This window comes from Fundidesulfovibrio soli, assembly GCF_022808695.1.
GTDB classification, from domain to species: domain Bacteria; phylum Desulfobacterota; class Desulfovibrionia; order Desulfovibrionales; family Desulfovibrionaceae; genus Fundidesulfovibrio; species Fundidesulfovibrio soli.
Map to the genome: position 1 here is coordinate 62,903 of NZ_JAKZKW010000012.1, position 46,080 is coordinate 108,982.

32 protein-coding genes, 2 tRNA genes and 2 pseudogenes are annotated in these 46,080 nt (G+C 62.6%); 11 read left to right on the forward strand and 25 right to left on the reverse strand.

The genetic code is table 11. The features are described from left to right. Window positions 1-161: 161 nt before the first annotated feature. The 13 genes from MLE18_RS11560 to MLE18_RS11620 all read right to left on the reverse strand — a co-directional run bounded on the left by MLE18_RS11560 (window position 162) and on the right by MLE18_RS11620 (window position 18,410). Window positions 162-908: an ATP-binding cassette domain-containing protein gene (locus tag MLE18_RS11560; RefSeq protein WP_243438955.1), complete on the reverse strand. Its 747-nt coding sequence runs from the start codon at window positions 906-908 to the stop codon at window positions 162-164. After that, window positions 905-1,573: a molybdate ABC transporter permease subunit gene (gene modB, locus MLE18_RS11565; protein ID WP_243438956.1), complete on the reverse strand. Its 669-nt coding sequence runs from the start codon at window positions 1,571-1,573 to the stop codon at window positions 905-907. Before modB ends, MLE18_RS11560 begins: the two co-directional genes overlap by 4 nt. After that, window positions 1,570-1,725, reverse strand: coding sequence for a hypothetical protein (locus tag MLE18_RS11570; RefSeq protein WP_243438957.1), 156 nt, complete (start codon window positions 1,723-1,725; stop codon window positions 1,570-1,572). The genes modB and MLE18_RS11570 overlap by 4 nt, the downstream gene beginning before the upstream one ends. Window positions 1,726-1,911: 186 nt before the next feature. After that, complete coding sequence (locus MLE18_RS11575) at window positions 1,912-3,219, reverse strand: PP2C family protein-serine/threonine phosphatase (RefSeq protein WP_243438958.1); 1,308 nt, start codon at window positions 3,217-3,219, stop codon at window positions 1,912-1,914. A gap of 86 nt (window positions 3,220-3,305) precedes the next feature. Continuing rightward, window positions 3,306-4,520, reverse strand: coding sequence for an RCC1 domain-containing protein (locus MLE18_RS11580; RefSeq protein WP_243438959.1), 1,215 nt, complete (start codon window positions 4,518-4,520; stop codon window positions 3,306-3,308). Window positions 4,521-4,737: 217 nt separating this feature from the next. Beyond that, window positions 4,738-7,035, reverse strand: coding sequence for an ATP-binding protein (locus MLE18_RS11585; RefSeq protein WP_243438960.1), 2,298 nt, complete (start codon window positions 7,033-7,035; stop codon window positions 4,738-4,740). Between the two features lie 244 nt (window positions 7,036-7,279). Then, window positions 7,280-7,564 carry a hypothetical protein gene (locus tag MLE18_RS11590; RefSeq protein ID WP_243438961.1) on the reverse strand — a complete coding sequence of 95 codons (285 nt, stop codon included), beginning with the start codon at window positions 7,562-7,564 and terminating at the stop codon, window positions 7,280-7,282. Continuing rightward, window positions 7,561-9,630: a portal protein gene (locus MLE18_RS11595; protein ID WP_243438962.1), complete on the reverse strand. Its 2,070-nt coding sequence runs from the start codon at window positions 9,628-9,630 to the stop codon at window positions 7,561-7,563. The genes MLE18_RS11590 and MLE18_RS11595 overlap by 4 nt, the downstream gene beginning before the upstream one ends. Before the next feature lie 9 nt (window positions 9,631-9,639). Then, window positions 9,640-10,950 carry a terminase large subunit domain-containing protein gene (locus MLE18_RS11600; RefSeq protein WP_243438963.1) on the reverse strand — a complete coding sequence of 437 codons (1,311 nt, stop codon included), beginning with the start codon at window positions 10,948-10,950 and terminating at the stop codon, window positions 9,640-9,642. 661 nt (window positions 10,951-11,611) lie between these two features. After that, window positions 11,612-12,394 carry a hypothetical protein gene (locus MLE18_RS11605; protein ID WP_243438964.1) on the reverse strand — a complete coding sequence of 261 codons (783 nt, stop codon included), beginning with the start codon at window positions 12,392-12,394 and terminating at the stop codon, window positions 11,612-11,614. Between the two features lie 1,561 nt (window positions 12,395-13,955). Continuing rightward, entirely contained in the window at window positions 13,956-14,714 is a 759-nt protein-coding gene (locus MLE18_RS11610; protein ID WP_243438965.1) for a hypothetical protein, read from the reverse strand. Between the two features lie 328 nt (window positions 14,715-15,042). After that, window positions 15,043-15,498: a hypothetical protein gene (locus tag MLE18_RS11615; protein ID WP_243438966.1), complete on the reverse strand. Its 456-nt coding sequence runs from the start codon at window positions 15,496-15,498 to the stop codon at window positions 15,043-15,045. Between the two features lie 464 nt (window positions 15,499-15,962). After that, window positions 15,963-18,410: a lactate permease LctP family transporter gene (locus MLE18_RS11620; RefSeq protein WP_243438967.1), complete on the reverse strand. Its 2,448-nt coding sequence runs from the start codon at window positions 18,408-18,410 to the stop codon at window positions 15,963-15,965. Window positions 18,411-19,024: 614 nt separating this feature from the next. Here MLE18_RS11620 and MLE18_RS11625 point away from each other — a divergent pair. Continuing rightward, complete coding sequence (locus MLE18_RS11625; protein ID WP_243438968.1) at window positions 19,025-19,372, forward strand: hypothetical protein; 348 nt, start codon at window positions 19,025-19,027, stop codon at window positions 19,370-19,372. 91 nt (window positions 19,373-19,463) lie between these two features. Here MLE18_RS11625 and MLE18_RS11630 read toward each other — a convergent pair whose 3' ends face one another. Then, complete coding sequence (locus MLE18_RS11630) at window positions 19,464-20,075, reverse strand: phage adaptor protein (protein ID WP_243438969.1); 612 nt, start codon at window positions 20,073-20,075, stop codon at window positions 19,464-19,466. A 174-nt stretch (window positions 20,076-20,249) separates the two neighbouring features. Between MLE18_RS11630 and MLE18_RS11635 the strand changes: the two genes are divergently transcribed. The 7 genes from MLE18_RS11635 (at window position 20,250) to MLE18_RS11665 (ending at window position 26,547) form a co-directional block, all read left to right on the forward strand. Beyond that, a complete protein-coding gene (locus MLE18_RS11635; protein WP_243438970.1) occupies window positions 20,250-21,035 on the forward strand; it encodes an NYN domain-containing protein in 786 nt (261 codons plus the stop codon). A 104-nt stretch (window positions 21,036-21,139) separates the two neighbouring features. Then, window positions 21,140-22,258: a radical SAM protein gene (locus MLE18_RS11640; RefSeq protein WP_243438971.1), complete on the forward strand. Its 1,119-nt coding sequence runs from the start codon at window positions 21,140-21,142 to the stop codon at window positions 22,256-22,258. Beyond that, a complete protein-coding gene (locus MLE18_RS11645) occupies window positions 22,255-23,658 on the forward strand; it encodes a GNAT family N-acetyltransferase (protein ID WP_243438972.1) in 1,404 nt (467 codons plus the stop codon). Before MLE18_RS11640 ends, MLE18_RS11645 begins: the two co-directional genes overlap by 4 nt. Next, window positions 23,655-25,238, forward strand: a complete 1,584-nt coding sequence (locus tag MLE18_RS11650; protein ID WP_243438973.1) for an SIS domain-containing protein — start codon at window positions 23,655-23,657, stop codon at window positions 25,236-25,238. The genes MLE18_RS11645 and MLE18_RS11650 overlap by 4 nt, the downstream gene beginning before the upstream one ends. Window positions 25,239-25,310: 72 nt before the next feature. Next, window positions 25,311-26,321: an Lcl C-terminal domain-containing protein gene (locus tag MLE18_RS11655; protein WP_243438974.1), complete on the forward strand. Its 1,011-nt coding sequence runs from the start codon at window positions 25,311-25,313 to the stop codon at window positions 26,319-26,321. A 68-nt stretch (window positions 26,322-26,389) separates the two neighbouring features. Continuing rightward, window positions 26,390-26,465 (forward strand) — tRNA-Lys (locus MLE18_RS11660). Window positions 26,466-26,471: 6 nt separating this feature from the next. Continuing rightward, window positions 26,472-26,547 (forward strand) — tRNA-Glu (locus MLE18_RS11665). A 158-nt stretch (window positions 26,548-26,705) separates the two neighbouring features. Here MLE18_RS11665 and MLE18_RS11670 read toward each other — a convergent pair. From MLE18_RS11670 to MLE18_RS11720, 10 genes and pseudogenes are all read right to left on the reverse strand, one after another. Further along, window positions 26,706-27,077 (reverse strand): annotated as a pseudogene (locus tag MLE18_RS11670) (transposase); the annotation flags it as partial. 34 nt (window positions 27,078-27,111) lie between these two features. Beyond that, window positions 27,112-28,352: pseudogene (locus MLE18_RS18250) on the reverse strand (ISL3 family transposase). Window positions 28,353-28,529: 177 nt separating this feature from the next. Beyond that, window positions 28,530-29,939: an efflux transporter outer membrane subunit gene (locus tag MLE18_RS11685; RefSeq protein ID WP_243438978.1), complete on the reverse strand. Its 1,410-nt coding sequence runs from the start codon at window positions 29,937-29,939 to the stop codon at window positions 28,530-28,532. A gap of 106 nt (window positions 29,940-30,045) precedes the next feature. After that, complete coding sequence (locus MLE18_RS11690; protein WP_243438979.1) at window positions 30,046-33,231, reverse strand: efflux RND transporter permease subunit; 3,186 nt, start codon at window positions 33,229-33,231, stop codon at window positions 30,046-30,048. 74 nt (window positions 33,232-33,305) lie between these two features. Beyond that, window positions 33,306-34,424, reverse strand: a complete 1,119-nt coding sequence (locus MLE18_RS11695; protein WP_243438980.1) for an efflux RND transporter periplasmic adaptor subunit — start codon at window positions 34,422-34,424, stop codon at window positions 33,306-33,308. Between the two features lie 101 nt (window positions 34,425-34,525). Further along, window positions 34,526-35,359, reverse strand: coding sequence for an enoyl-CoA hydratase/isomerase family protein (locus tag MLE18_RS11700; RefSeq protein ID WP_243438981.1), 834 nt, complete (start codon window positions 35,357-35,359; stop codon window positions 34,526-34,528). Window positions 35,360-36,547: 1,188 nt separating this feature from the next. Continuing rightward, window positions 36,548-39,304, reverse strand: coding sequence for a hypothetical protein (locus tag MLE18_RS11705; RefSeq protein ID WP_243438982.1), 2,757 nt, complete (start codon window positions 39,302-39,304; stop codon window positions 36,548-36,550). A gap of 126 nt (window positions 39,305-39,430) precedes the next feature. Continuing rightward, the gene (locus MLE18_RS11710) at window positions 39,431-39,619 is read right to left on the reverse strand and encodes a helix-turn-helix transcriptional regulator (protein ID WP_243438983.1); all 189 of its coding nucleotides are present in this window, start codon (window positions 39,617-39,619) and stop codon (window positions 39,431-39,433) included. 91 nt (window positions 39,620-39,710) lie between these two features. After that, on the reverse strand, window positions 39,711-40,190 hold the full coding sequence (locus MLE18_RS11715; RefSeq protein ID WP_243438984.1) for a hypothetical protein: 480 nt from the start codon (window positions 40,188-40,190) through the stop codon (window positions 39,711-39,713). A 33-nt stretch (window positions 40,191-40,223) separates the two neighbouring features. After that, window positions 40,224-41,378 carry a tyrosine-type recombinase/integrase gene (locus MLE18_RS11720; protein WP_243438985.1) on the reverse strand — a complete coding sequence of 385 codons (1,155 nt, stop codon included), beginning with the start codon at window positions 41,376-41,378 and terminating at the stop codon, window positions 40,224-40,226. A gap of 584 nt (window positions 41,379-41,962) precedes the next feature. Here MLE18_RS11720 and MLE18_RS11725 point away from each other — a divergent pair. Genes MLE18_RS11725 through MLE18_RS11735 form a run of 3 tightly spaced genes read left to right on the forward strand, consistent with a single transcriptional unit; the run spans window position 41,963 to window position 45,451 of the window. After that, window positions 41,963-43,447, forward strand: coding sequence for a hypothetical protein (locus MLE18_RS11725; protein WP_243438986.1), 1,485 nt, complete (start codon window positions 41,963-41,965; stop codon window positions 43,445-43,447). Window positions 43,448-43,456: 9 nt separating this feature from the next. Beyond that, window positions 43,457-45,067 carry a hypothetical protein gene (locus MLE18_RS11730; RefSeq protein ID WP_243438987.1) on the forward strand — a complete coding sequence of 537 codons (1,611 nt, stop codon included), beginning with the start codon at window positions 43,457-43,459 and terminating at the stop codon, window positions 45,065-45,067. A 60-nt stretch (window positions 45,068-45,127) separates the two neighbouring features. Continuing rightward, window positions 45,128-45,451: a hypothetical protein gene (locus MLE18_RS11735; RefSeq protein WP_243438988.1), complete on the forward strand. Its 324-nt coding sequence runs from the start codon at window positions 45,128-45,130 to the stop codon at window positions 45,449-45,451. A gap of 40 nt (window positions 45,452-45,491) precedes the next feature. Here the strand turns inward: MLE18_RS11735 and MLE18_RS11740 are convergent, their stop codons facing one another. Beyond that, window positions 45,492-45,899, reverse strand: coding sequence for a tyrosine-type recombinase/integrase (locus MLE18_RS11740; protein ID WP_243438989.1), 408 nt, complete (start codon window positions 45,897-45,899; stop codon window positions 45,492-45,494). Window positions 45,900-46,080 lie beyond the last annotated feature (181 nt).

The window sequence follows — 46,080 nt, forward strand, 5'->3', positions numbered from 1 at the left end:
GGGGGGGCCCCGCGGGCCCCCCCCCCCCCCCCCCCGCCGGAGGCATCTTCAAACCCGGCAGGCGCAGGAGGAGAAGAAGCCTCCGGCGGCCAAAGGGAGTTCCTCCCTTTGGAATCCCTTCCCGCTTCGCGTTGGTCGTGAGGGTCTGTGGGGGGGCGAGGCTAGCCGGCGTCCCGGGCTTCCAGCAGGGCGATGACCTCGGGCAGGCGGCGCTTGCGCTCCTCCTCGTCGCCAAGCTCCAACTGCTCCACCACCTGCCCCTGGTGGTAGACCACCAGCGTCTTGGCGAAGGCGGCCACGTCGTCGGGGTCGTGGGTGATGAGCAGAGCCGGGATGCCGAAGCGCTCCAGCGTGTCCGCCAGCTCGCGGCGCATGCGAACGCGCAGCAGCGGGTCCAGGGCGGAGAAGGGTTCGTCCAGCAGCAGGGCCTGGGGCCTGGCCATCATGGCTCTGGCCAGTGCGGCGCGCTGGCGCTGCCCGCCGGAGAGCCGGACGGGGCGTTCGTCCGCCAGGTGGCCGATGCCGAAGTTCTCCAGCATGTCGCGCACGCCCTGCCTGCTGGCGGCGTCCAGCCTGCCGGGCCAGCCGGGGTTCAGGGCGAAGCCCACGTTCTCGGCCACGGTCATGTGCGGGAAGAGGGCGTAATCCTGAAAGAGGTAGCCCAGGCCGCGCTCGCGGGGGGCGAGGTCCACCCCGGCGCGGCTGTCGAAGAGCGTGCGCCCGCCAAGCTGGATGCGCCCGCCGGTGGGGCGCATCAACCCGGCGATGGCCTGCAGGGTGAGCGTCTTGCCCGAGCCGGAAGGGCCGAAGAGCACCACGGCGTTGGCCTCCGACTCGAAACAGGCCCGCAGGTGGAAGCTGCGGCCCTTGGCCCGCACCACGGCCTCCATGTCCACGCGGACGTTCATCGGGCGGGCCTGAGCAGCATTCCCGAAAACATGAGGATGGAGAGGCTGGCAGCCGAGACCACGCCCACCAGGATGGCGGCCTGCTCGTCGCGTCCGGCCATCACGGCGTCGTACACGGCCAGGGAGAGGGTCTGCGTCTTGCCGGGGATGTTGCCCGCGATCATGAGGGTGGCCCCGAACTCGCCCATGGCGCGGGCGAAGGCCAGCATGGCCCCGGCCAGGATGCCCCGCCAGGCCAGAGGCAGCACCACGCGCCCGAACAGAGAGAGCCGCGTGGCTCCCAGCGTGCGCGCGGCGTTGACCAGGTTGGGGTCCACGGAGTCGAAGGCGGCCCGGGCCGTGGTGAACACCAGGGGGAAGGCCACCACGCAGGAGGCCACCACCGCGCCCTGCCAGGTGAACAGTAGGGTGACGCCGAACACGTCGATGAGCAGCCTGCCCAGAATCCCCTGCCTGCCGAAGAGCACCAGCATGTAATAGCCCAGCACCGTGGGCGGCAGCACCATGGGCAGGGTGGCCAGGGCGTCGGCCAGGGGCCGGGCCGGGAAGCGCTCGCGCCCCACCAGGTAGGCCGCAGGCACCCCCAGCGCGAGGGCCCCCAAGGTGGCCAGCACGGCCACCTTGAGGGTCAGAAGGAGGGGAGTGAACACAAGGCTTGCGGTCATCTGTGGCGGGTTCGTCCGGGCCTGTGCGCGTGGACCGGGTCGAGTGAGAGTTCGGAGCACCACATGGAATGATGCTTGCCGGGGAGAAGTTCGAACAGCCAATGCAGGGCCACTGCGGCCGTGAGGGTTCCGATGAGAAGCCAGTCGATCATGGCGCGTACCTCCTTGTGGAGATGTGGACCGTTGCCGGTCTCGCGGGGAAGGTAGCAACCGTCGTGCCAGTCGGTCCTTGGTCGTAACATGGCGGAAATGTTGGACTGCAAAGTGGAGGGGTGTGTCATGGGGCTTACAAAAATGTACGGAATGGCGGCGTTGCGACAATTGTGTAGGGTCAAGTTTCAGCCCAGGGCCTTGAGCACCACCAATGTCATATCGTCGTTGGGGGGCCGCTTGCCCCTGAATTCGGCCACCGAGGCCAGCACGGCGTCCAGGATGGCGCGCGCGCCAAGGCTCCCGCTTTGGGCCACGGTCTGACGCAGCCTCTCCTTGCCGTACATCTCGTCTTTTTCGCTGCGGCACTCCCAGATGCCGTCTGTGGCCAGCACCAGCACCTCCCCGGGGGCCATGCCGGCGCGGGAGGCCGCCTCGTAGCGCCAGCCCGGGGCCACGCCCAGGGGCACGCCCCGGGCGTTCAGCTCCTCGAAGCTCTGGTCCGCCGGATTGTAGAGCAGGGCCGGGTCGTGCCCGGCCTTGGCGTAGCTGAGCGCTCCGCCCACCTCCGCCCCGGCGGGCTCCACGGCCAGCCAGAACAGGGTCATGAAGCGGCCGGAGTCGCCCGTGTCGCGGCAGAGCAGGTCGTTGACGTCAGCCAGCATGGCCGCCAGGCCGCCTGCTCTGCGTTCGGCACGGCCCTTGATGAAGGCCCGGGCGCTGGCCATGAGCAGGGCCGCGCCGATGCCGTGGCCCGTCACGTCGCCCACGGCCAGGGAGAAGCCCTTGGACCCCGGGTCGGGGTGGGGCAGGTAGTCGTAGTAGTCGCCGCCGGTGGAGTCGCAGGAGATGGACGCCCCGGCCAGGTCGAAGCCCGGGGTGGGCGGTGGCTCGTGGGGCATGAGGTCGTTGTGGACGCTGGCCGCGATGGCCATGTCGAACTCCAGGCGCTGCTTCTCCAGCAGGTGGCGGTGCAGCCGGGCGTTTTCGATGGCGATGGCGGCCTGTGCCGCGATGAGCTGGAAGACCTCCTGGTCGTCCGTGTCGAAGGGCTGGCCGTCGATCCTGTTGATGAGCGCGGCCACGCCGATGACGCGCTCCTTCACCGCCAGGGGCACGGCCAGGATGGAGCGGGTGTGGTAGCCTGTGCGGCGGTCCACCTCGGGGTTGAAGCGCGCGTCGGCGTAGGCGTCGGGCACCAGGGCGGGCACGCCGTTCACCTGCACCCACCCGGCCACGCCCTGGCCGCGCTTGAGCACGTGCCCCCGGGGCAGCTTGTCCGCCACGGGGCCCTGGGCCACGGTGAAAACCAGGTCGCCTGTGTCGGCGTCGGTGAGCAGCAGGCTGCAGGTCTCGGCGTGCAAGGCCTGGCGCGAGGTGGTCATGATGCGCTCCAGCACCTCGTCCACGTCCAGGGAGGAGGTGATGAGCGCGCAGAGCTCGAAGCAACGCTTCAGGTTGTCCGCGTGGCAAGCTGGCGTATCCGGTGGGGCCATGCTGGTTACATGCCCGCAAAGCCGCAGGGTGTCCAGAATGCGGCGAAAGGATCACGCATCATGACTGGGTGCGTGACGCACGCGCCTCAGTTGCCCAGGAGCAGCAGCGCCGCAGCCGTGGAACCGGGCGCGGGCAGACGCAGCGTCGGCAGGCTGCGCACGGGCGACGGGCTCGACGTGCTGGTGCCGTCGCCGAAGCAGCCGTGGCTGTTCGTGCCCCAGGCCCATACGCCTCCCTTTTCGTCCACGGCCAGTGAGTGGCCCACGCCGGCCGTCAGGGTGACAAATCCGGATTTGCCCGGGGGCGACTGCACCGGCTCCAGCCGAGTGCTGGAGTCCCCCGTGCCCAGCTGGCCGCCGCTGTTGCCGCCCCAGGCCCAGGGCACGCCCCCGGCCGTCAGGGCCATGGAATGGTAGTAGCCCGTGGCCACGGCCTGGACCGTTGGCAAGCCGTTCACCCTGATGGGCGAATACCGTGGCGAGGTGTCGCCGGTGCCAAGTTGCCCGTTGTCGTTCAGACCCCATGCCCACACCGCGCCCTGATTGTCCAGGGCCAGGCAGTGCGAGCCGGTGGTGCTGATGGCCACGATGCCCGACAGGCTGGGAATCTGGATCGGGGACCAGCGGTCGTCCGTGTCACCCAGGCCCAGCACTCCCGACCAGCCGTTGCCCCAGGCCCAGACCGTGCCGTCGCTCTTGAGCGCCAGGGAGAAGCCTATCCCGGCCTCGACGGCCTGCACGCCCGTGAAATCCGGAATCTGGGCGGGGGTGCTGCGGCTCTCCGTGGTGCTGAGGCCCAGCTGTCCGTTGCCGTTGGCCCCGCTGACCCAGACCGTGCCATTTTTGGCCAGGGCCAAGGTGTGCGTGTACATGGAAACAGCCTTGATGCCGGAGAACCCGGTGAGCACGGGCGAGAAATGGCTGCCGGTCTCGCCGGTGCCGAGCTGTCCGCTGCCGTTGAGGCCCCAGCCCAGGACCGAGCCGCTGGAGGTCACGGCCATGGAGGCGCTGTAACCGGCCGCGACGGCGACGACGCCGGAAACGCCCGTGAGTTTGTACGGGACGAGCTGATCCGGGTTTACGCCTCTGCCGATCTGCCCGAAGTTGTTCCAACCCCAGGTCCAGGCGGCGCCGGTGGCGTCGCAGGCCAGGGTAAAAGCGTTCTCCGCTGCGATGAAACGTTTGAAGGCCGAAGCTGGGGGAGCGCTGAACGCATTGGAAGAGCTGCAGAGCCAGAACAGTAGGCCGAGAATTGCGGAAAAGTGGATTGTAAGGCCAGGAGTGATGCCGGTGGGTTGCATGAGTCCCTCCAGACAAGCCGATGCAATGAGCGGATCCTGCCTGAAGAGGCACTCCTGACCAACACCGTGGTCCTCTTTGTGCATATCGTGATGGTCAAGTCAACAGTGCCCCCGTCCAGCCCCATTCTGCCCGGCGCTGCACTGCGAAGACATGCTGAGCCGGAACGTTCACGAAGCATGGGGAGAGGGCTGGGCGGAGTGGACCGGCCCGGGCCGTTCAGCGCCGCCGGATCCAGCCCGTGGCCCTGTGCAGCGCGCCTAGCAGTTCTTCGGTGGTGAACGGTTTGGAAATGTAGTCGTTCATGCCCGCGGCCAGAAAGCGCTCCCGGTCGCCCTGGAGCGCATAGGCGGTGACGGCGACGATGTAGACGTCCCGGTCGCCCGCGTGGCCGGAGCGGATGAGCCGCGTGGCCTGTTCCCCGTCCAGTTCGGGCATGAGCGCGTCCATGAGCACGAGGTCGAAGCTCGCCTCCCGCAGGGCTTCGATGGCTTGTTGCCCGTTCTCCACGGCCACGACCTCATGGCCCCAGAGCTGCAGGGTCTTCTTCGCGTAGAGGCGGCTTATGGGGTCGTCCTCGGCCAGGAGCAGCCTCAGGCCGGGCTTGGGAACCCGGGCCTGCGCAGGCTCGGGGCCCCCTGCGGCCGCGGCGTCCTCGATCCTGTCCAGCTCGACCAGGAAGGAGAACGCGCTGCCCTTGCCCAGCTCGCTCTCGACCCATATGGCGCCGCCCATCATCTCCACGAGGCCCTTGGAGATGGCCAGCCCGAGCCCGGTGCCCCCGTATTTGACGTGACCCGGGGAGGCGGCCTGCTCGAAATTTTCGAAGATGGAGCAGAGGCAGTCCCGCGGGATGCCGATCCCGTCGTCCCGGACGGTGAACAGCAGGCCGGACTTGTGCGGGTTCCTGGTCGTGCCGGGGCCGACGGTAACGGCCACGCGGCCGCGCTCGGTGAACTTCACGGCGTTGCCCGCCACGTTGGTCAGGATCTGCCGGAGCCGCCCGCTGTCACCCAGTTGCCGATCAGGCACGGCGGGATCGACGGCGTACGTGAACTCCAACCCTTTTCCCCGCGCTGCGATTTCCAGGGGCTTGAGCGTGAAGGCGATCAGTTCGCGCAGGCTGAAAGGACGGCACTCGAGGATGAGCTTCCCGGCCTCGATCCTCGAAATGTCGAGGATGTCATTGATGATTTCCAGCAGGGACCGGCCCGAACGCTGCACCAGGTTCAGGTACTCCCGCACGTCATCGGACAGGTCCTGTTTCAGGGCCAGTTGGGTCATGCCGAGAATGCCGTTCATGGGCGTGCGTATCTCGTGGCTCATGTTGGCCAGGAAGGCGCTCTTGGCCCGGTTGGCGGCGTTGGCGGCCTCCAGGGCGGCCCTGATTTCCCGCGTCTGTTCCTGGACCCGCTGCTCCAGGGTCTCGTTCAATCGCTTCAGCTCCTCCTCGGCAACTTTGCGCTTGGAGATGTCGTTGAAGAGCACGGCCACCTGCCCCCTTTGGGGGGAGAAGGCCGAAATCCTGAAGTGCTGGTCAAGCGGGGCGAAATAGGTCTCGAAGTAGATGGGTTCCCCGGTTTCGGCCACCCGGGCGTAGATGTCGAGGTACGGAGGCTCCCCCGCGCCGTACAGTGTCGTGGCCGAAGCCCCCATTGCCTCCTCGCGGGTGATGCCGAGGATCTTCTCGTACTTGGGGTTGACGTCGATGATGGAGTAGTCGCAGGGGCGGCCTGAATCGTCGTACACTATCTCGTGCAGGCACAATCCTTCCTCCAGCGACTCGTACAGGGCACGCAGCTTGCGCTCGTTGTCCAGCAGGGCCAGTTCGGCGTTTCTCCGGGCGGCGCGGGCGCGCAGGGAGTCGATGCCGTAGGCCAGGGTGCCGGCCAGCTCCACCAGCAGGCCGAATTCGTCATGCTCGAAGGCGTCGGGCTCGTCCGAATACACGGTGAGCACGCCGAGCAGCCCGTCCTTGAGCAGCAGAGGCAGCGCGATGGAGGAGGCGTACCCGCGCCGGGCGGCCTCGGCCCTCCAGGGGAGAAGATTGGGGTCCTCCTGGATGTTCTGGCAGACCACCGGGGCGCCCGTGCGCGCGGCCGTGCCGGTGGGGCCCCGCCCGAACGCGTTGTCGCCCCAGGATATCCTGGCGTTCTCCAGGTAGCCGTCCTCGTAGCCGACCTGGGCGATGGGAACCACGCTTCGCCCTTGATCGTTGAGTGGCGCGCCGACCCAGGCCATCCTGTATCCCGCGGCCTCGACCATGAAGCGGCAGATATCGCGCAGCAGCAGTGTTTCGTCCGAGGCCTTGACGATCAGGCGGGAACAGGCGCTGTAGGCGCGGACGGCCCTGTTGGAACGCCGCAGGAGCGCATCGAGCCGGTCTCTCTCGGCGGCAAGGAGCCCGGCCGGATCAGGGCGGGCTGTCCCGGCGGGGCTCGTTTTAGGCGCTTCAAGCCCCTGGTCCGCTGCCTGGCGCGAGGTGCGGGGAGTGCGGCTGTCGTCCTGTTCGCTCATGCGGCCTCTTGTACGGGTTCTTCAAGGTGACCGGGTTGTCAAGGTACCGGGATGTATCTGGAACGACCCTAACTGGTTATTTTGTATTAGTCATCGGCGAATACAGGGCTTTGGGGCGCTGGATAAGGGCTGGTGCGGGGTTGTCCGGGCCGGCGCCCGACCGAATCGATCACTGCGAGGCCGGTACGAGGGGCGCAATGGCCGGGGCAGCCCCCGGCCATTGCCTGAACACACCGTGCCCGCCTTACAGCACCCTCCCTCGTTCCGCGTTCACGTCCGAGCCCAGCCGCTCCCGGGCCTGCTCCCCGGCGGCGGCCAGGCTGTGCAGCCCGGCCAGGAATTCCTCCAGCGCGGCCAGCCCGGCCTTGAGCCGGGTGAAACCCGGAGCGTCGCCGGGTTCCAGGGCCAGGATGGCCTCCCGCCGGGCTGCTAGCTGCGCTTCCAGCAGAGCGCGCACGGCGTCGCATTCCAGCAGGCGGGCCACCTCTTCGCCTTGCAGGGCCTGGCGTTCCAGTTCCTCCCGGTTCACTGCGGGCCTCCCTGGGGGCCGGGGATCATGCCGGGAGGCAGGGGAGCGCCGGGAGGCGTCAGGACGGGGCTGGAAAAGGAGCCGGGTCTTGGCCCGGGGCCGCCGCCGGGTATGGGGGCGGGCCTGGGCATGGGGTCGACTCCCGGGCCAGAAACGGGGCCGGGAACAGGACCGGCTCCGAGGTGTGCCCCGGGATCGCGGCCGCCCTTGCCCAAGGCCCTGGCCATGACCTGGTTGTCGCGCAGCAGGCCGTCCGCCCTGCGCTTGAGGCCCTCCACCTGGTCCATGGAGGCTTCGTCGCGCAGGTACTCCGACACGTCGATGTCCAGGTATTCGTATTTGGCCTTGATGGCCTTGATCAGCCCCTTGGCGTCGCACACGCCCAACTGCAGCCCGGCCTTGAGCATCATCTGCACCAGCTCGTCCATGAGCCGGGCGCTGTCCTGGCGCTCCTGCGGGCCCACGCCCACGTCGATGGCCACGGCGTACTCCCCGGCCAGGTCCCCGGGCTCGATGAACACGTCCGCGCCAACCACACGCCGGTCGTCCTCGGGCGGGTAGAGGCGGATCACGTCCAGCACGCGCGCCAGGATGCGCCGGAAGGCCCGTGCGATGCGCCTGGCGTAGAGCTTCTGGCGCTGCATCCCGGCGGTGAGGCGCAGCTGCATGCCCAGGGCGGTGTGGTTCAGGGAGTTGTTGTCCAGGCCCTGCATGTCCGCGCTGACGCCGGACTCCTTGGCCACCTCCCCCAAGGTGAGCTGGAAGGCGTCCAGGATGAACTTGTCCGTGGGCGAGGGGGCCAGCTCCTGCACGGTGCCCAGGGAGGGCACCAGGGAGACGTCGCCAGGCCCCATGCCGGAGAGGATCTTGCGGGCGCGCGCGTCCGTGGTCAGGAAGCCCCGGTAGGTGCTCATGGCGGCCTGGTCCTGGATGTTGCGCAGCAGGTTGGAGAGCACCCGCTGGCGGTGGTCCAGCACGGCGGCCACGGGGCGGCCCAGCAGCTTGTGCGGCTCCTTGTAGACGTAGCCCAGCTCGAAGGGCGGACCGCCGTAGGGGTTCTCCACGGGGCCGCGCAGGATCACGTCCTCGCAGACGGTGACGATGCAGGGCTTGAGCAGCCCGGTCTCGTCCACGGGCAGACGCAGGTAGCACTCCCAGACGAACACCTCGGGCGTTCCCGGGCGCGTCGGTCCGTCAGGGCCGCCCTGGGCCGCCACGCCGTCCGCCTCGTGCAGCGCGGCGTATTCCCCGGATGTCTCGGCCATGCCGCGGCGCTGGTCCGCCCTGGCGCGCAGGGCCTCGGCGCTGCCCTTGCGGTAGACCCCGGCCAGCTCCTGGCGGCGGATGGAGTCCAGGTCGCGCTTGACCACGTGGGCCACGAAGGGGTTCTTGGCCAGGTCGGCGTAGCCGGGCAGCATGTACAGCTCGCGCGGGGGCACCACCTCCAGGTGGAAGCCCTGGTAGAGGCTCTTGCGGCGCACGGCCTTGGCCCCGCGCAGCCCGGGCCGCTCCGCCCCGCTGGCCGGGTCGCGCAGGGTGACGGACTTGCCGCCCCGGATGTCCACGATGCTCGTGTCTTCGGCGGCCAGGGCTTCCAGCTCCTCCACGCCCATCTCGGGCAGCAGCTCGGTGGTCAGGTCGTAGTCGTCGCGCTGGGTGACCTTCATCACGCCGTAGTGGTTCACCAGGCAGTCGTGGATGAAGTCCTCGATGAGCTGCTCCCCTTCCAGGGGGCCGAAGAGCTTGTGGCGCACGTAGCGGCGCAGGCGGTCGGCCCGGTCGCGGGCCTGTTTGGCCTCCTCGGGGTTGTCGCCGCGCACCACGGGGTTGAAGGTGAAGAACTCGCCGGTGAACACGTCCACAAGGCCGGGCTTCATCCACTCCACCACCGAGAAGATGGTGGGATGCACGGTCTGGGACCAGCCAGGGCGCTCGTTGCCGTATGGTTCGGCGCGGTACCAGCGGTAGTGCTTCTCGCGCTCGGCCGAGAGCTCGGCCTGGTAGGCGCGGGCCGCGTCCATGTCGGGCTGGATCAGGGCCAGCAGGTCGTTGTCGGTCATGGGCATGGGGTCTCCTTAAAGAAAACGGGAAGGCTCAATGCCTTCCGCGTGGTTGCAGGTTTCCTCCGCCGCCTGGAACCGGTCGGCGTGGGCCATGGTCAGCACGAAGGCGTCGGCAAGGTTGGGGGAGGGCACGCCGCGTCGCTTGAGCTCGTCCTTGCCCTCCACCTTGATCCTGCCGCTGGGCAGGTAGGCGTAGCGCGGGGCCGAAAGCTCGGCGGCCAGCTTGTGGGCCAGGGGAACGGTGTCGTCGATGGCGGCCGTGCGGCTGGCGAAGAACTCGCGGGCCTTCCACCACAGCTCGTCGCGGCGGCGGTTGAAGCGCTCCGAGGAGGCCGCGGCCTCGGCCACGTTCACTGCCACGGCGGGCAGGCCCCAGCCGGAGAGGATGTGCGCCGCGCCCGCGCCCCAGCCCACGCTGTCCACGTAGAGGGCCTCGGGGCGCATCAGCTCGAAGCACTCGCGGGCGCGCCCGGCCACGGCCAGGGAGTCGTCCAGCCGGAACTCCTCCACATGCAGCACCTTGCCGCCCTGGCGCACCACGATGGCCGAGGGGTCGCCGCCGAGCGACAGGCCCACGTCCAGGCCCATGACCAGCCCGCTGTGCCGGTAGCCCACGTTGCGGCCCACGGCGTCCAGCACGCAGGCCAGGGGGATGAGGCAGTCCTCCCCGGTGACATCGAAGTCGCACTCGTACTCCTGGCGGAACTGGGCCTGGCTCATCTGCGAGCGGGCGGACTCCAACTCCTCGCCGGGGATCAGGCCCGTGGCGCTGGCCGGGAAGCGGGCCGCGTACCAGGCCGGGTCGCGCAGGGCGTTCTGGTAGAGCTGGTGGAAGTGGTTGTGGCCGCGCGGGGTGCCGATGAACACGGCGAAGCCGCGCCTGTCCGAGAGGGCGGGCCGGATGACCATGGAGTAGGCCTCGGGCCGGAAATCGGCGTATTCGTCCAGGACCGCGCCGTCGAGGTAGATGCCGCGCAGGCTGTCGGGCTGGTCCGCGCCGTAGAAGCTGATGCGCGCGCCGTTCTCGAAATCCACACAGAGGCCGGTCTCGTTGGCCTTGGCCCCGGGCACGGCCAGGGCGTAGCGTTTGAGGTAGTCCCAGGCCACGCGCTTGGCCTGCACCAGGGTGGGGGCCACATAGGCCAGGCGCTGGGCGGGCTGGCCGTCGCGATGCGCGGCGTCGATGAGCGCGTTGACGCAGAGCACGGTCTTGCCGAAGCGCCGGTGGCAAACCAGCACGGAGAAGCGCTTGAGCCCGGCGTGGATCTCGCGCTGGAAGCGGAGCGGCGCGTAGCCCGTGTGCACGGTGATGTCGGTTTCCATGAACCGGGCAGTGTACTCAGGAAAGCTCCGCCGTCACCCCACATAGGGCTATGTGGGGAGAAAGTTGAAAATTGTCGGAGGATGGGGAGCGGGGCGAGTGATGAGGGACGGCGCGAATTGACGCGTAGTCTTATATTTGCTAGCACGTTTGCATGGGTAAGAAATTCGAAGCCCTGCCGCTGGTTCTGAAAATCCTCGTGGATGTCGGTTCCATGCTCACGGGCGGCGTAGCGGCTACGGTTCTGTTTTATTGGCTGTTCTTCAAATGAAACGTCTGGGCAGGAAGTAGCGCGATGGAAAATGCATCACACCCTCATAATAAGGTTTTAAGGACTCTCTGGAGTTGGTTCGCATGGTTTCTTTTGATTTGGGCTTTTTGGGGGGTATCTTTACTTTCTCATCTTTCTAACTGTGTTTGCCGGGAGACATCATGGTTTTAAAGGTGGTGTATAGAAAGATTGCTTCATGGTTTTTGGGCGATTTTCTGGTAATTAATTGTGAGGCACAACCGTCGATTATAATGCGTTTTTTTAATAATGCATTTAAATCTTTTGTTTTGTTTTGCATCGTCTATTCCGGAGCTCTTTTCCGGTGTAATTGGTACTGCTATTGATTGTTCAATGTTCAAACAGGCGCGGCCGATTTCGACCGCGCCTGGGCATTACAGGTCTATGTGCGGCTGTAGGTTCTTGAGATTTGCCCCAAGTTTTGGGGTAAGATAACCGGCGAGGGCACCCGCAGCTGCAGCGAGACCCAGCCCACCCGTCCCGATAGCCGCGCCGAAGGGTACTAACGGCGTTAGGTAATCTTCGGCCTCGCGCAATCCGCGAATTTCAACAATGTCCTTTTTCTGCTCCCAGTAGTCGTGTATTGGCGGAGTGTGCTCCAGTTCAGGACCCGCATTGGGCGTATCCGGCGTATTGTGCCACTCCTCCCGCCTTCTCAAGTACTCCTGCCGGTCGTAGTCCCCGCCAGCCTGTTCGATCCGTTTGGCATCCAGCGCGGCTGCGGCGTCGGGGTGCAGTTGCATCTGGCCGCCAGGGATTTCGTCGTTTCGCAGAAACGTGTTGCCCCCGGCTTTGTAGTAGTTTTGGCCTGCGTGTGAGAACTCGTTCTGGCCCTCCAGACTGCTCAAGGCCTTATCGTACCTTTTGAAGGTCGGGTCGCCCGCGCGCTCACCCGTGGATTGCCTCAGGCTGCCAAGTGTCGCCCAGGATGGCGATCCGGGTTCCTCGGCCTGCTGCTCCATCTTCCTCAAATGCGCCACCGCGAGATCGCCATAGGTCAGGGTCTTCGGCATCCTGTCCAGGGCCTCCTCCATCGTCAAAGCCGGTTGCGGTTCGGGTTGAGCGGGCTGCTGCACCCCGCCCTGGTTCGAGGCGGGGGGCGGGTCCATCTGGAACGGGTTCACGTTGGGCTGGTAGTCGTTGATGTCGTCGATCATGCTGCGTCTCCTTGAGTGGTTGTTTCGCGCCTGGCCGACGTTACTGCCGGGCGCTCATGAACCGGGCAGTGTACTCAGGAAAGCGCCGCCGTCACCCCACATGGGGCTATGTGGGGAGAAAGTTGAAAATTGTCGGAGGATGGGGAGCGGGGCGAGTGATGAGGGACGGCGCGGATTGACGCGTAGTCTTATATTTGCTAGCACGTTTACATGGGTAAGAAATTCGAAGACCTGCCGCTGGTTCTGAAAATCCTCGTGGATGTCGGCTCCATACTGACGGGCACCGCGGCGGCGACGCTTCTGTTCTATTGGTTGTTCTTCAGGTAAGATTGCAAGGTGGGAGTACCCTAAGGATATCGAACCTCATCCGCATGACGAAGCGCTCAAACGGCTCTGGTCAATGTTTGCAGGTCTCATGATAGCCTGGGGCACGGCAGGCATCATTGTGGTGTCGTTATTGGGCTGGAGCTGCAAATGATGGGCCGTCTACGTCAGCGTGTTTGCAATGCGCGGAATATTATTGCACAACGGATAATTATTGATACGCATTTAGTGCGATTTGCAGAGTCGATCTGGAAGCGATATCTCATCAATTCAGCACTGTCATTTTTAGTTACGGTGTTTGCGCATTCATTCGTGATAATCACATGCAAGTATTTTTAAAATGCGGCGACAAGTTGGTCAGCTTGCCGCCGCGCTGTCGTGGTTAATTGTCCAAATAGTACAACCGGATCTGGCCGTCGGGAATTCAGGCGTATCGCCCGGATTGCTGCCTCCATGGAGGGCGAGTGCCGCGCACAATGAAATTCATTTCACATACATGATGATTGATGTCTAGCGGTTGCCGAACTAGGTTGCGGAAAAGGAGCAGCAGGCATGAAAAAGGTTCTGTTCGAGCTGAGCAAGGTGGTGCTGGGGCTGCTTTTGGCATGCCTCACGATAGTGATGTTCAAGCTTGTTTCGAGGATGTGACCATGGGGGACTATTTTACCTCGCGCCTGGCGACTGATGAAGGTGCGAAGGATTATGCCGACGGAGTGACAGCGGCTTGGTTCGGTTATGCCATGCTGTATTGCATATGGAGGTTGATATGAAGCTGAACGACTATTGGAAAGCAGTATTGTCACATTGCTGGACTTTTTTGCTTTTTTATTGTGGTGTCCACTGGTAGATTGTTACTGTATTGTGTTGAAAGGGGGAGCGGCTTGATCGCAGCGTCTGTCGCATTCGGTGCGGAAGTTGGTTGCCTTATATACTGTGCAGTTGATGTGTATGCGGCGGGATTCTGGCCAGCCTCACGATAGCGCTGTTCAAACATGTTTCGAGGATGAGACCATGTGGGACTATTTTGCGTTACGACTGGCGACAGATGCGAGTGCCAAAAGGTATTTCGCTTTTGTTATGGTGTATAATTTCATGTGGATCGGGCTGTATTGTGTGGCCATGTGGGCGTGTAAATGAAAGAATATTTTCGTGATGTGGTTTTGTTTGCGTGGCTCTACCTCACCCTGTACTGGGGTTTCCCGCTATAAACAAAGGGCGGCTTTCGCCGCCCTGTCTTTTAAGGGTAGTCGTGGGGTTCATTCTCGATGAACACGTGCGGCCCTTGCTGGGGTATAGGGTGGTGATAGCTCTCGTCGAGATACTTTCGAGTATTTTCGTAGCCATTTGCTCCACCCCAGAGAGCGCCTGCAACGGCTCCACCCAACGCGCCAATTTCACTTCCCGCAGGATGTACCTCAGCGCCTAGCCGTTGTCCCCCGGCCATCCAGCTAAGGGCCGTCGATGCCGCCCCCACGGGCAACCCTGCCACCCCCGCCACCACATCGGTTTCCCCCGGAGTCAGCTTCCGGGTCGGAAGCTGGTCTACGAAGTGATAGTACGTCCCGTCTTTCTCCTCCGATCTGATGATGTTGTACGGCTGTGAGGATTCGATGGGTTGCCCCTCGAATTGGATGGGCCGTCCGTAGGTTCCCTCACCAGTCCGGTAAGTTGGGAACGTTGGTTTCGGGAGGTAGTCGAAGGCGTTGTAGGATGGCTCGTCGCCCGTGTTCAAACCTCCGATGCCTTTGCCGCCGTCAAGCCCACCGCTTTCAGGCGAACCCTCAACTGATTGAGGATCGACTCTGGGCATGAATTTCTTGGCGAGGTCGATCCAGGTGATGGTCTTCGGCATCCTGTCCAGGGCCTCCTCCATCGTCAAAGCCGGTTGCGGTTCGGGTTGAGCGGGCTGCTGCACCCCGCCCTGGTTCGAGGCGGGGGGCGGGTCCATCTGGAACGTGTTCACGTTGGGCTGGTAGTCGTTGATGTCGTCGCTCATGCTGCGTCTCCTTGAGTGGTTGTTTCGCGCCTGGCCGACGCTGCTGCCGGGCGCTCATGAACCGGGCAGTTTACTCAGGAAAGCGCCGCCGTCACCCCACATAGGGCTATGTGGGGAGAAAGTTGAAAATTGTTCGGGGAAGGGGGAAGAGGCGGAGGCAGCCGCTCGCACCTTGGGACGCTGTATCGTCGGGTCTATGCTGATATTCAGGATGGGCGGCTTGGCGGAGGCCGGGTGGCCTCCGCCGTGAAACGCTCGCCCCGGAAGGGGCTGAAGGGGATATTCTATCGCCGGATCACCCGGCGGGGCCCGCTACGGGCGGGCAGGGCTAGCGCGGGAACTGGGCGCTGCACTCGTAGAGGTCGTTGTTGCAGTTGGCCACGCAGGCCGCCCGCTGGTACGGGTCCCGGATGGTGTTGCAGTAGTTGGCGCAGCGGTTCCACTGGGCGTTGCACTGCTGGCGGGCGCGCCTGGAGAAGGATTCGTAGCTCTCGCCGGGGTAGGGTGCGATGGCGCCGCCGAAATAGCGCTGGGTGCGCCAGTGCCACTGGTCGTCGTACCAGTGGCGGGCGGCGCGCTCACGCTCGCGTTCAAGCCTGCGCTCTTCCCGGCGCATCTCTTTCTCTTCGCGTCTGCGTTCCCGCTCGTACCTGTCCTGATCCTTGTAGTAATCCTTTCCGTTCCGGTAGTAATCATCGTCGCCATAGGCGCTTACGCTCACGGGCTGGGTCAGGAACGCCAACGCCAGCAGCGGGGCGAAAAGCAGCATGAGAAGAATTTTCATGAATCGTACTCCTGTGCGAATGCTTCGCCCATCCTTTCACACGGATGCAAGCGGAGGTCAACGCGGCGGGCCTGGTATCGGATGGCCTGGCATCCTTTGGAAGAGCGGCAGGGAAGGGCCGGGTTTATCGGCTGGGCTCCCGTATACCGCACCGTTTTGTCTGCCTGTGCGAGGGAGGATTGCCAGACTGAATATTCCGTCCAGACGCAGTTTTCAGGGATCCTGACTCGCTGCAGTCCTCCAAGGCATCGTCGGTAGCGCACTCACGAACGCGCCGCCGTCACCCCACAGCGGGCTCTGTGGGGAGAAAGTTGCCGATTTCTTCTGGACGGTTGGAGAGATGCGGGATGGGAGGAGAGAAAATCGGGGCCGCGTCCGGCAGGACGCGGCCCCAATGAGGGTTCAGGCTGGGAGCCCGCTCATTGAGCGGGGCCACTCAGCCAGCGATTGTCGTTTACAGGCTGCTAGCCCTTGAGGAACAGGCTGCCCAGGTAGACGAACACGCCCAGGAACGCCACGTACACCATGCAGTACTTGAGCGTCTGGTTCAGTATCCTGCCCTCCGAGCCCACCAGCCCGGTGGCGGCGGTGGCCACGGCGATGCTCTGGGGCGAGATCATCTTGCCGCCCGTGGCGCCCGCCGTGTTGGCGGCGGCCAGCCAGTAGGGGTCCACACCGGTCTTGGAGGCCACTTCCACCTGGAGCTTGCCGAAGAGCACGTTGGCCGAGGTGTCGCTGCCGGTAACGAAGGTGCCCAGCGCCCCGATCATGGGGGAGATGAACGCGAAATACGGTCCCGTCACCTTCACCAGCACCACCGCGATGGCCGAGATCATGCCGCTGTAGGCCATCACCTTGGACATGGACACGATGCACAGCACCGTGAAGGCCGACTTGGAGAGCTTCTTCACGGTCATGAAGAACACCGAGACGATCTCGCCCATCCTCGCACCCTGGATCAGCCCGGCGATCACCGTGGCGATGATGATCAGCGTGCCCGGGGTGGCGATCCACTTGAACACGAAGGGCGCCGCGCCCTTGCCCTGGTAGATGGTCACGGAGGTCTTGATGGAGGCCAGGGCCTTGTACACCGGCTCCACCACGGGGCTGCTGCCCACGATGAAGGCCAGCACCAGGATGTAGGGCAGCCAGGCCAGGAAGCCCTGCTTGAAGGTGATGGAGGGCCCGGCCTGTCCGTCGTGCTCCTCCTTGTAGAATTTCTTGGCGATGAAGATGGTGACGGCCATGCTGCATACGCTGCCCGCCAGGGCCGGGAGCTCCGCGCCCAGGAACCTGGCCGCGAGCAATTCGGGGATGGCGAAGGCCGCGCCCGAAGCCAGGGAGATGCCGACCACGCCCTTCAAGCCCTTGAGGCTCCGGGTGGTGAGCACCACCAGCAGCATGGGGATGACGATGATGAACAGGGTGAGCTGCAGGGCGATCTGGTAGCTCAGGATGTTCACGTCCAAGTTGGTGAGCTGGGCCAGGGTCAGCACCGGGATGCCGATGGCCCCAAAGGCGGTGGGCACGGTGTTGGCGGTCAGGCAGATGAGCGCCGCGAACAGGGGGTCGCAGCCCAGGGCCGCCAGGATGGAGGCCGGGATGGCCACCGCCGTGCCGTAGCCCGCCACGGCCTCCAGGAAGCCGCCGAAGCCCCAGGCCAGGATGAGCACCTGGATGCGGCGGTCCGTGGTGATGTTGGCCAGCATGGTCTTGATGGTGTCCATGCTCTTGGTGTGCAGGGCCATGTTGTAGGTGAAGATGGCCGCCACGATGACCAGCACGATGGGCCACAGGCCCAGCGCCGCGCCCTCCAGCGTGGCCGTGAGCGCCCAGAGCGCGGGCATGTTGAAGGCGGCCAGGGCCAGGGCCACGGTGATGCCCAGGGAGAGCAGGGTGGCCACGTGGGCGGGCATCTTGAGCACGCCGAGCGAAATCATCAGCCAGATGATGGGGATGATGGCCAGGCCGAACAGGCCGTACATCTTGGCGGCAGAGTGGCGGAACTCGCCGCAGCCGATCCAGAGGTCGTCATCGACCCGCACCACGTAGGAGGACTTCTCGTAGCCGTCCCACTTGTAGTCCACCCAGCCGCCGCCCTTGCTCACGGTGGCGATCATCTCCCTGATGAAGGGCTTGCCGTCGGGGTCCTTCATGTCCAGGAGTTCCTTGCCGACGAGCTCGTGGTGGGTGGCCAGGGACTTGTTCACCCCGTTGAAGTCGTAGGCGAAGATGTAGAGCCCGCGGTCCACGAAGGCGCCGTTGGGCTTGTTGAATTCGGCCAGGGCCTTCTCCTTGCCCACGGCCTTGATGTAGGCCAGGGCCTTCTCCACCAGGGTCACGGCTTCGTTTTTGTACTCGCCGCAGCCGATCCAGAGGGTGTCGTCGGCCTTGACCACGTAGGAGGTCTTCTCGTGGCCCTCCCAGATGTAGTCGTACCAGCCGCCGCCCTTGCGCACGAGGCCGATCATACCCTTGATGAACTCGCGGCCCTCGGCGTCCTTGGCGTCGATGAGGTTGGTGCCCACCAGGGCGGGGTTGGTGGCCAGGGCCTTGTTCACGCCGTAGAAGTCGTAGGCGAACACGTAGAGGCCGTCCTTCACGAACTCACCGTCGGGGCTGTTGAAGGCGGCCAGGGCCTTATCCCTGCCGTTGGCCTTGAGGTAGGCCAGGGCTTTGTCCACCAGGGCCACGCAGTTGCCGCCCTTGTCGGGCAGGGCGGAGGGGTCGCCGGGGGCAGGTTCGTCGGCGGCGATGGCTGGGGCGGCCAGGCCAAGGGAAACGGCCACGACCAGGGCGGCGGCCAGGGCGAACCAGGCGCGCGCGCCCGCAACGGGCCGGTGTTTGCGGATTGTGCGGGAAGGCTCCCTGCGGAGCGCGGAAAGGCCAAAGGCGAATGACTTCAAACTCACAACGTTTCCCTTCTCTAGTATGATTTATGCCGCATGCGCGGCCCCGCGCCCGTGGAAGACCCACGGAGAGCGCGGCGCGAGGCCGGGGCTGCGGCACGGTGACAAGGAAGTTCGTGCCTGTGTCAGGGCATGTCGGGGGAGGGACCAGAGGTTTTGGAGCCCGTGGGGCGCTCCCGGCATGTCGTCGCCGGCCGGCGGGCGCAGTCCGCGGGAGCGGACGGGCGCGACGCCTGGGCCGGTGGCCCGGCTGGATAGCAACCCATGTGCCAGCGAAGGCTTTTTCAGATATTATGCGTGATTTCGATGTGATGCGTGCTGATGTCAGGCGCGAGGGAGGGACGTCCGGGACGGCTGGTACGAAAAACAAGACGTATCGTATCCATGAGCGGAGGCTCACCTTCGCCGAAGTGCTCGATTTGGCAAAATTGTTATTGTGCTGCTCGGCTGGAACCGATGCGGTCCGATTATCTGGAAAACGGACGCAGGGGGGCGCTGGTGCCGGCCGCTCCTGCCGGAAGTGCTGCTTGGAAAGGGTGGCGATTCCCCCGTTTTTGGGTGGACACGGGTCGCCCGCTCACCGTATCAGGATGAAAATAGTAAGCCAGGAGAAGTAAATGGGCTCCAGTTTCCAAAAGGTTAAGGCGTTCGTGTTTCCCCTTGTGATGGCCGTGTCAGTTTGTTCGGCCTCGCTCGCGTTCGCGGGCGATTATTCCTTCAAGGTTCACAACCGCACCTCGGTCGCCATCAAGCAGGTGCTCGTGAAGGAGTCGGGGGGGAAGTGGGGGGCCTTCGACATCGGCTCCGGCATAGGGCCCGGCAAGAAGGCGACGCTCGTTTGGGCGGCGCACACCAACAGCCAGGACTGCGACCAGTGGATCAAGGTGGTGTACGCCGACGGTTCCGAGTCGCAATCGACGAAATTCGACTTCTGCGAGGACGACCTGGTCCTTGAGTTCGATTAAGCCGGCATCCGCCGCGGCCTAGCGGCTGAGGGCGGTCGCGCCCCGGCAACACGGCCGGCCCCGGACAGGCGTCCGGGGCCGGTTTTTCGTTCTACACCAGCCAGCCGCGCCGCTGCACGGTCACGGGCGAGATGGCGGAGTAGGTGTTCAGCAGGTTGTTCTCCAGGTCGGCCAGGAGCTGGGTGTCCGCGCCGATGTCCATCTCGTCGATGTTCTTCAGGCGCAGGGCCGCGTACTCGCTGACCAGGTCGTCGAGCTTGCCGCCGAAGGGCGTGGGGGAGTCCATGTCCAGGGTGGCGGTGTCGAAGAGCGGCCAGTAGATCAGCACCAGCGGGATCGAGCCCGTGGGCGCGCCGCCCACCAGGAGCGTCTCGCCCCGGATGAGCCAGGTGGAGCACTCGGCGGGCGTGCCCTGCTGCTGCCAGGAGTCGTCGCTCTGCTTGGTCAGGCGGGTGGCGGTGTCCTCGCGGTAGAGGCCGTAGTCGGCCATGAAGTCCGCCGGGAGGGGGTAGTCGTCGCGCCCGGGCTCCGTGGTGAAGCGGTACAGGCAGCGCCCCAGCTCGATGTCGTTGCGGTAGAGCACATGCGAGAGCCTGCGGTAGGCCTTGCCCACCACGCGCAGGAGCTGCGCGTCGCTCCAGCGGGTTTTGAGCTCGTCGCCCAGTTCAAGCCGTGTGTTGTCGATCAGGTCTGCGATGGTCATTGATTCTCCCTGCCAGGGAACCCCCACCATACCCGATTTCGTGATTCTCGCAGCCCACATGGGGCTATATGGGAAAAAAGTGAGCGTCAGGATGATTTTTCCTCCGTCCCCTTTGACGGGGGGCGGCTGAGGTACTAAACAGTAATTCCCAATACCTTTGATGGAGATTGACAAATGAACGTGGCGATACTCATCGATGGAAGCTTTTTCTGGATGAAGCATTTGGAGGCCCGCCTGGGCCAACCGCCCAGCGCGGAATCGGTCAAGATGGCTTGCGACCTCATCATGCAGGACAAAGAGTTCGAGTCGGACAGGTTTTTCAGGGCATACTACTATGATTCGCCGCCCTACGGCGGCAAGGCGGTGCACCCCATCTCCCAGAGGGAGATCGAGTTCAGCGCCACCGAACAGTATCGCATCAAGAACGACTACCTCGACCAGCTCTGGCGCATGCCGCGCATGGCCCTGCGCCTCGGCTCGCTCGCCATGCAGGGCTGGAAGCTCAACAAGAAGAACATGCGCGTGATCATGGAGTCCCTGAGCCACAACCGCCCGCTTCAGCCCCAGGACGTGTCCATCAACCTGGTGCAGAAGGAGGTGGACATGCTCATGGGCCTGGACATCGCCTGGATAGCGGCCAGCCGAATGGTGGAGAAGATCGTGCTGCTCACCGGCGACGCGGACATGATCCCGGCCATGAATTTCGCCCGCGAGCACGGCCTCTTGGTGTTCGTGGCCAAGTTCGGCTACTACCTCTCGGACAAGCTGCGCGACAACTCCGACGGCGTGGTGGAGTTCAACCTGCCCGCGCCGGAGCGGCCCTACGCCCCCAGCGCCAGGATCGTCTCCATGCCCGCTCCGGCGGCCCCCGAACAGCCCGCTCCCGTGGAGGGCGCCGAGGGCCTGGGCGAGGAGCTCACCGAGGACACGCCGGAGATGCCCGGCGACCCCATCTACTAGCAGGCCCGCACGGGCCGGGGAGCGCCGGGGACGCCGGGGCTCCCCGGTCTTGCCTTGAGGGGCAAAAGATGCTTCTATCCCCCTCCCGCCAGGAGGGATCTTCCATGCCGAGCCAATCCGCCATAGACAACAAGGCGTTAAACGACCTCGAACTCGCCCAGGAGCGCACGATACTGGCCTCCAAGCCGCAGCGCCTCGTCTTCGAGACCACCAACCGCTGCAACCTGCGCTGCGCCATGTGTGGCCAGTCCCACCGGGACTTCGTGGGCCGCGACCTGCAGCCCGAGGTCTTCGACAATACCGAGCCCTACTGGGACACCGTGCACGACGCCTCGCTGTTCGGCTGGGGCGAGCCCCTGATGAACAAGCACCTGGGCAGCTACTTCGACAAGCTGGCCCAGCGCGGGCCGGACATCTTCGTGCTCACCAACGCCATGCTCCTCAAGCAGGAGATGATCGACCGCTTCCTGGCGGGCGGCCTGGCCTACCTGAACTTCTCCGTGGACGGGGCCAAGGCCGCCACCTACAACCGCATCCGCCGCGGCGCGGACTTCGACACCGTCATCGCCAACATCGCCAAGGTGGTGGCCAGCAAGCGCAAGCTCGGCGTGAAGCACCCCTACCTGCGCATGGTCTTCGTGGGCATGCGCTCCAACGTGGAGGAGTTCCCCGATTTCGTCGATCTGGCCGCCAATCTGGGCATGGACGAGGCCAAGATGGTGCACATGATCGCCTACGGCCAGGAGATGGTCGACGAGATCCTCTTCGACCATAAGGAGCTCACCAACTCCGTGCTGGACGAGGCCGAGCGCCGCGCCAAGGCCCACGGCATCAAGCTGACCATCCCCGACCGCTTCGACCTCTCCGGCAAGCCCGTGCTGGAGACCATGGACTCCCTGCACAAGAAGTGCCCCCGCCCCTGGGAGGAGATCTTCGTGCAGTCCGACGGCAAGGTGCGGCTGTGCATGCTCTCCAAGGACATCATGGGCGACCTCAACACCGAATCAGTCGAGGACATCTGGAACAACGAGAAGTTCCAGCGGGTGCGGGCCACCATCAACACCCCCGACGCCATGTCCACCTGCGCCAAGTGCCCCCAGTACAAGGAGATGAACGTCAACGACCGCGCCGCGTTCATCCAGGTGGAGACCACCCTGCCCGGCACCCGGCCGCCCCAGCCCGACGCCGGCATGGCGGAGGGCCACCCGGAGATCCGGGCGTGAAGACCGCGGTCGTCCTGAGTGCGGGCCTGGGCACCAGGCTGCGGCCCCTGACCGACACCTGCCCCAAGCCCATGGTCCCGGTGGCGGGGGTGCCCCTGCTGGAGCGCACCGTGCGCCACCTGGCCGCCCACGGCTTCACGCGGGTCTGCGTGAACCTGCACCACCTCTCCCACGTGGTGCGCGAGGCCTTCGGCGACGGCGCGGCCCTGGGCGTGCAGATGGTCTACAGCGAAGAGCCCGAGCTGCTGGGCACCGCCGGTGCCTTGAACGCCTTCCGCGCCCACCTGCGCGACCCGTTCCTGGTCTGGTACGGGGACGTGCTCTCCGATTTCGACATCACCGCCATGAAGGCCTTCCACCAGCGCTCGCGCGGCATGGCCACCGTGGGCCTCTACCGGGTGGACAACCCCACCCAGTGCGGCCTTGTGGACATGGACGCCACCGGGCGCATCAGCCGCTTCGTGGAGAAGCCCCCCGTGGCCTTCACGGACCTGGCCAACGCCGGGGTGTACATCTGCGAGCCGGAAGTGCTGGGCTTCGTCCCCGCCTCCGGGTTCAGCGACTTCGGTCACGACGTGTTCCCGGCCATGCTTGCTGCCGGAGCGCCCCTGTACGGCTTCGCCATCGAGGCCCCGCTCATCGACATCGGCTCCCCCGAGAAGCTGGCCCGGGCCAACGCCCTGCTGGCCCACGCGCCCGACCCCGCGCCCGTCTGCCTGGCCCTGCAGGAGTTCGACAGCGAGGCCTTCCGGCAGGACTACTACCGTGTGGTCCGGCAGGACTATCCCGCCCTGGCCCGCCAGCTGGCCCGCCTGCGTGAAGGCGGGAAACCCTTCCTGGCCGACGCCAAGCTGCCCTCCTCCGACATCGAGGGCGCCAAGGCGCTCATGCGCCTCGGGTTCATCAAGGTCTGCGCGCAGGTGACCTTCTCGCGCGACCTGACCGGCGTGGCCGCCGTGGCCTCGGGCGAGCCCATGGGCGCTGCGGAGCTGCCCGACGACGAACTGGACGCCCACGCCGCCAACTTTCCTTTCAGCCGCTTCGGGCTGGACCCCCATGTCACCTTCGAGGAGCGCGTGCGCCATCAGCGCAAGTGGATCGCCAACACCATGCGCTCCGCCGAGGTGCTCAAATTCATGGAATCCGGCGGCTTCGTCAGCTTCCGCAGGCGCGGCGAGGCCGTGGCCATCGACCTGGTCTCAGTGCTGCCCAAGGCCAGGGGGCGCGGCTCCCTGCTGCTGGGCCGCCTGGCGGGCTGGGCAGCGGGTCAGGGCTTCAAGCGCATCGACGTGACCACCGAGGCCGAGAACCTGACCGCCTGCCTGTTCTACGAGAAGAACGGCTACCGCCTGGCCGGGGCCGCCACGGTTTTCCACATGCGAAGAGGTGTAGAAGAATGATCATCGCCAAGTCTCCGGTGCGCCTGAGCTTCGGAGGCGGTGGCACGGACCTGCCCGCCTATTACGAGGCCCACGGCGGGGCCGTGCTCTCCGTGACCATCGACAAGTATTTCTATTCCGTGCTGGAGGAGATCCCCGGCCCGGGCGTGGAGATTTCCTCCTCCGACTACCAGCTGCACCAGCGCATCGCCGACCTGGACAAGGCCAACCTCAAGGACGCCCTGCGCATCCCCAAGGCGGTGCTGCGCCACTTCGGTATCAAGGGCGGGGTGATGCTCTCGCTCAAGTCCGACATCCCGCCGGGCTCGGGCCTGGGCCTCTCGGGCGCGGTGGCCACCAGCCTGGTGCGCTGCGTGGGAGCCTACGCCGGGCAGGAGCTGGACAAGGCCAAGGTGGGCGAGCTGGCCACGCACATCGAGCTCACCGTGCTGGGCCGCCCCATCGGCATGCAGGACCAGTACGCCTCGGCCCACGGCGGCCTGAACTTCCTGACTTTCGACACCTCCGGCACCCGCGTGGAGCCCATCGAAGTCAGCCGCTCCCGCCAGCAGGAGCTGCGCCGCCACCTGATGCTCTTCCACACCGGCTCCTCGCGCGACTCGGCCCGCATCCTGGAGGGGCAGCGCCAGGCCACCCAGGAGCGCGACCAGTCCGTGCTGGAGGCCCTGCACCAGGTCAAGCGCACGGCCTACCGCATGCGCGAGATCCTGGAGGGCGGCGACATCCGCGAGATCGGCACGCTGCTGCACGAGTCCTGGCAGCACAAGAAGCGTTTCGCCAAGTCCGTCTCCAACCCGGACATCGACCTCTACTACGACACGGCCATGCGCAACGGGGCCCTGGGCGGCAAGATCACCGGCGCGGGCGGCGGCGGCTTCCTGCTGGTGTTCTGCGAGCCCGGGAACCAGCCCGCCGTCAGCGAGGAGTTGACCGCCCTTGGCCTGCAGGAGCTGGCCTTCGACTTCGAGTACGGCGGCTCCCAGATCACCCTGGACCAGGCCGGGCGCTTCAAGTCCACCATCACGCCGGAGGGCTACCTCCTGGGCATGCGCGCCGTGGTCAACCGGCTGGACAAGGCCCAGATCGGGCGCATGGCCGACACCCTGCACGCGGCCTACATGGCGGACAAGCAGATCTTCATCATGGGCAACGGCGGTTCGGCGGCCACGGCCTCGCACTTCTGCTCCGACCTGGCCAAGACCGTGGCCGTGAACGGGCGGCGCGGCTTCCGGGCCATCCCCCTCACGGACAACATCCCCCTGATGACGGCCTGGGGCAACGACGTGGGCTTCGAGGACATCTTCTCCGGCCAGCTGCGCAACCTGCTCAACGAGGGCGACGTTGTCATCGGCATCTCGGGCGGCGGCATGAGCCCCAACGTGATCAAGGCCATGGAGCTGGCCCGCGAGCGGGGCGCGCACACCATCGGCCTCACGGGCTTCTCGGGCGGCAAACTCAAGGACGTGGCCGAGGAGTGCTTCATCGTGCCCTCGGGCAACTACCAGTTCATCGAGGACGTGCACATGATGCTGGTGCACCTGCTCACCAGCCTGATCCGCGAACAGCTGGCCGAGGTCTAGGCCCGCGTGGACGGCCCGGGGGAAAGGCCATGAACCTTGCGCGAAGCCGCATGAATCCGGGGCGCTGAAGGCATGGCCGCCACGGCCGGCGAACCGCCCGTCTACCCCTGGTCCGGCCAGGAGGATTGCTTCGACTCCGCCGGAAGGGCGGTCCCATGCGCGGGCACGGGGCAGGACGGCGCGTTCAGGCCGGGCCGCCCCTGGCCCGCGCCGCGCTTCGAGAGCGTGGGGGGCTCCCTCGCCGCCCGGGATCATCTCGCCCAGAGCGAGATTGCCCAGAGCCAGACTGGGCTGGACAGGCTCGTGCTCGACCGGCTCACCGGGCTGACCTGGCCCCGCGACGCCTCGGCCGCGCCATGGCCCATGACCCTTGAGGAGGCCCGGGCCTGGGTCGCGGAGCGCAACGCGCAGTCCTGGCTGGGCCACGCCGACTGGCGGCTGCCCGCGCGGCGCGAGCTGCTGGCCCTGGTCAGCCTGGCCCACGCCCGCCCGGCCCTGCCGCGGGGGCATCCCTTCGTGAACATCTTCCAGCACTGGCATTGGACCTCCACCCCGGCAGCCAGCGCGCCGGGGCACTTCTGGCGCGTACACCTTGAGGGCGGGCGCATGTTCCCCGGTCCCGGGGATGCACGGCATATGGTCCTGCCCGTGCGAGGGATGAGCTGGCTCCCGCCCGAGACGCCGGGGCTGGCCGCGCTGGCGGGGCGCCCCTGGCCCGAGCCGCGCTTCGAGCAGGCGGAGGAGGGCGTTCTGGACCACCTGACCGGGTTGGCCTGGCTGGGCGCGGAGCAGCCGCAGAGAGGGGAAGCCACCTGGGCCGAGGCCCTGGAGTCCGCCGGAAACACCCCAGGCTGGCGGTTGCCCACGATCTGGGAGCTGGAGAGCCTTGTGGACGCCTCACGGGCCTGGCCCGCGCTCGCGCCGGGGCACCCGTTCGGCCAGGAGCTGGACGGCGTGTGGTCCTCCACCTCCAGTGGCTATGATCCGGCTTGGGCCTGGGTGCTCTACTTCGGCAAGGGCGCGGTGGGGGTGGGGCATAAACCCGGGCGACATTTCAAATTTTTGTTGACGAGAGAACGTTGAAGACGTAGAGGACTTTTCCTTGACAGCGCGAGGCCGTGCGGATAAACGGTGTCTCCGCTTGGGCGGACGGGCCGTTAACTCAGTCGGTAGAGTACCTGCCTTTTAAGCAGAGAGCCGCAGGTTCGAATCCTGCACGGCCCACCATATCGCGTCCCCATCGTCTAGTGGCCTAGGACGGCGGCCTCTCACGCCGCTAACAGGGGTTCAAATCCCCTTGGGGACGCCACGGAAAAACAGGGACTTACGGAAGAACAACCGTAAGTCCCTATTCTTTTACCCCACGCTATACCCCACAAGCCTGATCGAAATTGGCGGTAAACGCGGGTTGTGGATTAGCCCCCATTTAGACCGGACACCCTGTCCAACCTACCGGGACCACCTCAACTTGCCAATCCCAGACGATATCCGGACGCGGTTGTTGTACACGGCACGTCGGGCCTCATGATCGCCATGCCAGGAGTTCAGACCCTTGCGTTTGGGTTCGGCGATCCTGGCCCGCCACGGCCCTTCGTCCAGGTCTTTGAGGATTTCACGCGAGAAGTAGCCCTTGTCCGTGACCAAGTCCGCCGGGTCATCCGGGCACGGCGGCGCGGGAGTGACTCGGCCCAGGCTTTCCAGGGCTGATTCCAACGTCTTCGAGAGCGTCGAAGTGTCGCCGTTGTCCGCTTCGTGGACTTCGACCGCCACGACCGCTCCGGTGTCCAGGTCCACCGCATGCTCCGGTTTGTACGCTAGGTGCGTCCGACCATCCTTCATCAGGTCCTTCCGGGTTTCCTGTGGGTAGCCCCTGTCACGAGCTGACCGGGTAGAGGTCCAAACCGCCGCAGAAGAAGTAGATGGCGGTCTTGAAAGGATCCCGGTTCCTGTAGCCGCAGGCCTTGCGCTTGATTGATGGCCATGATCTTGCTGTTTAGCCCTTCAGCCACGCCGTTTGTGATCCGGTGGCGACAGAAGGTCAGAATGTTCTCCAGTTGTCTCTGGATTAGGCCGCCCACCTTTTGCATCGGGGCCAAGCCTGACTTGTTTACCCATGTCAGCCATCGTTTCACAAACCGCCTGGCCCAGCCGGTGCTCAGGTACTTCCAGACGTCATTCAGGCTTTCCTTCATGGCCCAGGCCTTGGCCACCTTGAGGTTCGCCGCTTTCAAGGCCTCAAGGGCTGGCCGGTGCTTGTCCGGCAGATTCGCCTTCCGGTAGAGCCAGAGGTATTTCGTGCCCTTGAGCCGGTGGTCATCCTGCCCCGTGAGTTCGCGGTGCTCCTGTTTGCGTACCCGATCCACCGCCTCACCCACGTGCTTTATGACGTGGAATCGGTCGTGGACGATCTTCCCAGCCGCACCCGGCACATGCTTGAGCGTGGCCTTGAAATAGGGCTCCCACATGTCCATGGCCACAGCCTTGATCCGCTCCAGCTGATCCTTGGTGAACTGAAGGTAGTATCCCTCAAGGCTCTCGGTTTTACGCTCGTCGGCCACATACTCCACACGTGCTGCCGATCAAATCGCAAACCACGGTCACGTAGTCGTGCCCCTTGCGGAATGCCTTCTCGTCAACGCCAAGATACCGCGAGGGGTTCGATTGTTTGCGTTCCCGGCCTCTGCGCACCGCCCTCTCCATGACGCCCCAGGCTTCGTCCCAGGTAATGCGCAGGATGCGCCGGGCTCCCGTGACGGTGGCGCACTCGGTCAACATGTCGATGACCAACCGTTCCATAAGCAAGGTGAAGCGGCCTTTGCTCTCAGCCCATGGCACTTTGACCTGCACCACGCCGTGCTCAGGGCAGTCCCCTCGCGGAATCCGTGCGCTCAGGAACGTCATGAACTGGCACGTGTCCAGATGACGCCATGTCCGAGGCTCGGCATGATCCCGGCAAGTCAGATCCCGTCCGCAAATCGGGCACGCCCACCGGACTCCAGGGCTGTGCTCAACTCGGATGTCCACCCGGCCTTCGACCGTGTCCAGTTCAACAGCCTTGACAAACCATGGCTCGGCCAAGCCGAGAATCCGCGAATACAGGTCCGTGCCCTTCATGGGTGCCCTCCGGGGAGCACCTTAGCCGGTCAGTTATCCACGGAAAAGCCTGAAGGAGCATACTTTCTGAAGGGTTAGATCTCCAAAGTACGCGAAGGCCATACACGGAACATCGTAATCTGGTGCGCACCCCGGCGACATGAATTCCACGGCGCGGATGCGCACCGGCGCAGCCCGTTACGGCAGCGGCACGATTCTTCCCGGCGGGTCGACCGGAGCCCGGGGAGATTCGGACTCCGCCACCGCCACCCATCCCCCGCCCAGCGACTTGAAGAGGTTGACCTGGGACCGGAAGATGTTCCCATCAACATTGGCGAGCGTGAGTTGGGCGTTGAACAGGCTTCTTTCGGCGTCCAACACCTCGATGTAGCTCGCATACCCTTCGTCGTAACGCATAAGGGAGAGTTTCGCGGCGTTCGCCAGGGCGTCCACCTGTTGCGCAAGGGCCACGCGTTGCTCCTGGGATTTGACGTGGTCCACCAGGGCGTCGTCCACATCGCGGAATGCGCCCTGCACGGTCTGGAAGTAGGCGTACATTGCCTGCTGCTGGACTGCCTCGCTGGCTTTCACGGTGCCCTTGATGCGGCCGAAATTGAGCAGGGGCATCGTGATCGAGCCTGCTAGCCGAGCGAACCCCGTGCCCGGGGTGAAGAGGTCACTCAGTTCGGGGCTTGTCGCGCCAAGCAATCCGGTGAGGGAGATCGTGGGGAAGTAGAGCGATTTCGCAACGCCGATCTGGGCGTTGGCCGCTATGAGCTTCTGCTCTGCAAGGCGGATGTCGGGGCGCCGTTCAAGAAGCTCCGACGGCAGCCCCTGCGGGATATCCGGATGGCGCAGGGCGTCGAGTCCGCGGTCCCGCAGTATCTTGCCGGGATTTCTGCCGATGAGGATGCTGAGGGCGTTTTCCGTCTGTGCGATCGCCTTTTCGATCTCAGGTATGCGCGCCAGGGTCTCGCGGTATTCCGCGTCGCTCTGGCTGACCACAACCTCGGACACGAACCCGTGTTTGAGGCGCAACCGGAAGATATCGAGGGACTTCTTACGGCTGGCCGCGGTTTTGTTGGCGATATCGAGTTGCTTGTCGAGGACGAGGATGTCCAGGTAAGTCCTGACCACGGACCCAACCAGGGTGAGGATCACGGCCCTGCGGGCCTCTTCGGTGCCCAGCAGTTCGGCCCTCGCGGCCTCGGCCTGCCGGCGTACGCGTCCCCAGAAGTCTATCTCCCAGCTTCCGTTCAGCACGGCCGTGTAACTGGTCGATGCCGTGGTCGCCCCCGGCAGCTGTGTCTTGGCCGGGGTGAATCCCCCGCTCGTGTTCGGGAAGAAGTCACCCCGGACGGTGACGTAGCGGCCCACGAATTCCTCGATCCTGGCGGATGCTATCAGCAGGTCCTTGTTTTCCCGCAGCGCAGTGCCGATCAGGTCTTCAAGAACGGGGTCGCCGAACTGCTTCCACCACGCGGTGTTCGCCACTTCGTCGTTGCCCTTGAGCTCGTATCGGAATTGATCTGGAGATGTGACGTGGGGGCGCTTGTAATCCGGGCCCACCGAACAGCCGGTCATGGTGATCAGCAGGAAGACCGCCATTGCGCACATGGACGCCAGGACACTGCTGGCGCTGTCCGGAGAACCCCCAGGGCGGAAACAACGGGCCCCTGTTTGCATGAAGCATGGACGCCCGCTGGGCAGAACACTAGGCATGTTTGTTCTCCTTGTCCTCATGCGTTGCGCCTGAAGCATCATCTGGAGGGACGTTCGCGGCATCGTGCTTGCCTTTGTGGCTCATCTTCTCCACGAGGTAGAAGGTGACCGGAATCAGGAAGATGGCGATCACGGTCGCGGCCAGCATGCCGCCGATCACGCCCGTGCCCATCACCTTGCGGGAGACGGCTCCCGACCCTGTGGCCAGGGCCAGCGGCACGCAGCCCAGGATGAAGGCAAAGCTGGTCATCAGGATCGGCCGGAGGCGCAGCTTGGCCCCCTCCAGTGCAGCCTCGACCAGCCCCTTGCCCTTTTCGTATTCGACCTTGGCGAACTCGACGATCAGGATCGCGTTCTTCGCCGCCAGCCCGATGAGCATGATCAGGCCGATCTCCGCGTAGATGTTGAACTCCAGTGATCGTACGAAGATGCCGGCAAAAGCGCCGAAGATGGCCACCGGCGTACCCAGCAGCACGCTGAAGGGCAGGCTCCAGCTCTCGTACTGCGCGGCCAGGATGAGAAAGACGAAGAGCAGCGACAGCGCGAAGACCACGCTCACCGGCACGCCCTCCTGGGCCTTCTTCTCTTGGTAGGACATGCCCATGTAGTCGTAGCCCATCTCGCGCGGCATGGTTTGCCGGAACACCTCCTCGAGCGCCTTCATGGCCTGTGTGGAACTGTATCCCGGCTTTGGCGTGGCGTTGATTTGGGCTGAGCGGTACAGGTTGTAGCGCATGGTGAACTCGGGGCCCATGCGGTTTTCAATGCGGGTCAGGGTCGAAAGCGGGACGGGTTGCCCGGCGGCGTTGCGGACGTAGAACTGCCCCAGCTGGTCCGCCTCTGTCCTGAACTCCCCCTCGGCCTGGAGGTAGACCTGCCACTGTCGGCCGAATCTGTTGAAGTAGTTGATGAAATAGCCGCCCATGAACGCCTGGAGCGTGGAGTAGACCTGGGCCAGGTCCACGCCTTGCTTCAGAACTTTGTCCCGGTCGACGTCGACGAAGACCTGGGGGACAGTGGGCAGGAATGTGGTCGATATGCGCCCGATTTCCGGCCGCTTTGCCGCTTCGGCGAGGAATTTCTGCACGTTTTCCCAGAGGAAGGGGATGTCCTTGCCGGCGCGGTCCTCCAGGATGAAGGTCACGCCGCCGGAGGTGCCGATGCCCGGTATCGCAGGGGGCGAAAAGGCGAAGGCCGTGCCCTGGGGCAGTTGGCGCAGCCGCTGGTTCAGGTTGGCCATGATGGCCGTGTACTGTTCCTCTGGTTTCTTGCGCTCGTGCCAGGGCTTGAGCGTGACGAAGAAGAAGCCACTGTATGTGTTGGTGATGCCGGAAAGCATGCTGTAGCCCGCGACCGTGGTGCAGAACTCCACGCCGGGGGAGGACATGATGATGCTCTCGATGTCCTTGCAGGCCAGGCTGGTGCGTTGCAGCGACGCCGCGTCAGGGAGTTGCACGCCCGCGTAGAAGTAACCCTGGTCCTCCTCTGGGAGGAAGCCGCCCGGAACGATCTTGGCGAGCATGCCCGTTCCGAGGGTCATGGCCACCAATAGGGCGATGCTGATGAGCGCCTTGCGGATGAACCAGCCGCACAGGTTGACGTACCCGTTGGTGGCTTTGCCGAAGAGGTTGTTGAACCCGCGGTAGAACGCGCCAAGGGGCCCGCGCGCCTCCTTCTTCTTCCGCAGGATCAGCACGGAGAGCGCGGGGCTCAGCGTGAGCGCGGTGAAGGCGGAGATCAGAACCGAAATGGCTATGGTGATGGCGAATTGCTGATAAAGGCGGCCCGTGATGCCCGGGATGAAGATCGTTGGGAGAAACACCGCCGAAAGAACCAGGGCGATGGCGACAACCGGGCCGGAGACTTCCTCCATGGCCTTCAGCGTCGCCTCCTTGGGGGACAGCCCGTGTTCGAGGTGGTGTTCGACGGCCTCGACGACAACGATGGCGTCGTCCACCACCAGGCCGATGGCTAGCACCAGGCCCATGAGCGCGATGGTGTTAATGGAAAAGCCGATGACCGGGAAAAAGGCGAACGTGCCGATCAGCGACACCGGCACGGCCAGAGCCGGAATGAGGGTCGCCCGCCAGCCCTGGAGGAATATGAACACGACGATGATCACCAGCACCAGGGCTTCGCCCAGGGTGTGCAGGATCTCCTTGATGCCTTCGCGCACGGACTGCGTCGTGTCGAGGGACACGACATAGTCCAGATCCTGGGGGAAGGACGTGCGTTTCACCTCTTCCATGAGTTTCTTCACACCGTCCACGGCCGCGATGGCGTTTGACCCCGGGAGTTGGTATAGGGCGAGGACCGCGGAGGGCTTGCCGTTCAGGCGGCCGGTCATTGAGTACGTCTGCGAGTCGAGCTCGATCCGGGCGACATCGCTCAGGCGGACAATAGAACCGTCGGGATTCGCCCGCACCACGATGTCCGCGAACTCATCCGGGGTCTCGAGCCGCCCCTGCGCGCGGATGGCGTAGGTGTATTCCTGCCCGGGCGGGGCCGGCTCGGCGCCGATCTGTCCGGCGGGGTTGACGGTGTTCTGCTTCTTCACCGCGTTCACGATTTCCGGGACCGTGATGCCCAGTTTGGCGAGGATGTCCGGCCGCACCCAGAGGCGCATGGCGTACTGGCCCGCCCCGAAGACGGTGACGCTGGCGATACCGGGCACACGTGTGAGCTGGTCGTTAAGGTTGATGTAGGCGTAGTTGGCCAGGAAGGTGGCGTCGTGGGTCTCGTTCGGTGAGACGAGGGACACCAGCATCAGCGGCGAGGAGGTGGATTTCTTCACGGTGACGCCGTAGTCCCGCACGTCCGATGGCAGTTTGGAATCGCTCTGGCTCTTGCGCATTTGCGCCAGGACCTGGTCAATGTTCGGGTCCGTGCTGACGTCGAAATTCACGTACAGCTTCAGCTCGCCGTTGTTGGCGTTGAGCGAATACATGTAGTTCATGTTGTCCACGCCGCTCATCTCCTGTTCGATCGGCGTGGCAACGGACTGCTCGACGGTTTGCGAGTCAGCCCCGACATACGTGGTGTTAATGAAAATTTCCGGCGGTACGATGTTCGGATACTGTGCGATCGGAAGTCCAAGTATCGCGACAGTGCCGATGATCACGATGAACACCGAAATAACGATGGCGACTATCGGCCTGTTAATGAAGAATTTTGCCATGAGCAGCCTACCCTCTTCCTTGCGGCAGCAAGAATGCAGTTCGAAGAATCGTGATCAATACACGCCGGGCACGGCTACTTCTTGACTTTCGGGTTGACCACTATCCCGTCGCGAATCTTGGTCAAGCCTTCGGAGACCACAAGATCGCCAGGCTTGAGCCCCTGCAGCACCATCCACATCTGGTCGACACGTTCTCCCACTTTCACCTGTTTGATGTGGACGACGTTGTTCTGGTCAACCACGGCGACCTGGTATTTGCCCTGAAGTTCGCTGACGGCGCGCTGAGGCACAAGCAGGGCGCCTGACTGGGTCTGGGTGAGCGCGCGGACCTTGGCGAACTGTCCGGGGCGCAGGAAGTTGTCCGGATTAGGGAACAAGGCGGCCACCTTCAAAGTACCCGTGCTGGGGTCCACATGGCGATCGGCGAAAGAAACTCGCCCCTTCTCCTTCCATGTGGTCCCGTCGGCCAGGATCAACTCTAGAGGAATCTGAGGCGGGGCGACCTGTGTCGATCCCTTTTTCTGGGCCGCGCCGAGGTATTCGGCCTCGCTGATGGAAATGTACGCCTTGATGGGGTTCACCGTGGAGACTGTGGTCAGGACGCTGTTCTGCTGCGTGCCCACGAGGTCGCCGATCTGAACCTGGGAGATGCCCGCGATGCCGTCGATGGGCGAGGCAATCTTGCAGAAATCAAGGTCCAGTTGGGCCCGCTGGAGGGATGCCTTGGCGGCCAGCACCTGCGCTTCCGCAGCCTGCACCGCGCCTGTCGCGTCGTCCTTGTCCTTCTGGCTGAGGGCTTTGGCTGCGGCGAGCGGCAGGATCCTTTTCAGCGTTGCCTGGTGGGTTCTGAGCACAGCTTCGTATTTGGCCAGAACGGCCTTGGCCTCGCTCACAGTGGCCTCGAAGGGGCGCGGGTCGATTTCGAAGAGCGTGGTGCCCTTGGCGACGAAATCCCCTTCCTTGTAGTTCTGCTTGACCAGATAGCCCTGGACCTGGGCGCGAATGGACGCGTTTATCAGGCCGTCCAGCGAGGCCACCCATTCGCCGTAAATGGGGACGTCTTTCTGGGTGACTGCCACCACCTCGACGTCTGGAGGGGGCGGGGCATCGGAGGGCTTGGTCGTTTGTGAGTGGACGACAGCGCTGTTGAACAACAAAAAGACTGCAACGAACGGCAACAATAGATGTCTCACGATGTTTCTCCTGCTGAACATGCTGCGTGCCAGTCACTCAATAGATTCCGAACAATAAATGCCTTCGACGCACGTGTATCCGACAGACGCCACGGCCAATGCTATTCCTGTGCGTGGTGTGCGCTTCTTATCTGTTCAGGCGTAACACCCAGGATCGTCACACAGTGGTGCTCGAACAGACGTTCGAAAGAAGGCGAGATCAGTCGCGCCCGGATCAGTTCGTCCTCATGCGCTAAAGATTGCTCAAGATCTTTCAGGTTGCATTTGTACAGCTTCCGCAAAGATAGGATGTAAGGACGGTTTTCTGTAAACTCCTGCGTCGTCAGGAATGATAGTTCCTGCTCGACGTCATCCTGCTTGATGATTTTATCAATCAATCCAAGAGACAGTGCCTCCTCAGCAGAAAACTGCCGCCAGCCGAGAATCTCTATGGCCTTCATTTCGCCTAGTATTTTCGGAAGATAATAGCCGCTGCCCTTGGTGATCACTCCCAGGGCGGCGTTCGGATTCTCGAACATGGTCCGCTCCATGGCGATGCGGTAGTCAAAGGAAAGACTTATATTTAGGCTAAGCAAGGAGTTGAGGCCGCTGGCGATGTGAACCGTCGGGATTTTCAGCGTGGACAAGAAAGTTATGAAGTTGTTTATTGCATTGAAATAACGCTCAGCCCTTTTGTTTGCGGTAGTCATGGGCAAGGCAAGGGCCATTGACTTCCAAGAAGCCGAAAAAGTGCTGTCGTTGGCGTGCGAATAGTAAATCAGCGCATGAATGTTTCTGTTTGTGGATATGGATTTCAGATGCTCATACAGCTTGAACAGAGCATCTGTGTCGCTGGTGACTTCAAAGACGTGTTTCGTCTGTTTGATATGCAGAACACCTTCTGCAATGTGCCAATCGAACAATGGTGACTGCATGTTCTGGGCGCTGTGGTCCATTGTGGTCTCGCAATGCGCAGGGTTTCTAGGCGAACAGCCTTTGCCCGTTGTCGATGTTGCGTTAGTTCTATTTGAAGCTTTATAACAGGTCAAGCCCGTTGGCCCGTTTTGTTACAAATACCGGCATGTGCTGCCTTTCGTTGCGGATGGCACAAATGAAGTGCCTGTAGGCAAAAAGCAGCGCCGCAAAAGGCTTCGGTCCGCCTTACAGCTGTCTGCCGACGCTGTTGCACCAAGAGGGTCGGAATGCGCATCTGGATGAAAAGTGAAATGTCCACAGGCATGAGAAGTAGTGGGGCCAGTTCAACCTACTGACGGGGGCCGTGGCCACCTCCGCGCCCAACCCAACCCCTTCATCCCGATCCCAATCGCGGTCATCTGAAACCTCCCCATCTCGCCCATCAGACGGTCATAAGTCCTCCACCACATGTGCGGTGGCTTCTCGATAGTGATCTCACCGGGTTCTGCGCCCAACCGGCCGCGCAACTTATTGGCCCTGCGGAACATGCGGTCCTGGAGCGTCTCGCACTGGGAGGCGTAGGCAAGGTCCTGGCACTTGCGGCATAGGAATCGCTGATTTCCGTACAGGACATAACAGCGCCTGCCGCAGCGCGGGCACCGGAACCACGGGCGCTTGCCGCCGAAGCGGCATGGGGTCCACTCCGTTGGGATAGTTTGGGTGACGTCCTCCCAGTCACCACCACGAACACGCACCCGGAAAGATAGGCGGAGAGAATCCGCGCTCACGAAGAGCGTCATGCTGCCGCCATCTCTCCAGGAGAGGCTGCCCGAGTAACCAGAGCGCAATGCACCTAGCTTCTGGATGCGGAGTATATCCAAGCGCACAAAGTCTCGGGTCTTCCCCTTCCACCCAGATCTTCCCGAACCGAAACCGCCCATACGTTTACCTCTCTGGTAATGCGAAATTTCTTGGGAACGTTGTTCTATTCGTTGATAGGATCCGAGATGGCCCGCTGGGCTGCGTTGGAAATCGTACGATGTTGAAATTCAATTAACTCGATAGAGCGATATCAGCGACGTTCCTTCTCGCGTCCGCATATGTTAAGTCGTTCTCAGTCTAGTGGGTTCGTAGGGTTTCAGTGGATTCTCTGCAGCCCATCCCTAAGAAATTATTTTCCTAGGGGGGGACTATACGGAATCCACTGAAACGCACTAAACCCACTGGTCTCAAAGTTCACTGCTCTTTACGTACCAGCGGGAGTTACCATCGCGGACGGTACCGCGCTCGAAGCAAAGGCCATCAACGATGCGCCCAACGCGCTTCTTGATCCAGTGCCCGAGTCGGCGGGCGTTGACGCTGCGTCCGTCACCCGCGATCTCATCCAAGACACCCCTGAGCAGTTCACGCATCGCCTGGGCGTCGGCCTGCGATTCACCATCTTCACCGACAGGGGTGAACCCATGAACTACGTGCTCGATGGCGTCCTTCACTGCTATGTGCGCGTCGCCGAAGCGAGATCGCCATGCGTGGAGCAGGGCGCGGAGTTTCGCCGTATCCGAGTCCTGGGCGTAGTTGACGTTGACGCCATCGGCGGGGTCGGCCAGTTCGAATGGGGCGAGCCCTTCGTGGGACACCCAGCACACGCACTGGCGCACCAGGTCATTCCACGCCTCGAAGCTGCCCATGGACCCCTTACCGTTCTTGGGAGCGCCTGCTTCGATGAATCCGCGCAAGACCGTGAGCAGTGCGGCCCGGTACTCCCGCCACTGCTCGCGCATGAGCGCCACGGGGTCGAATGGGAATGTGAGGGCATCCGGCCGCTCGACTCCGTGGTCCATGGTGATTTTGAGGACGCGGCGTGAGAGGTCACCAACAAGTTGGATGTTGTTGCCGGTCATCAGGATCAGCACCCTGGACGGAACCGTTACCCTCTCAGATATGCCCAGCACTCGGTCCTGATAGCCGCTGGAACTCGTCAGGAGGGCGCAGAGGTCAGCAGACTCCACAGGGCCATCCATGTTGTCCAGAAGTAAGCTCTGCGGCAAGGAGAGCAGATGCGCCATGATAGTCTTGCGCTGTTCTTCCTTCTGCCCAGGCCACGGGGACACATGAGGCAGGCTGCCGCCGAACATCCCGATGGCTTGAGCAGCTTTGGTTTTTCCGGTCCCCGCCGTGGGTGCGTCGAAAGCAAATCCCGGCGCAGTGGGCAGCATCGGGCGCTGTATAGCCGTCATCATGGCCGCCAGCGCAACGGCGCGGTCCAACGACGTCTTAAATGGGAAATGGGCGAACGGCTCCCACGCTGTCGCCAAGGCTGCCCGGACCTGGTCCTTGCCAGGGAGCGGAGGGACGTGCCCGCGCGTCACCGTCTCGTCGCTGAAATGCAGTAGCTCGGTCGCTCTGTCCCAACCCGGGACGGAGAGAAGCGAACCGTCTTCACGCAGGAGGGGGGCTTTGATTATTCCGCTCAAGCGTTTCACGCTCCACCCGCCCTGGCTGTCGATGATCCTGCCTGGGAGATCTCGCGGACAGTCTTTCGGTACCCAGGCCTTCTGACTCATGGAGTAGCGTTCGAACCTGATGCGATCCTCCAAACGGAGCGCCAGCCAAGGAGCCGTGATGTGTTTCACAGCCCCGCCATTCTTGCCCACCACGCGCGCCAGCCGCCCGGCCACCTCAAACACGTCGCCGTCGCGAGCAAGCACCGTGTCGGCTGTCTGGAAAAGCAACGGCCCGTCGCCTTCCCGAAATTGCAAGACGACCTTTTGGGGCAGTAGTTCGAACCACTGCCCACCATGCGCATGGCTCCAGATGTGCGGCCGTCCGCCGGAATGCAAGTTGATGAAGCCGATTCGGTTGTCGTTGCCGTAGTCCGGCTCTAGAGGGTCCCGGCAGCGTTGGGCGTGGTAGCGGTCGGGCTCGCGAAGAAGGTCGCCAACGGTGACGCGCTCCCCGCTTTCCAAGGACAACTCGAAGTAGCTTGGCAGTTTCTGCTCCTCCACAGCCCGCCGGAATGCCTTAAGAGAAGCCTCCTCGGCCTCAGCGTCGAGTTTGTCACCCCGCTCGCGCAGACGCTCCTTGTATTCCTCCAGGCGCTCGGCGGCCCATTTCCCCCTGGCCGACCGCGCTTCCTCGGCCACTTCCTCGCGGGCGGCAGCCACGAGTGCCTTGAGCTCGACCTGCTCGGCAGACGTCAGGTCTGGGATGGCCTCCACAGTGTTGAGCGGTGTGGCTTCGTTGTTGAAAACCTCCGGGTCTGGGCGATCCTGCGCAAGCGGAGGGACGCAGCGCGCCCCGGCGGCGAAGTCCAAGCGCTCGGGCTGGAACACGGCGGCATCGATAATCGTACGATTTAGAATTAGCCCCGACTTGGACACAATACAGTACCCGCAACCGGCCAGCCACAGACGGTCGAACAGCGCCTTGCCTGCGCGCGGGATGTCCCTGGCGTCCGCGACGAGGATGTAGGCGCGCAATCCACCTTCGGCGCGGAGCCAACCGTCATCGACCTCGGTGTTGGAAATCCAAGAACTGGCGCTATCCGTCATTACCGTGGGAGCACTCGCAAGGGGCGGGCATACCTCGATTAGAGCATGGCGCAGGGCTTCTCGGGTTAGCGCTGACTGGCCGGGACGAGGATCGTAATCGTTCATCAGAATCCCCGGTCCTACAGGCCAGTCGAAATAATCGCGGGATCGGGCGATCTTGCCTTCCTGAGCGGCGTCCTTGGTGACGAGCTGGACCTGCTCATTTGGGGCTAGGCCGCGTGGCACGCCGTAACAGAGCGCTTGATTGGTTTTGAGGCTCGAGAGGAACTTGGCGAAGTTCGCCATGCTCGAGATTCGCAAATGCTGGGCGCGGCCCTCGACAAGCTGCCCGCCAGGTTTCTTGACGAGATTGCCTTCGGCGTCGAGCAGGAAGGACTTGCTCAGGCAGCCAGGGATCACAGCCGAGATACCGGTGATGGAGAAGGGGGCGCTCATAAGTACCCCCAGCTATTGACTGACCATAACCCGGTGGGTATCTGAATCTTGTCGGAATTCATGTTTTCGCCCCCGTCCTGGCCGCGAACCTGGGCGGGGCGCTTTCGTTGTTCAGCATACGCCCCCCTACGCCGCCTGGGGATCGATGCGGTTCTCGGCGATGAAGCGCTCGAGGTCGGCCAGCCTATAGCGGACGGACCGGCCGATTTTGACGAACGGGGGCGGCTGACACTTGAGGCGACGGGCTTGGAGGGTGCGCACGCTGATGCCCAGGAACTGGGCTGCTTGGCGCTCGTCGAGGATGTGTGGATTCATGGCTTCTCTCCTTGTTTGTCCAGCTGCGATTCAGTGCAGTCGGGGAGTCAGCCATGGTAGAGCGCATTTTTTGAGTTACTGCATGGTAGCCTTAATCGCGATAATGTTTACCACGTGGTTTGCGCTTGCGCGGGTAGACCCATGTCGATAATCGGTTGACTGTGCGCTCAATCTCTTCCTCCGAAGGGTCCTTGTCTTCTATCATCTCCAGGGCAAGTATTCGAAGTGCTTCATCAGCTGTCTTCCCTTGTTCTACAAGCGCATCAAAGTCTGCCCTCGTAAAGCTGTGTCGCGTTTCATTTAATGTTCCATGTATTGTATTTACTGGCTTGCCCCTGCGGCGTTTTCCTTCAAGAAGGTCTGCGGCATACTCCAGGATTTCGCACGGTATGTTTACCTCAACCAGGTTACGCAGGCTCTTCGCAATAAGTCGCGGAGACACATTTTTACCTGAACTGATCAGGTCCGCCACGCAATCTAAAGTATACTCTTGCAGCCCGACATCTTCTGCAGCTTCCCATTGCTGCTCTTCAGTGAGAGAGCCCCAGTCGATCTTTCGACGCGTCGCCATTTACCACCTCAGATGGTGCTCGCTAGCACTGCGCTACGCTGATTCCGATTTTTGCGAGCCAATACTCCCCAAGATATCCCCAGCCACCTCGGAAGCCCGTTTCAGAGCGTCATCACGCAAGTGGCTATACCTCTTTGTCATCGTGGCGGACTTGTGAGTCAAGAGTTTCTGCAGCGTCAGCATGTCCACCTGCCCGGATGACGCCAGCGTGGAGGCGAACACGTGGCGCAGGCCATGGAGCGGGCGGAAACTGGCGGGCAGCCCGGCCCTTTTCTTGATGATGTTGCTGGCGATCTGGATGGTGGTGCGCTGCTTGCCGTTCTTGCCGGGGAAGACGTATGGCGTGTCCGGAATCCGTGGATGACCGTCGAGTACTCGCCTGGCCATCTCGTTCAGCGGTATCTTCTGGTCCTTGCCGCCCTTGGGGCTGCGGATGAAGATGAACCCCCGCAGAAAATCGACATCGTCCCAGCGCAGTTTGAATAGCTCGCCTCGCCTCATGCCCGTGTATAGCGCCAACCTCATGAAGTTGGCCGCCTGGGCATTGGGTTCGGCCTCGATGGCGGCGATAAGGCGAGCCAACTCATCGGGATCGAGGTCCTCGGTGACCTCGTTATTGACATGCGGCAGGCTGATATTCAGCCGTTTGGGGTCGGGGGCATCGCAGAGCCCCTTGGCCACACCGAAGTGGATTATTCGCTTCAGCAACGCCATGACGTGCTTAACCGTTTGCGGAGTCTTGGTCTTCAGGAGCCGTATGCGCAGGCGGTCTACATCCATGGTCAGAATCTCCGTCGGGATGCGCGCTCCGAACGCGGGCGCGAGATACTTGTTGAAGCGGGAGCTGTCTGTGCTCAGACCGTGAGTAGCAGTCCGATGGCTCCGGTACTCCTCCCAGAGGCGGGAGAGCGTCCACCGATTTTGAGCCGCGAGGCGCTCGGCCTCTTCGGCTTCACGGCGAGCCTGATTTGACGGTGCCCTCCCTTCAATACGCTCCGCCCTGATCCTCGAAGCTTTGGCAGGGGTCATGGCGTCCTGGTGCTGTCGCCCAGCCTTCTCCTCGATAAGACGTCCATCTCGGCGATACCTGATGACGAAGATCTTCTCGGCGCGGCCGTCCGTGATGGATTTCCCCTTGTAGTAGTAGACGCCCGGGTAGTCGGTCTTGAAGCGCTCTTGGGCTGGCATGGAAACACCTTTTGGTGGGGTATGGCCTGCACCCCACCTCACCCTAGTTTTTTCATGTGCGGACAACGATCTCCGTGACTCAGTACCCCACGCTATACCCCACACTCGCGATCAAAATAGATAGTTTCTGGTCGTAGTCAAGCGCAAAGGTTTCTCGGAGAAAGCCACGCTATTAGTATATTAGAGAAGAAGAAGGTAGTCAGCAGCAAATTATGTTGATGGCCTCTCACGCCGCTAACAGGGGTTCAAATCCCCTTGGGGACGCCAAGAAATTCAGCGGTTTACGCGACAAGCGTAAGCCGCTTTTTCTTTTGTCCACACGAAGTCCACATCCCTCCCCCTGGCAGTCGTTCAAATCGTCCGGCGTCTTGTGCGAAGAGATGGCCTCTAACTTTCGGGTGGAAGACAATCTCAGTGGCCTTCTCCTTCAGTTTCTCATTCCGCCGATAACGACGCGCTGTTCATCCATTCTCACCAACTTGCAGGGGGGCATCATGGAAGGGGGGTTCCTGGTATCATTATGTCGTGATATAGGTTGGTACGGCATTCATTTTATTTTGTAATTATTGACGGGGAGGGTATTCATGGGCGGCCAGCCTGAACGTCTGAAAGGGAACGGCGCACTGTGCTTCGAACGCAAGGCAGTCCTTTGGGGTTTCTTCATGGGGGTGATATGCTTCGCTCTCGCCAGTGCGATCTTGTTTTATTTCATGTTCAGGAACCCCGACATTCTGATCGCGAAAATAGCTGGTTTGCATTCTGGCACGGTCGCAGCAGCGGAGAGCGGGCCGCTTAGGGAGTTGCGACAGGAGCAAAGCAGGCGGGGGCTTGAAAAAGCGAAGAAATACCTCGAGAAGGATGACCTAGCCAATGCCGGGCTATTTTTCAGCAATGCCTTGGCCAATTCCTCTCAAAAGATTGAAATTATCTCCGGGTACACGGATGCCGTGGTCAGGTGGCAAGAACGCCAACGAGCAGATGGTGGCTCGAAAAACGCCGGAGCCTTCCTTATCACGGACATGATCACCCTCCTGAACATGCAGGTTGTTTACGTTACCCCCCCTGAAATGCCCGCCTTAATGGAAGCCATGACCAAGTTGGAGCAGCTGGAGCAGGTACCCAGGGCGTCAGGCGAAAGTCCTCCCTCACTGCCAATCGATGAGGCCTTGGTGGCTAAGATCGACGCTCTTCTGCAGACAACCGTTCCGACCGCTCCCGACACACTTGAGCAGCAGGAGAGGGAGTTGGGAGATTTGATTGCGGGTCTTGGGACTTTCAACAACACCGGACATGTGGCGGACCTGCTCTCCCGGCTAGAGGAGAAACGTCAGAATATCCGGAAACTCTCGGAAACCTATTCTGTCTGCAACCGCGCCAAGGATTTCCTTAAGAAGGCAGAACAAGGAGAGCCTGGTTCGGATTTCACGGCATATTACGTTTCCGCTGCCGAATCGATTCTACGTCAAATTATTCCGTTGCAGGACGACCTTACTGGATTCGACCAGTCGGTTTCTGTCCAGCTGTCCGCAGAGCTCGACCGGGTTTCCAAAGTGATCATCAGGAAGAAGTCTGAGAAAGAATTCGACAAAGTGGATGCCTTGTACCAGAAGGTGAAGAAATTTGAGAGTATATCCGCGTCTTACAAGTGCCAGGAAGCCATAGACGCATTAACCGGATTCTTGAATGAAGCACAGCCGACCCTAGTGGCAATTGCGGACCCGGATGTGGGCAGGCGGGCCAGAGAATTCATCACCCAAAACGGGGCTCTGTTAAAAAATTGGGGGGGTGAGCAGCAAAACCGGTATGATAGGTGGGCATTAAAGGAAATATCTGACCTTTACGGGGAAACAAAGCAGTACATCGGGAAGATAAGCTCAGACAACGATAGGATCAACTCGGCGCTGCGAAGATACATTGACGACATCGACACGCGTCTCCTTTCTCCGACGGTCAGTCGCGCCTACAGCGAGGTTTACGAACTGTTTGTCCGGGAGCTAAAAGACGAGCAAAAGATAGAGCTTGCGAAGCACTTCGCGGTGTCATCCAAAAAGAGCTTGATGAATTTCTGAGGGGGCCGGGTGCGCGATATAGTCATATTCGTCTTGGTCTCGCTTGTACTTGTAGGTCCGGCTGACCTCTGGGCTGCCGACCGCCACGCGGCGGCGATATCCCTCTCGGTTGGCACCGGGCTCGTGGTGCCCGCCACTATGGATTCAGTCATGCTCGAGTCCCATGCCCTCTCCAGCAGGCGCTACACACATCTCAAGGGCGAAGTCGGCGAGAGGGTAATGGATGCTCTCGTGGGGAAGGACTGGAAAAATATTGAGCCAAACATTGGCACCCAGGACAGAAGGGGCATCGACGGCTTGTACATGCGCTTCAAAAAAGGGAAGCCTAGCTCGCTCATGGTCGCGGAGGCCAAATACAACACCAGTCCGCTTGGGATAACCAGCGACGGCCTCCAGATGAGCCGGGAATGGATATCGTCCAGGCTCGAGGCAATATCGAAGCGGTATTCCCATATGGCCGCAGACATCGCTGCAGGGGAGTATGTAGCCTCCCCGTCCCCTCCCCCGACATATGAGCCCACCGTTGGAGAGGTCGAGATGCCCGACGGACGTAAAGTGACAGTATGGAGGGACAGGCAGTCAGGGAAGTGGATGGTTTATCCACCTGAGAATGTTGACAACACGCTTCTAGCGCGGCAGATGAACAGGGTAGCTATCTATCTTCAGGGCGCTGCCGACGGCAAGATCGACTACAGGACTAGGATTGACCGGGTGCGGTTTACAGGAAACAAGCTCCTGGTCGACGTACTCGATCCGGAGACGTCCACTGTCCGGACCATCGATGTGGACAATCTCCCTGCTGCAGATCAGCGGCGGATTAAGAACGCCATAATTGACACTATCGCAGAGGACCTCCATAAGAACGACCCGTCCGTGCGAACCCCTTCGCAGGCTCAGCAGAAGGCCAGGGTGCTCTATGAGCAGGCGGAGAAAACATGTGGACTTGAAGATTTTCTGAACCGATACCACCCCGTGGCTAAGTGGTCGCCTCTGCTGGGCGTCAAGACCGCCGCGCTGGGCGGGATCTTCGGCGGCGTTCTCGCCGGGGGCCTCGACAGCATTTTCCAGCTCATTCAAAACGGCCAAGTCAATTTGCGCAGGGCAGGCACCTTCACGGCCTTGGGAGCCCTAAGCGAGTTCTCCGGCGTTTGGGCCGGATCACAATTCGCGTACGGGCTGGAGTCGCTTGCAGCCCAGAGGGTCGGAGTAGGTGTGTCGTCTTTAGGGCTGCGTCCGGTATCCGGCTTTATCGGCGGAGCAGCAGGCGGAGCGGTCACTGCGACGCTATTCTCGTTCGGCTCTTACTGGCTTGGGTATTCGGACCTTACAACCGCCCAGAGAAACACGGTGGCTGGGGTCGCGGGGTCCGTCGTGGGGGCCGCTGCCAGCACAGCCATTTCCTCACTGTCGGGGGCCGCTGCGGCGAACGCCGGTCTAATGGGAGGAGGAGCGTTGGCGGCGGGCGGTCTGGGAGGTACGATAATAATTTCAGGAGGAGTCGCAATAATCGTTATTGCGACAGCTGCCGGTGTTATGTATATATATCATATTTCAGACAAAACTACGGAAATGAAAAAAGTGGGGGCGGTCGTCAACGCGATATATAGGAGCGCGAAGTAGGGTTGGCAGGTCGCGGCAAGTCACAAGTATCCCCACCATCACCAGGGAGGGCGTTTAATTATGGCCAAAGAGAAAAACAAGGGGGATGGACAATCCCCAGGGGAGACGATTCTGAAGATCGTTAACCCCAGCACCGGTACCCCTACACATTTCGCTTACTCAGCTAAATCGCTGGCAATCTCTCATGATGGAGAAGTGATTGGTCAGACGATACCACTCGCTCGCGTCGAAGATGTTGCAAAAAGAATAGGTGTTCATCGCATGGCAATTCCAATCCATATGATAGAACACGACTTGCCAGTGTATTCGATCGGATCGGATGACTTCATCAACATGGAAGACCTTAAATTTTTGATCGAAGAGATTGGCTTCTCATTTTGGTAGGTAGGCGAAGAATGCTTTGATGGTTGTATTTCTTGAAAGGCTACATGTTTTCTTTCCCCGTCCTGGCTGAAATGCGGGAGATCTTTCCTGGACCGCGTTGACCCATGACTGCCTCCATGGCCTCCTGGGTCTGCTTCAGGCCCAGGCTCTGGAGGTAGCGGGTGGTTGTCTGCGGCGACTTGTGCCGAAGCACAGCCTGGACCACGGCCACCGGCTGCCCTTCGCGGTACAGGAGGCTCGCCGTCAGGTGGCGGATGGCGTGGAAGCCGAACGTTTTCACCTCAGCCTTCTCGCACAGGCGCTCCATGAAATGCTGGCGATTGGTGAACGGCTCACCCAGGTAATCCTTACAGAAAGCATATTCCTCTATGTTCACGAAGACATGATCTGACTTGATGGGCCGGTGTTCCCACCACGCCAGGAGAACCTTCTTGAGGCGTAGCACCATGGGCACTGGGTCGGCCTCCAGGTCGCCCCCGGCGCGTTTTCTGGTCCAGAGGGTTGAGGTGGATGCGGAAAATTGGACAGTTCGCTAAGCTGGAGTCCTCAAGCGAGGAGGACGGTCTACGATGTCCAAGCGAAGGAAGTTTTCTGCGGAGTTCAAAGCCAAGGTGGCCCTGGAGGCTTTG

Bases quoted from the DNA above. Each gene is read 5' to 3' on its own strand.
- MLE18_RS11715 (WP_243438984.1), bottom strand. From the start codon at position 40,190: ATGGCGACGCGTCGAAAGATCGACTGGGGCTCTCTCACTGAAGAGCAG.
- MLE18_RS11655 (WP_243438974.1), top strand. From the start codon at position 25,311: ATGGCCGCCACGGCCGGCGAACCGCCCGTCTACCCCTGGTCCGGCCAG.
- MLE18_RS11595 (WP_243438962.1), bottom strand. From the start codon at position 9,630: ATGCCCATGACCGACAACGACCTGCTGGCCCTGATCCAGCCCGACATG.
- MLE18_RS11585 (WP_243438960.1), bottom strand. From the start codon at position 7,035: ATGAGCGAACAGGACGACAGCCGCACTCCCCGCACCTCGCGCCAGGCA.
- MLE18_RS11625 (WP_243438968.1), top strand. From the start codon at position 19,025: ATGGGCTCCAGTTTCCAAAAGGTTAAGGCGTTCGTGTTTCCCCTTGTG.
- MLE18_RS11650 (WP_243438973.1), top strand. From the start codon at position 23,655: ATGATCATCGCCAAGTCTCCGGTGCGCCTGAGCTTCGGAGGCGGTGGC.
- modB (WP_243438956.1), bottom strand. From the start codon at position 1,573: ATGACCGCAAGCCTTGTGTTCACTCCCCTCCTTCTGACCCTCAAGGTG.
- MLE18_RS11605 (WP_243438964.1), bottom strand. From the start codon at position 12,394: ATGATCGACGACATCAACGACTACCAGCCCAACGTGAACCCGTTCCAG.
- MLE18_RS11635 (WP_243438970.1), top strand. From the start codon at position 20,250: ATGAACGTGGCGATACTCATCGATGGAAGCTTTTTCTGGATGAAGCAT.
- MLE18_RS11705 (WP_243438982.1), bottom strand. From the start codon at position 39,304: ATGAGCGCCCCCTTCTCCATCACCGGTATCTCGGCTGTGATCCCTGGC.
- MLE18_RS11560 (WP_243438955.1), bottom strand. From the start codon at position 908: ATGAACGTCCGCGTGGACATGGAGGCCGTGGTGCGGGCCAAGGGCCGC.
- MLE18_RS11570 (WP_243438957.1), bottom strand. From the start codon at position 1,725: ATGATCGACTGGCTTCTCATCGGAACCCTCACGGCCGCAGTGGCCCTG.
- MLE18_RS11575 (WP_243438958.1), bottom strand. From the start codon at position 3,219: ATGGCCCCACCGGATACGCCAGCTTGCCACGCGGACAACCTGAAGCGT.
- MLE18_RS11725 (WP_243438986.1), top strand. From the start codon at position 41,963: ATGGGCGGCCAGCCTGAACGTCTGAAAGGGAACGGCGCACTGTGCTTC.
- MLE18_RS11640 (WP_243438971.1), top strand. From the start codon at position 21,140: ATGCCGAGCCAATCCGCCATAGACAACAAGGCGTTAAACGACCTCGAA.
- MLE18_RS11735 (WP_243438988.1), top strand. From the start codon at position 45,128: ATGGCCAAAGAGAAAAACAAGGGGGATGGACAATCCCCAGGGGAGACG.
- MLE18_RS11630 (WP_243438969.1), bottom strand. From the start codon at position 20,075: ATGACCATCGCAGACCTGATCGACAACACACGGCTTGAACTGGGCGAC.
- MLE18_RS11600 (WP_243438963.1), bottom strand. From the start codon at position 10,950: ATGGAAACCGACATCACCGTGCACACGGGCTACGCGCCGCTCCGCTTC.
- MLE18_RS11615 (WP_243438966.1), bottom strand. From the start codon at position 15,498: ATGAAAATTCTTCTCATGCTGCTTTTCGCCCCGCTGCTGGCGTTGGCG.
- MLE18_RS11740 (WP_243438989.1), bottom strand. From the start codon at position 45,899: ATGGTGCTACGCCTCAAGAAGGTTCTCCTGGCGTGGTGGGAACACCGG.
- MLE18_RS11690 (WP_243438979.1), bottom strand. From the start codon at position 33,231: ATGGCAAAATTCTTCATTAACAGGCCGATAGTCGCCATCGTTATTTCG.
- MLE18_RS11580 (WP_243438959.1), bottom strand. From the start codon at position 4,520: ATGCAACCCACCGGCATCACTCCTGGCCTTACAATCCACTTTTCCGCA.
- MLE18_RS11685 (WP_243438978.1), bottom strand. From the start codon at position 29,939: ATGGCGGTCTTCCTGCTGATCACCATGACCGGCTGTTCGGTGGGCCCG.
- MLE18_RS11610 (WP_243438965.1), bottom strand. From the start codon at position 14,714: ATGAGCGACGACATCAACGACTACCAGCCCAACGTGAACACGTTCCAG.
- MLE18_RS11720 (WP_243438985.1), bottom strand. From the start codon at position 41,378: ATGCCAGCCCAAGAGCGCTTCAAGACCGACTACCCGGGCGTCTACTAC.
- MLE18_RS11710 (WP_243438983.1), bottom strand. From the start codon at position 39,619: ATGAATCCACACATCCTCGACGAGCGCCAAGCAGCCCAGTTCCTGGGC.
- MLE18_RS11700 (WP_243438981.1), bottom strand. From the start codon at position 35,359: ATGGACCACAGCGCCCAGAACATGCAGTCACCATTGTTCGATTGGCAC.